Source organism: Mucilaginibacter sp. P4_D1, assembly GCF_056401935.1.
The window spans coordinates 1-41,084 of record NZ_JBFUIJ010000051.1 but is presented as its reverse complement, the minus strand read 5'-3'; the positions used below and the strand labels follow the sequence as shown (position 1 = coordinate 41,084).

28 protein-coding genes are annotated in these 41,084 nt (G+C 43.5%); 18 read left to right on the top strand and 10 right to left on the bottom strand.

The genetic code is table 11. The annotated features are described in order from the left end of the window. The 5 genes from AC1DV1_RS27225 to AC1DV1_RS27205 form a co-directional block, all read right to left on the bottom strand. Nucleotides 1–106: IS1/IS1595 family N-terminal zinc-binding domain-containing protein (locus tag AC1DV1_RS27225; protein ID WP_477366459.1), on the bottom strand; the 106-nt coding region annotated here is incomplete at its 3' end. Between the two features lie 127 nt (nt 107–233). Next, entirely contained in the window at nt 234–2,222 is a 1,989-nt protein-coding gene (locus AC1DV1_RS27220; RefSeq protein ID WP_477366453.1) for a tetratricopeptide repeat protein, read from the bottom strand. Between the two features lie 81 nt (nt 2,223–2,303). Further along, nucleotides 2,304–4,478 carry a tetratricopeptide repeat protein gene (locus tag AC1DV1_RS27215; RefSeq protein ID WP_477366449.1) on the bottom strand — a complete coding sequence of 725 codons (2,175 nt, stop codon included), beginning with the start codon at nt 4,476–4,478 and terminating at the stop codon, nt 2,304–2,306. Between the two features lie 41 nt (nt 4,479–4,519). Further along, nucleotides 4,520–5,533: a hypothetical protein gene (locus AC1DV1_RS27210; RefSeq protein ID WP_477366446.1), complete on the bottom strand. Its 1,014-nt coding sequence runs from the start codon at nt 5,531–5,533 to the stop codon at nt 4,520–4,522. 366 nt (nt 5,534–5,899) lie between these two features. Next, entirely contained in the window at nt 5,900–8,170 is a 2,271-nt protein-coding gene (locus AC1DV1_RS27205) for a sodium-translocating pyrophosphatase (RefSeq protein ID WP_477366443.1), read from the bottom strand. Nucleotides 8,171–8,417: 247 nt separating this feature from the next. Between AC1DV1_RS27205 and AC1DV1_RS27200 the strand changes: the two genes are divergently transcribed. Continuing rightward, nucleotides 8,418–9,884 (top strand): APC family permease, encoded by a 1,467-nt coding sequence (locus tag AC1DV1_RS27200; protein WP_477366440.1) that lies wholly within the window; start codon nt 8,418–8,420, stop codon nt 9,882–9,884. Further along, on the top strand, nt 9,862–11,268 hold the full coding sequence (gene dacB / locus AC1DV1_RS27195; protein ID WP_477366437.1) for a D-alanyl-D-alanine carboxypeptidase/D-alanyl-D-alanine endopeptidase: 1,407 nt from the start codon (nt 9,862–9,864) through the stop codon (nt 11,266–11,268). The genes AC1DV1_RS27200 and dacB overlap by 23 nt, the downstream gene beginning before the upstream one ends. 27 nt (nt 11,269–11,295) lie before the next feature. Here the strand turns inward: dacB and AC1DV1_RS27190 are convergent, their stop codons facing one another. Beyond that, complete coding sequence (locus AC1DV1_RS27190) at nt 11,296–12,228, bottom strand: HNH endonuclease (protein WP_477366434.1); 933 nt, start codon at nt 12,226–12,228, stop codon at nt 11,296–11,298. Between the two features lie 55 nt (nt 12,229–12,283). On the opposite strand from AC1DV1_RS27190, the gene AC1DV1_RS27185 reads away from it, so the two are divergent. Next, nucleotides 12,284–12,682: a hypothetical protein gene (locus tag AC1DV1_RS27185; RefSeq protein ID WP_477366430.1), complete on the top strand. Its 399-nt coding sequence runs from the start codon at nt 12,284–12,286 to the stop codon at nt 12,680–12,682. A gap of 115 nt (nt 12,683–12,797) precedes the next feature. Here the strand turns inward: AC1DV1_RS27185 and AC1DV1_RS27180 are convergent, their stop codons facing one another. After that, nucleotides 12,798–13,217 (bottom strand): OsmC family protein, encoded by a 420-nt coding sequence (locus AC1DV1_RS27180; protein WP_259090564.1) that lies wholly within the window; start codon nt 13,215–13,217, stop codon nt 12,798–12,800. Between the two features lie 81 nt (nt 13,218–13,298). Continuing rightward, nucleotides 13,299–14,366, bottom strand: a complete 1,068-nt coding sequence (locus AC1DV1_RS27175; protein WP_477366427.1) for an NADH:flavin oxidoreductase/NADH oxidase — start codon at nt 14,364–14,366, stop codon at nt 13,299–13,301. A gap of 205 nt (nt 14,367–14,571) precedes the next feature. On the opposite strand from AC1DV1_RS27175, the gene AC1DV1_RS27170 reads away from it, so the two are divergent. Further along, nucleotides 14,572–15,276 carry a dienelactone hydrolase family protein gene (locus tag AC1DV1_RS27170; protein WP_477366424.1) on the top strand — a complete coding sequence of 235 codons (705 nt, stop codon included), beginning with the start codon at nt 14,572–14,574 and terminating at the stop codon, nt 15,274–15,276. A 12-nt stretch (nt 15,277–15,288) separates the two neighbouring features. On the opposite strand, the gene AC1DV1_RS27165 is transcribed toward AC1DV1_RS27170, so the two are convergent. Next, the gene (locus AC1DV1_RS27165) at nt 15,289–15,732 is read right to left on the bottom strand and encodes a hypothetical protein (protein WP_477366421.1); all 444 of its coding nucleotides are present in this window, start codon (nt 15,730–15,732) and stop codon (nt 15,289–15,291) included. 149 nt (nt 15,733–15,881) lie between these two features. Here AC1DV1_RS27165 and AC1DV1_RS27160 point away from each other — a divergent pair, with 149 nt between their 5' ends. From AC1DV1_RS27160 to AC1DV1_RS27110, 11 genes are all read left to right on the top strand, one after another. Further along, complete coding sequence (locus tag AC1DV1_RS27160; RefSeq protein WP_477366418.1) at nt 15,882–17,072, top strand: cation:proton antiporter domain-containing protein; 1,191 nt, start codon at nt 15,882–15,884, stop codon at nt 17,070–17,072. Nucleotides 17,073–17,208: 136 nt separating this feature from the next. Then, nucleotides 17,209–18,063 carry a bifunctional helix-turn-helix domain-containing protein/methylated-DNA--[protein]-cysteine S-methyltransferase gene (locus AC1DV1_RS27155; protein ID WP_477366456.1) on the top strand — a complete coding sequence of 285 codons (855 nt, stop codon included), beginning with the start codon at nt 17,209–17,211 and terminating at the stop codon, nt 18,061–18,063. Between the two features lie 6 nt (nt 18,064–18,069). Continuing rightward, nucleotides 18,070–18,777 carry a 2OG-Fe(II) oxygenase gene (locus AC1DV1_RS27150; protein WP_477366415.1) on the top strand — a complete coding sequence of 236 codons (708 nt, stop codon included), beginning with the start codon at nt 18,070–18,072 and terminating at the stop codon, nt 18,775–18,777. Between the two features lie 460 nt (nt 18,778–19,237). Next, complete coding sequence (locus AC1DV1_RS27145) at nt 19,238–19,792, top strand: RNA polymerase sigma-70 factor (protein ID WP_477366412.1); 555 nt, start codon at nt 19,238–19,240, stop codon at nt 19,790–19,792. A 401-nt stretch (nt 19,793–20,193) separates the two neighbouring features. Then, nucleotides 20,194–21,357 (top strand): FecR family protein, encoded by a 1,164-nt coding sequence (locus tag AC1DV1_RS27140; protein ID WP_477366409.1) that lies wholly within the window; start codon nt 20,194–20,196, stop codon nt 21,355–21,357. A 194-nt stretch (nt 21,358–21,551) separates the two neighbouring features. Continuing rightward, nucleotides 21,552–24,941: a TonB-dependent receptor gene (locus AC1DV1_RS27135; protein WP_477366406.1), complete on the top strand. Its 3,390-nt coding sequence runs from the start codon at nt 21,552–21,554 to the stop codon at nt 24,939–24,941. A gap of 51 nt (nt 24,942–24,992) precedes the next feature. Then, a complete protein-coding gene (locus tag AC1DV1_RS27130; protein WP_477366403.1) occupies nt 24,993–26,486 on the top strand; it encodes a RagB/SusD family nutrient uptake outer membrane protein in 1,494 nt (497 codons plus the stop codon). 149 nt (nt 26,487–26,635) lie between these two features. Beyond that, nucleotides 26,636–29,422: a family 78 glycoside hydrolase catalytic domain gene (locus AC1DV1_RS27125; RefSeq protein WP_477366400.1), complete on the top strand. Its 2,787-nt coding sequence runs from the start codon at nt 26,636–26,638 to the stop codon at nt 29,420–29,422. A gap of 31 nt (nt 29,423–29,453) precedes the next feature. After that, the gene (locus AC1DV1_RS27120) at nt 29,454–30,605 is read left to right on the top strand and encodes an acyltransferase family protein (RefSeq protein ID WP_477366397.1); all 1,152 of its coding nucleotides are present in this window, start codon (nt 29,454–29,456) and stop codon (nt 30,603–30,605) included. A 17-nt stretch (nt 30,606–30,622) separates the two neighbouring features. Further along, nucleotides 30,623–32,899, top strand: coding sequence for a beta-N-acetylhexosaminidase (locus AC1DV1_RS27115; protein WP_477366394.1), 2,277 nt, complete (start codon nt 30,623–30,625; stop codon nt 32,897–32,899). Nucleotides 32,900–32,908: 9 nt separating this feature from the next. Continuing rightward, entirely contained in the window at nt 32,909–35,104 is a 2,196-nt protein-coding gene (locus AC1DV1_RS27110) for a GH92 family glycosyl hydrolase (protein WP_477366390.1), read from the top strand. Between the two features lie 213 nt (nt 35,105–35,317). On the opposite strand, the gene AC1DV1_RS27105 is transcribed toward AC1DV1_RS27110, so the two are convergent. Beyond that, nucleotides 35,318–36,157, bottom strand: coding sequence for an SDR family oxidoreductase (locus AC1DV1_RS27105; RefSeq protein ID WP_477366387.1), 840 nt, complete (start codon nt 36,155–36,157; stop codon nt 35,318–35,320). A gap of 105 nt (nt 36,158–36,262) precedes the next feature. On the opposite strand from AC1DV1_RS27105, the gene AC1DV1_RS27100 reads away from it, so the two are divergent. From AC1DV1_RS27100 to AC1DV1_RS27090, 3 genes are all read left to right on the top strand, one after another. After that, a complete protein-coding gene (locus tag AC1DV1_RS27100) occupies nt 36,263–36,808 on the top strand; it encodes a lipocalin family protein (RefSeq protein ID WP_477366384.1) in 546 nt (181 codons plus the stop codon). Nucleotides 36,809–37,080: 272 nt separating this feature from the next. Beyond that, nucleotides 37,081–39,813, top strand: coding sequence for an MBG domain-containing protein (locus AC1DV1_RS27095; RefSeq protein ID WP_477366381.1), 2,733 nt, complete (start codon nt 37,081–37,083; stop codon nt 39,811–39,813). Further along, nucleotides 39,810–40,493 carry a hypothetical protein gene (locus tag AC1DV1_RS27090; RefSeq protein WP_477366378.1) on the top strand — a complete coding sequence of 228 codons (684 nt, stop codon included), beginning with the start codon at nt 39,810–39,812 and terminating at the stop codon, nt 40,491–40,493. The genes AC1DV1_RS27095 and AC1DV1_RS27090 overlap by 4 nt, the downstream gene beginning before the upstream one ends. Nucleotides 40,494–41,084: the final 591 nt, after the last annotated feature.

Here is a 41,084-nt window from a genome sequence, read left to right as displayed (position 1 = left end):
CACCAGCGTGCTGCCGAATAAACAATTGCCCACATGATTTACACTTATATCGCTGTTTTTTATTCTGCTTGCCCCACTTTATTACATCCGTGCTCTTACAGGTCAAACACGCCTTTTTTTGACGATTTCATATAACAAAAAAAGCAAATTGAAACCGATTTCAATTTGCTTGATGTATATTCCTTTATTACAGTCGATTACAAAGATTCTACCAACTATTTTTGGCAATTATATCAATCTTTGATAGTGGCCATTAGCTTGCAGCTCCGGGCGTTGTATTTACAGTCTTTTTTCAAATATTTCAATGCTTTTTTGGGGTCTTTTTCTACGCCGGTACCGTTTAAATAATACTGGGCCAAAAGATAGAAGTCGTCGCCAAATTGGTATTTGCTGGCGTCGACTGATTTTTGCAGCCAATAGGCGCTTCTTTCATAATTTGGGTGTTCTGCAGTTTTACCGTAGTAATACCTGGCGATATAAGAATAATTTCCGGATAGCTCTTCTTTTTGAGTTTTGCAATTTCCTATTTCTGCAAACCATTTTTCGGCTTCGGGCAAATTGTTCCGTTTAAGATATTGATAACCAATATCCATTTTTGCATATGCTCCACAATTCAACGGATTAGGTCCGGGCAGGGCTACAGCCCTGGAAATTAACTGGGTAAATAGCGCACTGCTTTTTTCAATAGTTTCACCATCTAAATATAAAAATGCCAGGCTTGTTAAAATGCGGTAATTTTGCGATTCCTGTAGTTTTTTTAATGCCTGTTCGCCCTCGGCTGTATTCTTTTCAACCCCATGGCCACCCTCCAGTTTAATTTTGGCAACTGATAGCTCAAGGCTCTCTTTCATCTCTCCGTTCGCAAATTCCAAACTCTTTTGAAACCAGGACAACGCCTCTTTATAGCTATTTTGCATTTTATCTTTTTCGGTTACATATGAATACCCAATGGAAGCGCTTGCAAGATATTTACTGAATTTATCGTCATTATCAACAACGTCAAAGGCCGCCTTATAGGTCTCAATTGCTTCCGGTATATTTTTATCGGTACCTAATTCATTGCTTCGAAGCAAATTTCCTATTTTCATTAACCAGTTACTCTTCAAATTATTACTTTTCGCATTGCTTACAGCAAGCATCGCATAATGTATGGCTTGCTTTAAATCAACAACTGCTATCTCACCCTGGCTGTAAGCATAAAAAAGCTGTTCGCAGGCCGAAAAGTAATTCTTCGCGGCAGATTGTTTATACAGCACTATCGCTTGGTCATAATTAGCATTAATTACGTGTTCGGTTCTCGCCATATCGTATTCCTGTTTACCGGGATTATTCTGGTAATCTTCCTGCACTTTCTTTGCTTCTTCCTGCCGTTGCTGCGCATACGCCACCTCCCGTTCCCGTTTTTGCCGTTTAAGATCACTGATCAGGCCAGAAATGCCTTCAACCAAGGGCTGAGCTGCATTTACCACCGCAACGGCAGTTTGAACCTTAGCCTGGCTTTTTTCCAGGCTCACTGTTTTATTATAATAATCCTGGGCTGTCGCACGTTGCTGTGTGGTAACCGATAGACCAACCGCATTATTAAACTGAGTTTTTGCCTCTGTATAATTGCCCGAGTTATGCGCCTGTACGCCAGCGTTTATGGCATTTACGTATTGCTGTTGTCTGTTGACATTTTCCTGGTTTTGCCTTTGCGCTTCTTGCTGCACGCGTTGGGCATCTGCGGGTTTTTGTTGCTGGTTAGTGGTTGCTACAGATGATGTACTGCTTGTATTCCCACATAAAGCCGGTGTATTAGACACTCCGTTATCACAATCTGCGTAGCATTTATACCCTTTATTTTGAACGCCGTTTGAATTGATGGAGCAACGATCGTTAGGGTCAAAACACACCTTCGAGAATCCTATATAAATAATCGTATTGGAAGGATGTAAAGCCCAGGTTTTTTCTGTACCGCCGGCATTTATGCTTACCCTGCCATCCAACGACGAATTTTGAATATCATAGTTGAATGAAACTTTTATGCCATAATTGTTTTTGATTTCAATATCCCAGGTGTATTTTTTTGCCGATTCGTTATAATCCCGTACTTTGCTCCGGCTTTGTAAGCCTTTAAAACAAGGATTTTGTACCCACGGTCCCCAATTGTAGGTGAGTTTTTGCTGCCCGAATAAAAGCGTAAGGTGAAAGGATAAAGCGAAGAGGAGTAAGGTTTTTTTCATAATAACACTGGCATTAATTAGTGAGCAGGTTTGTTTAAATAATGAGTTAAAAATGAAAGTGTGGAATTTTAAATTCCCCTTCTACTCCTTTAAAAGATCCTTTAAATAAGTGCAGTAAAATTCTTGGTCTCTTTCTTTGCCAATGGCGCAGGCTTTCTCCATCCATTCTATTGCTTTGGCTTTATCTTTTGGCWCGCCATTGCCATTTTTATACAAGTCTGATAGGCTGCGCATGCAGGCAGGCGATGATTTCGACGCGCCAAGCTCATATAGTTCCCTGGCTTTTTTAGGGTCGCTCTTAACCCCTTTACCATATTGGTAAATTATCCCCAACGTTGCATAGGCATCCATATAGCCGTGGTCAATTGATTTTTGCGCCCATTCCATAGCCTTCGCATCGTCCTCCTGGATACCATCGCCATCAAACATGTATACCGATGCAATGTTACACATGGATACGCTGTCGCCCATTTCGCTTGCTCTCATATAAAAAGAGAGCGCTTTGGGTTTATCACGCAGAATGCCTCTTCCGGTACTATATAAATCTCCTTTTTGCCGTAAATTCACCGCTGTTTTATCGCTTTTTGCAAGTGTTGCACGCGCGCTTAATTCGGCCCTGGCCATGTAATACTTTATCCCTTTATAATTGGGCGACAAATATCCTTTTACATAAATGTTACTGAACACTTCGTTTTTTTCAAGTTGATAAAGGGGGTAATAAAACTTGCCGCCTTGTTTGAAATAATGTTCGGAATTAGCCACTAACAGTTTATGCAGATCGGAGTTTTCTAATGCCTGTTCAGCTACATCATTATCTGCCGTAATGGCAATCAGTTTATTCATTTTATAATGGTCAACATGATCTGGCATATTTACGGCCTTCAATGTATAAAAGGAGTGTATAATTGCTACGGTTAAGTTTTTGTAATACAGGCGTATATATTTGCCCTGGGTACTTAAGTTGTATCCCGAAACACTATCGAGCTTAAAATTCAAATGTTCAACCTCCATTGCTAAAAAATCACAATAGGTTTCAAAGTTGCGGGCATCCGTTAAAGTATTGGTGCTCTCAATCGTTTTTCTTTCGTCGATCGCGACTTGCTTTTGTTCTTCTGCCACCTTTCGGCTGGGCGAGATACCTGTGATTTTCAAACCTTCCAAATTATTGCTGATAACAGCCAATTGTTTAATCAATTTGGTCTTTCTCTGGTAATCAAAACTGATGGTATTCTTATAGTCATAGCTGGCTGAACCTGCCCGACTAATAAAAATAGATAGCGGGTAAGACACAAAACCACCATTATCATTCATAGAGATGAATACGGTACCATTGTCCATAATTTTTTGGGATGCCAGCGTGTACCCTAAGTCTGAAAAGATATCGATAACGTTCTGCACATAATTCAATGGGTTTTCGGCATTCACAATAGATAACAAAGCCTGGCCGTCTTCATAGGATAACGCCTCTTTTTTCGCTCGTTTCCTGCTGCTTAAAGCAGTTATCAGATCTACTGTGGCAGCCGATACCTGGTTCAATCCTTGCTGAAGTTGTTGTTGCTTTTGCGCGTTCTGCTGTTGCTTTAATAATAGCTGTTGGCGTTGCGCCTCTGCATTTCGGTTTGCCGCTTCCTGGTTTTGGCGTTGCATGTCCTGCTGTATTCTTTGGGCATCGGCAGCTTGTTGCCTTTTTTGTGCATCTACAGCAGCGACATTATTAGCTTTTTGTTGTTGGGTTTGATTATACGTTGTCCCGTTTGTTGTAGAAGTGGATGCACTGTTCGTCGTTTTCGCCTTGTCACAATTTTGAACGCAAAACTTTACGCCATTGCTGCCACAGCTATAAGTTGGTAGTGTCCAGTCGTCTTTCTCGCTCTCCTTGTAAGCAGTAACTCTATAATTAAAAAAGTTATCGGTATTAAACTCCGGCGCAACCTTGGCGTAGCTACTTTCGTGTGTGCGCTCCCCTTTTGCATCTACACTGAAGGCTCCATCCATCAACCGCTCATTATTTCTGCCAACGTGCGCTTCAAAACTAAAATGAATATTTTGCGATCCGGTATTTTTAAACCTGAATTGGTACGAATATGAGTTGATAGATTCAATGTAGCCCAAACAGCGGAATGAAATATAAAGGTTGGTAAAACATGGCGCACTTTTCCATGCCGACCAGTTGGATGCCCCACTTCCATTTTTTTGGGCTAGTAAAGTGCTTATCTGTAAAAAGATAAGGAGTAATAGAAGTAAAGTTTTTTTCATGATATGCAGGTTTGGATAAGGATTAAATAACTGATTACGAATTATTTTGCAATTATTCGATATACATCTATATTGGCAAATACCGCGGGTAAATCCATTTTCACCCCATTTTTGTAAACTATGTTATGTTGTCTTATGGATCGATCGCCTAAGCACACATATTCATCGGTTCCGTTATAGGTTGCAGATACCAAATAACGATGCTCAGTATCTAAGGCAACATTACCTGCCTTACATTGTAAATAACCAACATCATTAAATATCCGTGTAGATACGGTGTATGAATCGTCGCCATTTTCGCATCTTAGGAATGAAAAGGCAGTAGTCACATCAAAATAGTTTGAGCTAAAGCTCCCGTTGTTATGATACAACCTATAAGTGCCATTGCTATCTTTAGTTACAAACACCAGTTGCCCGTTTACAGTGATTGGGTGTTGATACGCGTAGTAGGTATAATAATCTGTAGGGTAAACAAACTTGCCATTTTTCCAAAGCATATTCCTGGAGGGGGCGTAAGCTATATTTCCAATTCGGCTATCGCCGGCTATGTAAATATCACCCTTGTATTTACCGATTGACGATATGCTGAATATAAAATCCGCATCGCTCCAATTATCAAAATCTAAAGGCATTTTCTCGCCATTTTTCCAATAAGCTATCCGGCTGTATAGATGTATATCAGGGGTATAGTAATATTCATAACCACCGGTGTATACGTCATTACCATCTATATAATAGCACAATACGTGATAGTACATAGTAGATGTCGGTGTAGATATAGGCGTGCCGTTTTTAAATACAGATGCTGCATCATAGTCGACGATGTCGCCGTTCTCATCTAATGTAGCGTTCATACCTGGGTTAGTGGCCGATATTTTTTTATCGTTTAAATATAGCCCATCGCTTGTAAAGTAATACACTTTGGCATTATCAGCTGGTTTGCCATCATTTTTACCGTCGGCGGTGGTTTCTTTTTTGCACGAAATAAAAAGGGCAATAATGGTGATAACGAGTAATAGTTTTTTCGGTGTGCAGGTTCGCCCTAATTCTTTCATGATAACGCAGGTTGCTGATAATGATCAGGTTTGTTGAACAATAAAATTACGGAAAGGGGGTGCAGTAAAAAATACCTATGGGTAGGTATTTTTTACTGCGGGAGAAAGCGATATCAATGTGTTAAATCTTCTATTTTTTGAAAGCGCTCAGGTTATTCATAACTTAGCAGGCTCAGATACTTTGCATTAAAAATGACCATTAATCCAAAAAATCTGAAGACTCCCGGTTCAGAAAAAATTCTGTCATTTCTTTAATTCTGAAAATTCCGGACAATTATTCTGTTCATTCTTTAATCCTGTAAATTCTGATTCCAACAAAAAAAGCCACCCTCAACAGGTGGCTTTCCATAATTTCCTAAAAAGTAATTACCCTTTTTTATCAACTTTAGTTACAGGCGATGCATAAGCCTGAACAATAATTTGTTTTTTAACCTCGTGTTTCATAGCTGTTGGTGCTACGTGGTTCGCATTCAAATGCGGTGCAATAACCAGCGAAACTATCGACATCAGCTTGATCAGGATGTTCATCGACGGGCCTGAAGTATCTTTAAACGGATCGCCTACGGTATCGCCGGTTACTGACGCTTTATGTGGTTCTGATTTTTTGTAGTACATCTCACCGTTGATAAGGCAGCCTTTTTCGAATGATTTTTTGGCGTTATCCCATGCGCCACCGGCGTTGCTCTGGAAAATACCCATCAATACACCCGATACGGTTACACCAGCCAATAACCCGCCCAACACTTCGGGGCCAAAGGCAAAACCGATAATGATAGGGGTGATTAGCGCAATTAACCCAGGGGCAACCATCTCGCGGATGGATGCTTTGGTGGAGATTGCCACGCATTTTTCGTATTCGGGTTTGGCCTTGTACTCCATAATACCCGGAATTTCGCGGAACTGGCGGCGCACTTCTTCAACCATGGCCATGGCAGCACGGCCTACAGCCGAGATGCACAATGCCGAGAAGATGAAAGGGATCATACCACCCACAAATAAACCGGCCAAAACATCGGCCTTGTAAATATCAATATGCTCGATACCCGCAACACCCACAAAGGCTGCAAATAAAGCCAGTGAGGTTAACGCGGCCGACGCAATGGCAAAACCCTTGCCGGTAGCTGCAGTAGTGTTACCTACAGCATCCAGATTGTCTGTACGGTGGCGCACTTCTTCGGGCAGGCGGCTCATTTCGGCAATACCACCGGCGTTATCGGCAATTGGTCCAAAGGCGTCAATAGCTAATTGCATAGCTGTTGTTGCCATCATACCGGCAGCAGCAATAGCCACCCCGTATAAACCCGCAAAATGGTACGAGCCATAAATGCCCGACGCTAAAACCAGGATGGGTAACACCGTTGATTCCATACCTACAGATAAACCACCGATGATGTTGGTAGCATGCCCTGTTGACGATTGACGGATGATGCTTAATACCGGGCGTTTGCCCATGGCGGTATAGTACTCAGTAATGATGGACATTAAAGTACCTACAACCAGGCCAACAACGATAGATAGAAAAACGCCGTTTTTAGTGAATTCCATTGCGCCGGATTTTAATGTACCAGAAGTGTCGATATCGCGAACCATGCGAAACGCACCTTCAGGTAACATCCATTGTACTACAAAGTATGTTGCAACGGCGGTTAACACAATTGACATCCAATTACCTATGTTCAATGCCTTTTGGACGCTGTCTTCTTCTTTTTTTATTTTTACAAAGGACGCTGCGACTATCGAAAATAAAAGGCCTAAACCAGCAATTACCATCGGTAACAAAATTGGGCCAATACCACCGAAATGATCAACCAAAGCTTTACCATCACTTCCAACCATTTCGCGCCCCAGCACCATCGTAGCCAGCATAGTTGCCACGTACGATCCGAATAAATCGGCGCCCATACCTGCAACGTCGCCTACGTTATCGCCTACGTTATCGGCAATGGTGGCAGGGTTACGCACGTCATCCTCGGGGATGCCCGCTTCCACTTTACCTACAAGGTCGGCGCCTACATCGGCTGCTTTGGTATAAATACCACCGCCCACACGGGCAAAAAGCGCTATCGATTCGGCACCTAACGAGAAGCCAGCCAATACATCCAGCGCTTTGGCCATTGCCTCGCCATTTACAGTACTGCCTGCAACATTAACTACATAAAACTGGTAAAATAATATAAACAGCGAACCCAAACCAATAATGGCTAACCCGGCAACGCCAAGGCCCATTACAGTACCACCTGTAAACGATACTTTTAATGCCTGCGCTAAACTGGTACGCGCGGCCTGCGTGGTACGCACGTTGGCTTTGGTTGCAATGCGCATGCCCAGGTAACCGGCAAAGGCCGATAAAAACGCTCCGATGATGAATGACACGGCAATAACCGGGCTTGATGTGGCCACGGTAGTACCACTCCAGGCCAGTAGCAGGGCCGCTACGGCAACAAAGCCGCCAAGTACTTTCCACTCGGCGCGTAAAAAGGCCATTGCGCCATCGGCAATGTAGCCGGCCAGCGTAACCATGTCCCCATCGCCTGCATCTTGTTTGGTAACCCAGGCGGCTTTAACAGCCATAACGGCAATACCGATGAGCCCAAACACCGGAATTAAGTAAATTAAGTAAGTGTTCAAAAAATCCATAGTAACAAATTTGGTTTATTAAAGTAAGTTTTGCTAAGTCTGAAGTCTAAAGTCGCAATTCAAAAGTCTTTTTTTACTTTTTTTCTTTAATTCTTAAGACTACTGACTTAAGACTAACGACTTAATACTACACTGACTATAGCAGGGTGTAATTGGTGGTTGCAAAATAGTAAATTTATTTTCTTTACAATAGCCTGTCAATATTAAAGTTTTTGAATAGTTTAGGGGTTTAAACCCTTTTTAATTTATGGCAAAAGATTCCGGACAACCAAAAATGAAACATGAGCTTGGCCTGCTTGATGGCACCATGCTGGTAGCAGGCTCAATGATAGGCTCAGGTATATTTATAGTTGCTGCCGACATTGTACGTAATGTAGGCTCAGCAGGTTGGCTCATAGCCATTTGGCTTATAACCGGTTTCATGACATTGACAGCAGCATTAAGCTACGGCGAGCTGAGCGGAATGTACCCTAAAGCAGGCGGACAATATGTTTACCTGAAAGAAGCGTACAATAAACTTATAGCATTTTTGTACGGCTGGAGTTTTTTCGCGGTGATACAAACCGGCACTATAGCTGCAGTTGGCGTGGCTTTTTCAAAATTTACGGCGTATTTGATACATCCGGTAAGTGAGGATCATATTTTATTCCCACATAATTACTATTTAAAATTAGGCGAGGCTAAGCCCACTTTCAGTTTAAGTGCAGCACAATTGGTATCAATAGCGGTTATTATATTACTAACGTATATCAATACCCGTGGTGTAAAAAGCGGCAAATGGATTCAAACTACTTTTACTTTAACCAAACTGTTAAGCTTATTCGGACTCATTATTTTTGGTTTTGTTGCCTTAAAGCCCGAAGTATGGCATGCCAACTGGAGTAATGCCTGGGATTTGCATAACCTGAACAAGGATGGAAGCTTTACAAAATTGGGCCTCGGCGCAGCTTTAGGGGCAGTAGCTTCGGCCATGGTAGGGTCAATATTCAGCAGCGATTCATGGAACAACGTAACCTTTATTGCCGGCGAAATGCGCAACCCTAAACGTGATGTGGCGTTAAGCTTATTTTTTGGCACCATGATAGTTACCGTTATTTACGTTGCAGCCAATATAGTTTATACAGGTGTATTGCCGCTGCACGAAATTGCGACAGCCGAAAAGGACAGGGTGGCTGTAACTGCATCGAATGTTATTTTTGGCGACATAGGCACCAAGATAATTGCTGTTATGATCATGATATCAACTTTTGGCTGTAATAATGGTTTAATTATGGCCGGTGCGCGTGTATATTATACCATGGCAAAAGATGGCTTGTTTTTTAAGAGGACAGGCGAGCTAAATAAATTTGCCGTGCCCGAGTTTGGTTTATGGATACAAGCCGCACTGGCATCTGTACTTTGCTTAAGCGGCAGGTATGGCGATTTGCTGGATATGATCTCGTTGGTAGTTGTAATTTTTTATGTGCTTACCATTATCGGCATCTACATTTTACGGGTGAAAAAGCCTGGGTTAGAAAGGCCATACAAAGCTTTTGGCTACCCGGTATTGCCAGCTATTTACATTTTGATGGGAATTGCATTTTGTATTTTATTGTTAGTTTACAAACGCGACTACGCGTTATTTGGCCTGGGTATAGTGTTGATAGGTATCCCGATATATTATATTACCAAGGGGAACGTTAAGGAGCAGGATGAAGCGGTTATTGATAGTTAGTTTATTTATTTTAAGCGGGCAGGCTTATGCCCAGGACCTGCAATCGAGATTATCAGCTGCATTTAACAGGTTACAGGCCGATAGCCAGTGCCGTTATGCATCGCTTTCGCTCACTGTTTTGGATGCCAAAACCGGCGAACAGGTATTTGCCGCCAGCCCCAACATGGGGCTGGCTACGGCATCAACCCTAAAAACTATTACCAGTATTACAGCCTTTAACGTTTTGGGTGCCGATTTCAGGTACCAGACGCAATTGGGCTACAACGGCGAGATTGCTGCCGACGGCACGCTCAATGGCGATATCATTATCAAAGGTGCCGGCGACCCAACCCTGGGCAGCTGGCGGTACGAGCAAACCAAAGAAGCACATGTGCTGGCCTTAATGGCTGACGCCCTTAAAACTGCAGGTATCAAAAAAATAAACGGGCGCATTATTGGTGATGACAGCGTATTTGGCACCCAATCTATCCCCGAAGGGTGGATATGGCAGGATATTGGCAACTACTATGGCGCCGGAACATCGGGCCTTTGCTGGCGCGAAAACCAGTTTGATATTAAATTGCGCACTGGCGCTGTGGGCAATCCTATTGGCGTTTCGTACACTGTGCCCAATGTATCGTACCTTACTTTTAAAAGCGAATTGGTTAATGGCCCGGCAGGCAGCGGCGACAATGCCTACGCTTTTTTGCCTGTTGGCAGTAAAGTAATGTACCTGCGCGGCAGCTACGCTATTGATAAAGATAAAAAAAGCATCTCGGCAGCCACGCCCGATGCCGCTTATGATGCAGCTTTGCGTTTGTCGGATACGTTGAAGAAATTAGGAATTGGAGTGGGCTTCGATCCCGAATCTGTTGCCACATTAACGGCAAAAGGATTAAAGGCGCCTTTGATTACCAAAAATCTGGCTGCTATTTCATCGCCGCCGCTGAGCCGGATCATTTACTGGCTCAATCAAAAAAGTATTAACCTGTATGCCGAGCAATTGCTTAAAACCATAGCCTGGAAACAGGGCCGTAAACCTACCACTGCAAACGGGGTAGAAGAAGTACAGAAATTTTGGCAGGCCCGCGGTATCGATGCGAATAGCATGAACACCTACGATGGCAGCGGCCTCTCGCCCGGCGATAGGGTAAGCACCAATACCATGGCCCGCATCCTGCAATCGGCCAAAAAGGAAAGCTGGTTTCCTGATTTTTACGAAAGCCTGCCCGTATACAACGATATGAAAATGAAAAGCGGCACCATTAACAGCGTGCTTTGCTATGCGGGCTACCAAACCCACAACGGCCGCGAACTTTGCTTTTCTATCATGGTTAATAACTTCAGCGGATCAAGCAGGGGGATAAAAGAAAAAATGTTCAGGGTGTTGGATGTGTTGAAGTAGGAGCCCCCTAACCCACTGAATGGGGATTTAACCGTTGTAAATGTTTGTATTATGCCAATCAATATAGGATGGATTTGGCTTATCCATATCTCTGTTGGGCAAATATAAAAGGCCATTTCCATGGAATTTATAGTACTCTTTGCCGTTGTCAAACTCTTCTTTTATTTTTTTACTTACTTCGACTTTTAAATCTTTAGTTATAGTTACATACCCACTGTCGAATAATTTATGAATGTCCGATCTTAAAAGTAATCCGTTTGATATCACGTTTGGCCCTTCCAAGGAATACGATTGAATATGCGCAGCTTCAAGTACTGGTAAAGTCCTTTCGCCGGTGATTGTACATCTTCTTGTGTATGCATCTGTTACCAAAACCCTAAATGCGCCTTGCCCTAATCGTACCTTCGCTAAAACTGGATTCCCGTATCTCGCGGCCGGCTCCATCAACCATTGGTTATTAGTCTCATAAGTATTTGGCAAATATCGGCTAAGACGTTCTTCAACTATGGTCCATAAGTTTTGGCCGATAAATTCATCTGTTGAATAGATTTTGCCTTGAACAATGCTATTGGCCCAATTTTCGGGGATAGGAATCCAATCGGCTTGCTTAAAGAAAATAGGGTTTGTAAGCACGATACAGCCAATAGTGGGATTGAGATTTGATTTGTCATTTCGGTAATTAAAGATCATTGATTGAAAATCTTTAAAACTTGACGTTCCATTTCTTTCATGAAAAGTATCCCAAGCCACAGAAAGAGGTAGGAACGTGTGGCTCGAGAAAAAGCCAATACCTCCTATAACATTCAAAGGTTTTTTCAATTTAAATAGAAACGGCGAACCTGATAATAAGGCTTTAAATTCTTGTTTGCCTCCAGGTTGCCAGAAATTTACGTCTTCAGGATTAATTTGGCTTAAATTTTTAAACCAATTATTATCGGTTACACCCAAATAAAATTTCACGGTTGAATGTACGAGAAATTATATAAGTTTGATTATTAAATCTATAATAATAACCATGCGTAAATCCGCCTTATTTATTATTCTACCCTTCGTTACTCTTTTATCGTGCAAACCCAAACCCACTACTTCCGATGCCGTAAAAAGCATCCAATTTAAATTTACAGAACTTGGGCGCGAAACCCAGTTCAGGATTACCTGTGATAAATTTGATTACTATTTTCCGCAGGGTAAGGTTAAGAATTTTAGCAGAACAGCGGGTATTGACAGCGTGATGAAGCTGCTTACCGGCTTAAAGCTGGCTGGTGAAGGCATTCAGCCCGATGTAAGGGGAAAGATTTATATCACCCATGCCAGCCATGCGGTAGATACGCTCTGCGTAGGCGTAAAAGCTCTGGATTATAAGGGGACTACTTACGAAACACCACAAGAGTTATTGGTGTTGATACAGAAATAAGGAAAAAAAATATGTCATTGCGAGCGTAGCGCGGCAATCTCTTAGTCTACAGGGCGAACATGTATAGCTACGAGATTGTTTCGTTCCTCGCAATGACATAGAGGAGAATTATCGCTTATGCGTAAGTAACATTTAAAGTAAATGGCACGCTTAACGCTTTTGATATAATGCAATTTGCCTTTGCATCTTCGGCAATGGCTTTAAATTTAGCTTCGTCTACACCATCAATTGCCGTTGCTTTTAATTCTAAATGAATACCGGTGATGCTTAGGGCTTGCATATCAAGATCAAGAATGGCGTCGGTTGTAAGGTCGCCGGGAGTAAAGCCGGCCTGGGTTAATGCAGCGCCAACAGCCATGGTGAAGCAGCCTGCATGAGCGGCGGCAATCAGTTCTTCGGGGTTGGTGCCTATGCCATCGGCAAAGCGGGTTTTAAAAGAGTATTGGGTTTTGTTAAGCACGGTGCTTTGAGTGGTAATTTCTCCGCTGCCGGCCTGTAAAGTGCCATTCCAATGGGCGTTTGCTGTACGTTTCATAGTTGTTGTGTTATTTATTGTTTATGGTTGTGTGCTGATGTGTCTTAACTCTTGATTCTTGTCTCTTGATTCTTCTTCAAACTACCATTTCGCCCGAACATACTGGGCCGGCCATTCTACTTCATGACCCAACTCGTGGGCGGCGCGTAAAGCAAAATGCGGGTCGCGCAGCATTTCGCGGGCTATAAATACAACATCGGCTTCACCTTCCTGTATAATTTCGTCAGCCTGGTGGGGTTTGGTTATTAAACCTACTGCTCCGGTAAGTATACCGCTTTCTTTTTTTACTTTCTCTGCAAATTCAACCTGATAACCTGGTTTTAACGCTATTTTAACACCGGCAATGTTGCCGCCCGTCGAGCAGTCAATAAGGTCGATCCCTTTGTTTTTTAATATTTTGGCAAGTGCTACCGAGTCATCGGCTGTCCAGGCGCCTTCCGTCCATTCAGTTGCCGATATGCGTACAAACAGCGGGTTTTCTGCCGGCCAAACTTTCTGTACGCTTTCAATTACTTCCAGTAAAAAACGGACCCTGTTCTCGAACGATCCTCCGTACTCATCCGTACGTTTATTACTTGCCGGCGATAAAAACTCGTGCAGTAAATAACCGTGTGCGCCATGCAGTTCAATCACGTCAAAACCAGCGGTCAAGGCCCTGCCAGCGGCAGCCTTAAAATCTGCTTTAATTTTTTCGATGCCGGCTTTGTCCAACTTTAAAGGCGCCTCTTCACTGTCGGTAAATGCGATAGCGCTTGGTGCGTATGCTTTCCATCCGTTAGGTTTATCAGATGGTACTTGTTTGCCGCCCAGCCATGGTTGCAGGTGGCTTGCCTTGCGGCCGGCATGCGCCAGTTGTGTGCCCGCATAAGCGCCATTGGCGTGCAAAAAATCGGTAATCTGTTTCAATTTGGTGATGTGCTCATCCTTATAAAGGCCAAGATCGGCAGATGAAATGCGGCCTTCGGGCGATACTGCGGTGGCTTCGGTAATAATTAAAGCTGCACCGCCAACAGCCATGCCACCCAGGTGTACCAGGTGCCAGTCATTAGCGAAACCGTCTTCGCTGGAATATTCGCACATGGGCGATACCACGATGCGGTTTTTAAGTTCGATGTTTTTTATTTTAAGCGGTGAGAATAGATGGGGCATATGTTTTTATTTGGTACAAATATGGTAAGTAACATTGATTGTAACCACACTGTTTTGTAAAATAGATATAAGCTGAAAGCCGAAGGCCTAAAGCAGAAAGCAAATTGCAGGAAAAAAGCTTTTAACACCGTGACCTGGTTTTATACTTTTCCTTCGCACGTAAATTCTTTAGCTTTGAAAATCATCGCAATTTGTTCAATCAGTAATGGATAACAAAAATTATATAGAGGTAAAAGTTGCCGACGGAAGTTCGATGGCCGCTTACACAGCTTTTCCTGGAATTAATACCGCAGGATCGCCTGCTATTATTGTATTGCAGGAAGCTTTTGGCGTTAATAACCATATCCGCAATGTTGCCGACCGGTTTGCAACCGCGGGCTATGTTGCCGTTGCTCCTGAGCTTTTTCATCGTACAGCGCCAAAAGGTTTTGCCGGTGACTATGCCGATTTTAGTACGGTAACACCACACACATCAAAACTAACTAACGATGGTTTTAAAGCCGACCTGGAAGCTGTTTGGGGATGGCTAAATACGCAAACCAATGTAGATATAAGCCGGGTATATGCCATTGGTTATTGTATGGGCGGTCGGGTTGCTTTTATAGCCAATGCCTTATTGCCCCTAAAAGCAGCTGTATCCTATTATGGCGGCGGGCTTGATAAGGTTGCACATATGGCGGCCAACCTGCATGGCAAACACTTGTTTATTTGGGGTGGCAAGGATGTGCATATTAAGGATGACAACATCAATGCCGTTATAGGTGCAGTTGAAGCTGCGGGCAAGGATTACATCAACGTAAAAATATCTTATGCCGACCACGGCTTTAATTGCAACGAGCGGTCAAGTTATCATGAAGCTGCATCTAAAGAGGCCTGGGCTTTAGTTATGACTTTTTTGGGAGGGGCTTAAATAGCGAGTTGTTCATGCTGCAGTTTCTTCTTCCTCCTCGTCCTCGTAGCTTTCATCTTCCAAATCCAGCCGGCAAATCCAAACACCCAATAACAAAGGGAGTAAAAATGGCAGCAGCATGGCCGATAACTCAAAGGGCGAATAAGCGTTTTTAGCCGCCAATGCTCCAATAAATACCAAAATAATAACAATTCCCAGGGCAGCCGACACCCGCTGCTTAACTGCAATTACGGTTGAACTCCTGGTCATTCGTGGGATAATAAAAGTAAGCAGCGCGCCCAAGGGGCAGGTAAGCACAATTAGCACCCCAACCGATAATGGATACTCTTTAATAAAGGCGATAGATAGGATACTCCCGGAGTGAAAGAAAAACTGGCTGACAAGGATTTGCAGCACAGGTGCAATGATCACCATAGTTAACCACACCTTAAAACTGTAAAATTGCGCCGGATCCATAGGCTGTTATTGTTAAAGAAGTAAATATAAAAGATATCGGCTTTCAAACAAGGGATGCGCTCTATGTGGCAAAAAAAATTGGGAAACAATGCTTAAGTTTGAAATGTTAAGGCTGATTTATGTACTCACCCTGTTAAACAATTGATAATTTGACTACATATACAACCCTGATTATCTTAAGCGGACTGGTGATTTTTTCCTACCTCTTCGATTTGATAGCCGGCAAAACCAAAATCCCTTCGGTTATTTTATTGCTGATGCTTGGCATCGCGATACATTTTGCTGTTGACTATTTTGGAGTGAAAATGATCAATTTTAAGGTGATTTTGCCTACGCTTGGCACGTTGGGCCTTATACTGATTGTATTTGAGGGGGCGCTGGAACTGCGGTACAACAACGATAAAAATGCCATCATCAAAAAAGCATTCTTTTCGGCATTTACGATTTTACTGGTTAGCGCATTTGTCATTACGTTTATCATCAGGTATTTAACCGGGCAAAGCTTTTATCTGTGCTTTGTAAATGCCATACCTTATTGCGTGGTCAGTTCGGCAGTGGCTATTCCTTCGGCATCCAATCTTGGTAAAAATAAAAAGGAGTTTATTATTTATGAGTCTTCTTTTTCGGATATCCTTACCGTGGTGCTGTTCAACTTTATAGTGCGTAACCAGCAAATTGATGTGGTATCGTTTATAAAACTTGGCGGCGAACTTGCAGGCATTATTATAGCAGCCATTATATCCTGCCTGCTGTTGCTTTACCTTATTGGCCGGTTAACGCATCACATTAAATCGTTCCTTATTATCGCCTTGCTTATATTGGTTTATTCGGTAGGGCAATCTTTCCATTTATCGGCATTGATAATTGTACTGGCGCTGGGCCTGTTCCTGAACAATGCCAACCAAATCAGTTTTCCGTGGTTCAGAAAACTGTTTATCTATCCAACCTTCCAGCACGATATCAAACAGCTTTTCCAGTTATCTGCCGAGAGCGCTTTTTTGATGCGCACGTTCTTTTTCATAGTGTTTGGTTATACCATGGATATTTATGAATTGCAGGATATTACCTTGTTGTTAACCGGCGGTGCAATATTGGCGTCCATTTACCTGGTCCGCTTTTTATATATCAAATTCATATCCAAAACCGACCTGATGCCCGAGTTAGTAATAGTACCCCGCGGGCTAATCAGTGTGTTGCTGTATTATAACCTGCCAGATAATTTGAAGATACCGCAGGTTGGTACGGGGCTGCTGTTTATTGTAGTATTGGGTACAAGCCTGATATTGAGTTTGGGATTATTTGCGACGAGGAGGAACCTGAATCAGAATTTACAGGATTAAAGAATTTGCAGAACAAACTATGCATACATTCTGTTCATTTTAAAATTCTGTAAATTCTGATTCAGACTTTAGCAAGTTCCGGGTTTTACCACACCCGCTATCGGCCTACATTTGTTTATAAATAACAAATAAGATGATGAACACACAGGAAAATATCAATTACGATCGTATTGCCGAGGCGATAAATTATATAAAACTCAACTTTAAAAACCAGCCAAATTTAGATGAAGTTGCCGAAAAGGTTAACCTCAGCCCCTTCCATTTTCAGCGTTTGTTTACAGATTGGGTGGGCATAAGCCCTAAAAAGTTTTTACAATACTTAAGCCTTGAATATGCCAAAGGTATTTTAAAAGATAAGCAGGCAACCTTGTTTGATACCGCCTATGAAACAGGGCTGTCGGGCACCGGGCGTTTACATGATCTGTTTATCAACATTGAAGGCATGACACCGGCCGAATATAAAAACGGAGGCAGGGAGCTGAGCATTAACTACAGTTTTGCCGAAAGTCCGTTTGGTAATATCATTGTGGCATCTACCGCCAAAGGCATTTGTTATATGGCTTTTGCCGACGATCATGCCGACGCTTTAGATCAGCTTAAACAGCATTTTCCTAATGCTGCCTATACCCAGGTAGTTGATATGATGCAACAGGATGTTTTGCATATTTTTAAAAAAGACTGGTCGCAATTGCCGGCAATTAAATTGCATTTAAAAGGCAGCAGTTTTCAATTAAAGGTGTGGGATGCCTTGTTAAAAATACCTATGGGTGGCTTATGCAGCTATGGCGATGTTTCGCAAAAAATACAATTGCCAAATGCCAGCCGGGCAGTAGGCAGCGCCATAGGAGCTAATCCGGTTGCGTTTTTGATCCCTTGTCACCGGGTCATCCGGTCAACAGGCGAATCTGGTCAATACCATTGGGGGGCAACCCGTAAATCGGCAATGATAGGCTGGGAGGCAGCAATAGTTAATCAATCTGTATCAATATAAAAGGTGATGGAAATTAAAGAACGAATTACCCGTTTAAACTGGGGCGATATCAAGACAGATATGGATGCCCGTGGGTATGCTGTAGTGAAAAATGTATTAACTGCCGATGAATGCGCCGGCCTGGTTAGTCAATATGTAGATGACGACCTTTATCGCAAAACCGTTGTGATGGAGCGCCATCATTACGGCAGGGGCGAGTACAAGTATTTCAAATACCCATTGCCGGTAATTATTCAGCAATTGCGGGAAAGTGTTTACCCGCAATTGGTCCCCATAGCCAATAACTGGATGGAATTGCTAAATAAGCCAACGCGTTTTGCCGATACTTTAGATGAATTGCTTCAGCATTGCCATCAGCATGAACAGTTGCGCCCAACCCCGTTAATTTTACAATATGCCAAAGGCGGGTATAACGCCATGCACCAGGATTTGTATGGCGAAGTATTCTTCCCTATCCAATCGGTTTTTATTTTAGATGAGCCCGGGGTTGACTATGAGGGCGGCGAATTTATTTTGCTGGAGCAAAAACCGCGCGAACAATCAAGGGCAATGGTGTTAAAACCCGGTAAGGGCGATATGGTATTATTTACAACCAGTTACCGCCCGGCAAAAGGCAGCAAAGGCTACCACCGGGTTAATATGAAACACGGCATAGCCGAGATTACCAGCGGCCGGCGACACAGCATGGGAATTATTTTTCATGATGCCAAATGATGGTTGCAACCCGGGATTTGAGGTAAATTGACGCTTTAAAACGCCTGCGATTGCAATTGATTTGTCAGGATAAACGCATCTGATTGGGTTAACATAACTTAACACATTTCAGATAAAATATTTATAAGTTATTAATAATCAATATTTTATATTTTATCATGGTTAACACTAAACTGATTGCGCAATTTAGGCGCATCCAAATACTTGTGCCAGGTGTTGGCCAATACAAGTCACTTGGATACTTCCATCATTTAGCCGGGACCAGCCAATAAAAATAAGGTATCGTTTTATGCTTATATTTTCCGGGCGATATAAGCTTATTCCCTTAGCTATTATTAAATAACATCTTATCGCCGGTAACTATTTAGATGCGTCAGCCCTGATTGATTTATGCCATAATTTACATCAATAGTTAATTTTTGCTAAATTTATCGCAATTCTATGTTAACCCCCTTTCAGGATGGCAGAAAAGGTAGCTATAAGCGATGTGCAATTGATCGACTGGTTAAAGTCGGGCGATGAAAGTGCGTTGAGCGCTATCTACAAAAAATACTGGCAGCAATTGTTCTTATCGGCTTATAATGTTTTAAAAGATAAGCAGGCCTGCGAAGATGTTATCCAGGAGCTGTTCATTAAGATTTGGAATAGCAGGGATAATATCGAAATAGCCGTATCATTAAAAGCATACCTGTATGCGTCCATCCGTTATGAAGTTTACAGGCAAATTCGTGTCGGGGTTGCAACAAGCGATGTGTTTGATGCCCTTGCGAACCGTTTGCAAAGCCCTGCCACTCATGAAAATTTAGAATACAAAGAGCTGGTTTCACAGGTAAATTCGGTAGTTGAAACGCTACCCGAAAAATGCCGCGAAGTTTACAAACTTAGCCGCGAAGAGTACCTAACCCACAAGCAAATTGCCTCAAGGCTCAATATATCTACCAAAACAGTGGAAAATCATTTGACCAAAGCGCTTAAGCAATTGCGTACTTCGCTGGGGACGTTGTTTTTGTTGTAGATGGGGTTACATGTCTTTTCTTGACAGATCTGTGCTTCTTCAACACCAATTTAGAGGCGTAGCCTCGGCCAATCTTGTAGCCACGGGTTTTAACCCGTGGAAAAAAATGAAGAGAACGATTGAGAACAGTAGCCTCGGGACATATTTTCAATGCGTATATATCGTTTGAACAAACTGAACATGCTTGGATTACACTAATATGGGCCGTGCTCATGGCACTCTTGTTGTCCTCTGGCAAATCAACCACGGGTTGACACCCATGGCTACAATATCTTTCGGGCCGATGGCCCTTTTTTGCCTGAAAACAAATTTACTTATCAGGCCGCAACCTTCCCAAATTTTATTTTCTTCCCACGTAGGGGATACCCCAGTATTTATACTCTCCTTATAAAAACCAGGTTGTGCAAAAACAGGAATTTCAACAATTGATAGATAAATACCTTAACGGGCAGGCTACTGCCGATGAGGTGCAACTGTTAATGGAATTGTTTGACAATGCCCAAACCAATAATGATTGGGACGACCACACGCTTGGCGTAAAGCACGAGCTGGAAGATAAAATGCTGCAACGTTTGCAATCGGCTGTACAGCAATCGTCGGCAAAGCATCAGTCAAAAGTGTTCAAAATCTTTGCTTTCAGGAAAGTAGCTGCTGCGGTAATCGGCCTTATGGTCGTTAGCGGCGGAGTGTATTATTGCATGCAGCATGTTGCAAAAGATAACATTGCGGCAAAAAACAAAACGGTGGTTAAGCATGATGCCGACCCCGGTAAAAATCAAGCAGTCCTAACCTTAGATAACGGCGAAAAAGTGGTGCTCGATTCTGCAAGAATCGGCACCCTTGCCCAAAAAGGCAACATTAGCATTAAAAAAACCAAAGATGGGCAACTGGTTTACCAGGCCAACGGGAGTAACACCTCACTGGTAAATGGCTCTGTAGCTTATAATACCATTAGCACACCACGCGGAGGCCAATACCAGGTTATATTGCCCGATGGCAGCATAGTTTGGCTCAACGCGGCGTCATCGCTAAAATTCCCCACTGCATTTACCGGCAACCAACGCCATGTTGAATTAACCGGCGAGGCCTATTTTGAAGTGGCTAAAAATCCGTCGAAACCATTCGCGGTAAATGTCGGCGCACTTAATGTAAAAGTACTGGGTACCCATTTTAATATTAATGCTTACGCCGACGAGGATAACGTCAAAACAACTTTACTCGAGGGATCGGTACAGTTAACTAGTGGCAATAGCCATAATTTGCTCAAACCAGATGAACAGGGTATAGTTAAAGGCAACAATATCCGGGTTGTTGAAGTAGATGCCGAAAGGGCCGTAGCCTGGAAAAACGGTTTTTTTGATTTTAACCGGGCCAGTATCAGGGATATCATGAAGCAATTATCGCGATGGTATAACATCGAGGTGGTTTACAACGGCAAAGTATCCGACGATGAATTTATGGGCAGGATTGAACGAAATGTGAAGCTATCGCAGGTGCTGCACGTTTTGGAGCTTAGCCATGTGCATTTTAAAGTTGAAGATAAAAAGATAACAGTATCACCTTAACCATATCCGTTTTAACATTAACCTTAAAAAAACATCTACCTATGAAAAAAAGCATACATCTCCATTAACACCCTACAACTACCTTACCCATGAAAAATGCCGGGAGTACTGCAATACTCCCGGCTTAAAATGCATGGGCTAAGCTTTTACTGAGTTTCCTTAACAGACACATTCACCCAAAACACGACGAAGTTATGCAATTAAACTTTAGGGGTAAAGTATTTTATGTACCCCAAACATCAAACTCCAAACTGTTTTTGACAATGAAGTTAACGGTTATCCTGATTATGATTGGCTGTTTACAGCTTAACGCCAAAAGCTACTCGCAAACTATAACGTTAAGCGCAAACAATACTGCTATTGACAAAGTATTTACCGCCATTGAAAAGCAAAGCGGTTTTTATTTTTTTTACAAATACAATGAAATTAAGCAGGCCAAACCCGTTACGCTTTCCTTAAAAAATGCCACGCTTGAACAAGCTTTACGCGAGTGTTTTAAAGACGAGCCCTTTACCTACACCATTGACAACAAAACCATTATTGTAAATAAAAAGGAAGAGCAGGCGGTTGTGCCCGATAAAATAACGGTTACCGGGCAGGTGCTTGATAATACCAAACAACCATTACCTGGTGTAAGCATCACCATTAAAGGTTCAAATACCGGTGTAATAAGCGGGGCCGACGGTAAATACAGCATCCAGGTTGATGATAACGCGGTGCTGGTTTTCAGGTTTGTAGGATTTAAAACCAGGGAAGAGCCTGTTAGCAAACGGGCGGTTATCAATGTATCCCTTGATGAAGATAATCAGCAAATGAGCGAGGTGGTAGTAGTGGGATATGGTAACCAGGAACGTAAAAACGTTACCGGCGCTGTTGGAACCGTAAAAATGGCCAATATTAAAGAGATAAAAGCTGCCAGCCTTGATCTGAAACTGGCAGGGCAACTGGCCGGTGTTACCGTTAACCAGGTTACAGGTACGCCGGGTGGTGGTGTGGCGGTTAATATTCGCGGCGCCGGTTCAGTAGGTGCCGGCGATAACCCACTGTACGTGGTAGATGGCTTTCCGCTCTCGCCGGGTTTCGATCAATATTCGAATCCGCTGAGCACCATTAACCCGGATGATATTGAAAATATAAGCGTGCTTAAAGATGCTGCTTCAACCGCCATATATGGTTCGCGTGGTGCAAACGGGGTTATCCTGATAACCACTAAGCGGGCAAAAAAAGGAGAATCGTCTGTTACGGTAAATACTTCAACCGGTTTGCAATCGGTATTGCCCAAAAGCAAACTTAAAATGATGACTGCGGCCGAATTTGCCCAATGGCGCACTGAAGCTATCCAGGATGCCAACGCGGTTAACGGTACAAATAACCCCATACCCGATGCGTATAAGAACCCTCAGTCGCTTGGCAAAGGCACCGATTGGTTTGATGCTGTAACCCGTGTTGCACCAATGCAAAATTACGATGTTACCATAGCTAACGGTACCGAAAAAGTACGGTCGTTGTTTTCATTGGGCTACTTTGATCAGCAGGGTACCGTGCTGAATACAGCTTTTAAACGCTACTCGTTAAAGGCTACAATTGATGCGGATATAGCTAAGGGCTTAACCGCAGGCTTAAATATAGCGCCAACTTATAGTTTCAGGAATTTACAGGAAACAGACGGACACTTTCTTTCGGCGGCCTTAAGCCAGGCTTACCTGGAAAGCCCGCTTGTGCCGGTGAAACAACCAGATGGATCGTATACCAACGTTATTGGTTCGCCGGGTACTTTTCAAAATAATAACCCCGTAAGTTCGCTTGTAAATACTACCAACAAGCGTAACGAATTCAGGGCCCTTGCCAACACTTATATTGATTATGAAGTTATTAAAGGACTAAACATAAAATCGACATTCGGGGTCGATTATCAAACCAAATCGCAGGATTATTACAGGCCATCATACCTGGGCGGGTTCAACGTCCCAAATCGCGATGGTAACCAGCAAAAAGCAGTAGCCTCATTCACTTCGCAAAATGTTTTTAACTGGCTTAACGAAAATAGCATTAACTACAAAAAAACCTGGGGCAGCCATACGTTAACCGTATTGGCCGATTACTCCATACAACAGGAAAACTCACATGATCGTTTTACTTTCGGCACAGGTTTTCCTGATGATGCCATACGGTCTGTTGCCAATGCAACTATAATTACTGCTGATGCAGGCGATGCAGAGTGGCGTTTGCAATCGTTAATTGGGCGGGTAAATTATGCATACAAAGATAAATACCTGTTAAGCGGGTCTATTCGCCGCGATGGTTCATCAAGGTTTGCGCCCGGGCATCGCTGGGGTACCTTCCCCTCGGTATCAGGCGGATGGCGCATCTCCGACGAATCTTTCTTTCCTAAAATAGCCGCGGTTGAACAGGTTAAGTTTACCGCAAGCTATGGCCTTGCAGGTAATAACGACGTAGGTAATTATGATTATATCCCCGTTGTTGATGTAGCCAATTATACATTTGGTGGCGGCCTCGCACCAGGAGCCTCAATAACCGACCAGATTGGCAATACCGAGCTTGGCTGGGAAACCACCAAACAGCTGGATATAGGCATGGACGTATCGCTGCTAAAAGGCCGCATTTACTTAATTGCCGAATATTATAACCGTTATACCCAACGGATGCTGCAGTATATCCCAATTCCTATTGTATCGGGCTATGGTTACGCTTTATCAAACGTGGGTAATGTACGTAACCGGGGATGGGAGTTTACGTTAACTACAAAAAACATAGTAGAACGTAACTTTAACTGGTCAACTGATTTTAACATATCATTTAACCGCAATAAGGTGCTTGATTTAGGCCCCACACCATACATCTACGATGCGCCTAAAAACGATAACCCAACAAGTATTACTAAAGTGGGCTTGCCTTTAGGCCAGTTTTACGGTTATATTTTTGAAGGGATATTTCAAAACCAGGCCGAACTTGACAAATATCCGCATTTTGACGGTGAACAGGTTGGCAACATCAGGTACAAGGATATCAATAACGACGGCGTAATTGATGGCAACGATCAAACCAATATAGGCAACCCCTGGCCCAAATTTACATTTGGTTTCAGCAATCATTTTTCATACAAAAAGTTTGATCTGAATATCATTACGGCGGGTTCGGTTGGCGGGCATGTATTTGATATGTATAAGCAGTTCACAACCAATTTAGATGGGGTTTTTAATGTCGAGGAATCGGTTATTCATCGCTGGCGGTCTGCAAGCAATCCAGGAGCTGGAATATTGCCAACCACCGTTTCAAACACCAATCTTGCGCGTGATTATTACCCATCTTACTGGGTCGAAAGTAACTCGTACCTGGCGGTTAAAAACATTGATTTTGGATACAATTTTAAAACAAAGTTCACCAGGAATTTCAGGGTGTATTTCAGTGCCCAAAATGCCATACTGCTAACCGGCTATAAAGGCGGCAACCCCGAGGTAGGCATAGATGGGCAGCAGGGTAACCGGTCGCTTTCGCCCAACGTAAATTTTACGGGCTACCCTGTTTCGGCAATTTACACCTTGGGATGTAACGTAACATTTTAATTGAAAATGAGTATTCAAACGAACGATGGTGAAACCATAACAATCGAAATCATGAAAAAATACATATACGTTTTCCTGGTACTTATCGCATGTGGTATGTGGGGGTGTAAAAAAGATTATCTTAACCTTCAGCCTGCCGATACTCAAAACACAACCAACTTTTTTAAAACACAGGCACAGTTTGTTCAGGCGGTTAACGGGGCTTACGCACCATTACAGGGCCTGTATAATGGCAGTTTTTGGGCAATGGGCGAAATGCGGTCTGACAATACATCTTACGAGTTTGACCCCTATGATCGCTCTGGTACTAACAAAGAAGAAATAGACGAGTTTAGGGAGTTGAACAATAATGATATGGTAGGTGCCTTTTTCAGCGCCAGCTATACAGGTATTGGCCGCTGCAACGCTATTTTGGCCAGGCTGCCGGCTGCTAAACTGGATGCTGCCGTTGCAGATACCATTGCCGGGCAAGCCAGTTTTTTACGCGCTTTTAACTATTTTAACCTGGTGCGTATGTTTGGCCGGGTGCCGGTGGTACTTAACGAGGTAGCATCGGTAAGCGATGCTTACAAGGTAGCAACCAAGGCCGAAGTTGCCGCTGTTTACGCTGCTATTATTGCCGATGCACGGGTTGCGGTTGCCAAATTACCCGTAGCTTATGCCGGCGCAGCAAATAAAGGCCGGGTAACCAAGGGGACTGCCGAAACCATGCTTGCCGAAGTGTACATGACCCAGAAAAAATTTGACCTGGCTATACCGCTATTGCGCAATATTATCGCATCAAACGCCTATAGTTTGAACGCCGACTATGCCGACAATTTTGATATTACCAAAGAGAACGGCCCCGAGTCCGTTTTCGAGATACAATACATTGAAGGTTCCAACGGGTTGGGCAGCGATTTTGTGGATACGTTTATACCCTGGGATTATTATGACTCGGATGTAAGCGGTTTTGAGATAGCCAACGGCGCGCAAAACGGCTGGAATATCCCAACGCAAGATCTGGTTAACGCATACGAGGATGGCGATAACCGCAAAGATGCTTCGTTAATTGAATTTACGTCTGACGAGTATGGTGTGGATTTGCCATTTATTAAAAAGTTTGCAACCACCAGCGCTGTGCAGGGTGTAACCGGCAAAAACTTCCCGGTATACCGTTACGCTGACGTTTACCTGATGCTGGCCGAGTGCCTTAACGAGCAGGGCTTTGCAGGTGGCGGCGATGCCTTTAAATATTTAAACCTGGTACGCGAACGCGCCGGCCTGGCAGCTAAATCTGTTGGGAATGATGATCCTGCATTAAATATTTCGGGGCAGGATGGTTTTCGTACTGCTATAGCGCATGAAAGGCAGGTTGAACTTGCATTTGAAAACCACCGCTGGTTTGACCTTTTACGTACAGGTAAGGCAGTGGCCGTGATGACCGCCCATGGCGCCCGCGAAAAGGCGTTTAAAAAACCTTACTGGAGTGTTAACTCAGCTGCATACTCAAATATTCGCCTGCTTTTTCAATACCCATTAACCGAAGGCACCCTGGAGCATTAGCCCCCTGGGCTTACCGGCCCCGCGAAACTTTTGCGGGGCCATTTTCGTTTACTGATAGATATTGCAATTACCACATCATTTTTACTTGTTTTATAGCTAAATATGTACGGTACTTAAAACAAAAATCGTTCTAAAGCTATATTTAATGCATGAATTATATTCAACAGGTAAGCGTGCTCAAAAAAGGATGCTTCAGTATCGTTTTATTATTTTCTGTTTCCCTAAGCTGTTTCTGCCAGGTTAAGCCATTACCACCACCCATCACGGTTGATAACCTTATTTGTGAGTATAAAACCAACCCCATATCGGTTGCCGTTGCTAATCCCCGTTTGAGCTGGAAACTGGTATGCCCGGAGCGCGGTATTCAGCAAACATCCTACGAAATAAGAGTTGGAAGTAATGCAGTGTCGTTAACTAAGGGCAAGGATATCATTTGGGGTACTGGTCGTATTTATTCAGATCAATCTATCCAGATTTATTATGGCGGGCCGATGCTTGCTTCGCGCCAAAAAGTTTATTGGCAGGTTAGGGTATGGGATAACAAGAACAGGGTAACCCCCTGGTGCATGGTTAACTTTTGGAAAATGGGCTTGCTAAACCCTGCCGACTGGTCGGCCAAATGGATCCAGGATACCTATGTGTCTGATACCACCGGTGGGCCGGCGCCAATGTTCCGTAAAAGTTTTAAATTAGATAAAAAAGTGCGTGCTGCACATTTATACATTACGGCGCATGGCGTTTTTGAAGCGCAAATAAACGGCAAGCGCGTTGGCAACGATTATTTTGCACCCGGCTGGACAAGTTATAACAAACGCATCCAGTACAATGTATATGACGTTACTTCCAGTATCCAAAAAGGCGATAACGCTATTGGAGTAACCATAGGCGATGGCTGGTACAGGGGTTATACTTATAATCGTAAAAAAAATGTATACGGTAAAAAACTGGCCCTGCTTTGCCAGTTGGAGTTAGTTTATACCAACGGTAAACGCGAAATAATTAATTCAGATAAAAGCTGGAAAGTGGCTTATGGCCCAATAGGCTCGTCGTCTTTTTTTGATGGTGAGGTTTATGATGCCCGCAAAGAAAAAATTGGCTGGACAAGCCCTCTTTATAAAGACATGGGCTGGGACACGGTTAAAACCGATTCGACCATTAAAGATAACTTGATTGCCACAGCAGGTCCCACCGTAAAAAAACACGAAAAGTTTTTACCCCTAAAGGTATTTACCACACCGGCAGGCGAACGGGTTGTTGATTTTGGCCAAAACCTGGTAGGCTGGGTGCAGTTTAAACTGAAAGCAAAGGCAGGCGATACCATAAAACTTTACCATGCCGAAGTGTTGGATCAGAAAGGGAACTTTTACACCAAAAACCTGCGCACAGCCAAACAAGAAATTACCTATGTTTTTAAAGATGACAGCCTTGCCACTTTCGAACCTCATTTTACTTTCCAGGGCTTCAGGTTTTTAAAAGTGGTAGGTTATACCGGTCCGCTGGATTCAACAAATTTAGCTGCTTATGCCGTTTACTCGGATATGGCGCAAACGGGCAAATTTTCTACCTCAAACCCTTTGGTTAACCAGTTACAGCACAATATTCAGTGGGGGCAAAAAGGAAACTTTATTGATGTGCCTACCGATTGCCCGCAGCGCGATGAACGCATGGGTTGGACGGGGGATGCACAAGCCTTTTGCCGTACTGCCACTTTTAATATGGATGTGGCAGGCTTTTATACCAAATGGCTAAAAGATTTAACCGCCGATCAGCATAAAGACGGCGCGGTACCTTACGTGATACCCAATATGCTGGATAGTGCATCGTCAGCCGCATCCGGCTGGAGCGATGTGGCCACCATAGCCCCCTGGAATATTTACCTGGCTTATAACGACAAGCAGGTGTTGCAGCAGCAGTACGAAAGCATGAAGGCCTGGGTGGGCTACATTCAGCTGCACAGCCGCAATTACCTGTGGGATACAGGCAACCACTTTGGCGACTGGCTGTTTTATGCCGGTACCAATTACGAAGATGGCGCCGCGCTAACCGACAAAAACCTGATAGCGCAGGCATTTTATGCCCATTCAACCCAATTGCTCATCAATGCAGCCAAAATATTGGGCAAAAGCGATGATGTTCAAAAATATTCGCAACTGTTATATAATATCAAAAAAGCGTTTAACAGCGAGTATGTAACGCCCAATGGACGCATGATTTCGGGTACGCAAACATCCTACGTGCTGGCATTGAATTTTGATTTACTGCCCGAGAACCTGAGGGTATCGGCAGCAAAAAGGCTGGTAAAAAATATTGATGATTATGATGAGCATATCACCACCGGCTTTTTAGGTACGCCCTATATTTGCCACGTTTTAAGCCGTTTTGGGTTTACCGATATCGCTTATGACCTGCTGATGAAAGAGTCCTACCCATCGTGGTTATACCCGGTTAAAAACGGCGCCACCACCATTTGGGAGCGTTGGGATGGCATTAAGCCCGATGGCACCTTTGAAGACCCCGAAATGAACTCCTTTAACCATTACGCCTACGGCGCCATAGGCGATTGGATGTACCGGGTAATTGCCGGCATTAATACAGATGAGGCTGATCCGGGGTTCCACAAAATTATTATTGCGCCAAAGCCGGGCGGTAAATTAACCAGCGCGCAGGCCGAACTGGAAACCCTGTACGGCAAAATAAAATCGGCATGGAGTATTGATAATGGCATATTTACCCTGGATATTGTAGTGCCGCCAAATACTACGGCGCATGTTATTTTGCCATCGGTAACAGATCAGATCACCGAAAGTGGCCTGGATTTTAATACCGAAGAAGAGATAACCGAAATTAAAAAAGTTGGTAATGATGAACAGATGAATGTAGTTTCGGGTACGTATCATTTTGTTTATACGCTTAAGGCCCCGGGGAAAAAGATCTGACAGCCGGGTGATTTATGGAAATAATAAAAACATGGCAAATACAATAGTTGGCGATAAGGCCACCAGCACCAGCAGGCCACGACTACTTTCGCTCGATTTTTTTCGTGGCTTTACAGTCGCGGCTATGATCCTGGTAAATGATCCCGGCGATTGGGGGCATATTTACTGGCCGCTGGAACACTCTAAATGGAATGGCTGCACCCCAACCGACCTGGTGTTTCCCTTCTTTCTTTTTATGGTGGGGGTATCCATCGTTTACGCCATGCAGGGAAAAAAGGCCGATGAAGCAAACCATAGCAAGGTTATCCTTTCTATCCTGCGCCGTACATTAATCATCGTGGCATTAGGCGTTTGCCTGCCCCTGATCAGTGATTTCCAGTTTGCCCATCTTCGTTTCCCCGGCGTATTGCAGCGCATAGGAGTGGTATTTGGTATTACCGCCATTATGTATTTGAAAACAAATACCCGTACACAAATTATTATTGCGGTAGGTTGTTTAATAGGTTATTATTTAATCATGACCTTTGTGCCGGTTCCCGGTGTAGCTCATCCCAACCTGGAAAAGGAAACCAATTTGGGCGCTTATATCGATAGGATAGTTTTTACCACCAATCATCTTTGGCAGGCCTCTAAAACCTGGGACCCCGAAGGGCTGCTGGGCACCATACCTGCTATTGCTACCTGTTTGTTAGGCGTATTTACAGGCACCTGGCTTAAGAGTGACCGGCTTAAAAACGGCAACGAAATTTTTAAACTTACCGGTGCGGGCGTGCTGCTGGTGATACTTGGCTTAGTATGGAACACGTTTTTCCCCATCAATAAACAATTGTGGACAAGCTCGTTTGTGCTGTTTACTGCCGGGTTGGCTATTATTATCCTGTCATTATCGTACTGGCTTATTGATATAAAAGGCTATAAGAAAATCCTGCCGCCATTCCTTGCCTTTGGCCGGAACGCCATAGCTGCTTATGTTTTAGCGGATGTAATCCCGGAGATACTATCCATTATCCCGGTTACGGACAACGGGCATAAAACAAATATCTGGTCGTACATGTATTTTCACCTCCTTACGCCCAATTTTTCGCCAGAGAATGCGTCGCTGATATCGGCCATACTTACGGTTATCATTATATTTATCCCTGTTTGGATATTTTACGTCCAAAAAATCACCGTAAAAATTTAAGTCTCCCCCTATATTACATGAACAACATCAGCATAAAATATTTAACCGCTATTTTCATAGGTACCTGCATCAGTTTACAGGTAAAGGCGCAGCTACACATTATACCGCAGCCTTTGCACTTAACCGAACAAAAAAGCAGCTTTATTTTAAGCAGTAAAGCAGTTATCGGGGTTGATAAAGAAAGCGAGGCTGTGGGTAAATACCTGCAAACCTATCTTGCTACTTATTATAAGTTGAATTTGAAGCTTAAAGTTTATCCTAAAGTTCCGGCCGCTACAACTATCCAATTGGTAAGCACAGCAACCAATAAGCAAGGTGCTTATACCCTGGAGGTGAAACCCGGCACGGTAAAAATATCGGGTAACGGCGCCGGCGTGTTTTACGGGGTACAGTCATTAATTCAATTATTACCGGGGCGGGCCGTTGCTCCTTTAAAATTAACGGCGTGCAGTATTGCCGATGAGCCCCGCTTTCAGTGGCGTGGTTTAAGTTTGGATGTAAGCCGCCATTTTTTTACGGTTGATGAGGTTAAGAGGTATATTGACGTGATGGCCCATTACAAGCTAAATGTATTTCACTGGCATTTAACGGATGATGAAGGTTGGCGCATCCAGATTAATAAGTACCCAAAACTGACCGAAGTTGGCGCAAGGATCACCTATTATGAAAAACAGGGAAAATTTCGGAAGCTGGATAATTTGATTGATGGTGGTGGCAGAGACGGATTTTATACCCAGGCTGAAATCAAAGACGTGGTGAAATACGCGCAGGACAGGTTTGTAACCATTCTGCCCGAAATTGAAATGCCCGGCCACAGCGAGGCTGCTATATTTGCTTATCCCGAATTAGGTTGCCAGGATTCGACCGGTGCCAAACACCGCGTGCGCATGCTGGATCCGGGCGAGTATACTTTTACATTTATGGAAAATGTGCTTACCGAAGTGATGGCGCTTTTTCCTAACCAATACATTCATATTGGCGGCGATGAAGCCGAGATGGAGGCCTGGCTGAAAAGCCCAACGGCCGTAGCGCTGATGAAAAAGGAGGGCCTGAAAAGTGAGAAGGAGGTACAAAGTTATTTTATTAAACGAATAGAAAAATTCCTGCTCTCCAAAAATAAAAGACTCATTGGCTGGGACGAGATATTACAGGGTGGCCTGGCCGAATCGGCCACGGTAATGAGCTGGCAGGGCGAGGCGGGCGGCATAGCCGCGGCAAAAATGCACCACCATGTGGTGATGACGCCGCTGCCTTATATGTATTTTGATGCCCCGCAGGCCGCCGAGGATTTGGAACCGGTGGGATGGAACCCAACGGTAACCTGGCAAATGGTGTACAACTACGAACCCATGTCTGAAGAGCTTAACGCCGAAGAGGCCAAATACATTTTAGGCGCCCAGGGCAATATCTGGGCCGAAAAAGTGCCCACTGCAACACACCTGCAGTACATGGTTTACCCGCGTGCTTTAGCTGTAGCCGAACTCACCTGGTCGGCAGCGGAAAATAAAGACATAGATAGATTTGCCTATAAGATGAAGCAGCAATACGGCTACTTCAAACTCTGGAACTGGAATGCCCGCCTGCCCGATATTGTGGGTATGGATAACATTGTAACCAACAGCAACCAGTTTGGCCTGGTGCTTAAATATCCGCTGTTGGGCGCGCAGGTACGTTATTCGCTTAACGGCAAAATGCCTGATAGCACCGCTAAACCACAATCGTTCCCGTTAAAAATCAATACCATGCTGCAGGATACATTCAGCATTAAAACCTATACCACCTGGACACTAAATAAGCAACATATTTTGCAGGAAGCGATGATCAGGCATGTGGATATTAAGCCCGTGGTTATTGACCAGGCGGCATTTACCCCCGGCTTCAGCTACCGGCTGATTAAAAGCAAGGAATACAATATTGATAAAGTAGATACCACTCAGGTGGTGACAACTGCTATCATTAATTCAGCAACGCCCATGGTGCTGCCGGTAACAGACGGTAACCTGACCTGGGTAAAAGTAAACGGCTTTATCCGGATTACTGCCGACGGTGATTACCAGGTTACTTCGGGTTTTTTGGTTAGCCCGGCGCTGTTTATCAATGGCGAGCAGATCATACACCGGGGTAAGGATAAGTACGCGCAGCCGCAAAAAGGAATGCTTCACCTTAAAAAAGGTGCCTATGCTATTAGCGGCCATTATATTGCCGATAACACCAACCGTAACGAGGATTTGTTGATTATCAAAGCTGCCGATGGTAAGGTGATAGATCCTCAGGTTTATATGTTCCATCAATAAACGTTTGATATGAGGTTATCCTGGTGCCCGAAAGTTACGTTGTTGCTGTTTTGCCTTGTTGTGGGTAGTACAGCCTATGCCCAAACATATGGTAAATACGTAAAGCCTTTTATAGGCACATCGGCAACCGGGCATACATTTCCGGGTGCTACTGTTCCTTTCGGATTGGTGCAGCTAAGCCCTGAGACCGGTAACTTTGGCTGGAATTATTGTTCGGGTTACCGTTATGAAGATAGCGTGATAACCGGTTTTGCCCATACCCATTTAAGCGGCACCGGCGGTGTCGATTTGGGCGATGTATTGTTTTTCCCATTCCAGGGAAATGAACCCATAAAATTCGAGAGCAAATTCTCGCACCAAACAGAAAAAGCATCCCCGGGGTACTATGAGGTTGTTTTAGGCGATCACAACATCAAAGCGCAGCTTACCGCTACAGCACACACGGGCTTACATCGCTATACATTTAACAAATCCGGCAAGTCGCATTTGCTTATTGATATGCAAAGCGGCCTGGTTGAGGATGCCGAACAATTGAAAGAGCATGTATCTGAAGGCAGCATTACCATCAATAGCAAAAACAACATCAGCGGGTATGCCAATACCAGCCAATGGGTTGAGAAGAAGGTGTTTTTTACCGCTACGTTCGGCAAAGCCTTTACCGGCTATCATTTTATTGATGGCGACGCCCATCGCCGATTGGTTGTTGATTTTGACACCCAGCCCGGCGAAACAATTGAAGCCAGGGTTGCCATATCCACGGTGAGCATCGATGGAGCCGGTAAAAATCTTACTGCCGAAATAGGCAATAAAACCTTTGCACAGGTTAAAGCCGAGGTGGCCAAAGTTTGGGAAAACTATTTTTCCCGGTTGAAGGCCGAGGGGGGAGAGGAGCAAAAAATAGCCTTTTACACCAGTATTTACCATGCCCTTATCCAACCCAATAATATTGCCGATGTAGATGGTAAATACCGCGGAGCTGACGGCTTAGTGCATCAGTCTGCCGATAAGGTTTATTATTCCACCTTGTCATTATGGGATACCTACCGGGCCGCTCATCCACTGTATACACTCATCTGTCCTGATAAAGACGGGCAGATGGTTGAGACGATGCTGCAACACTTTAACGTAGCTAAATTATTGCCTGTATGGACATTGTTTGGCAAAGAAAGCTACGCTATGATAGGCAATCACGCCATCCCGGTCATTGTGGATGCCAGCCTGAAAGGGATTAAGGGCTTTGATAAGGAACAGGCATTTGCGGCCATTAAAGCTACGCTTACCACCAATAAAAACCCTAAATACAATTGGGATTTGTACATGAAGTATGGCTACCTGCCGTCTGATTCGGTAAAGCGCGAGGCGGTATCGCGTACCTTAGAGGCTGCTTATGACGATTGGTGCGCGGCCCGGTTAGCCAAATTGCTTAACAAAACAGCAGATTACAATTACTTCAGTAAACGGTCTTCCTTCTACAAAAACCTGTTCGATAAATCAACCAACCTGATGCGGGGCAAACTGGCCGATGGCAACTGGGTACAACCCTTTGCTAACCTGGATAGCGGGCAACTGGCCATTGGCGGCGACTATACCGAAGGCAACGCCTGGCAGTACACCTGGCAGGTACAGCAAGACGTTCCGGAATTAATAAAATTGATGGGAGGCAGAAGGGCGTTCGTAACCAAACTCGATTCGTTGTTTAGTATGGATTCCAAAGTGTTTGGCAAGGGCTCAACGCTGGATGTTACCGGGTTGATAGGACAGTACGCGCATGGCAATGAGCCAAACCATCATATTGCTTATTTATACACGCTTGCCGGCGATGCTGCTAAAACGCAACGTTTGGTAAGGCAAATTGCTGATCAGTTTTATCAAAACAAACCCGACGGCCTATCCGGGAATGACGATTGCGGGCAAATGTCGGCATGGTATATTTTTACAGCCATGGGCTTTTACCCGGTTAACCCGGCCGATGGTAAATATGTGTTTGGTGCACCCCAGTTAAGTAAGGTTAGTCTGGCATTACCCGCTAATAAAAGTTTTGTGATCGAGGCTAAAAACTTATCGACAGCCAACAAGTATGTACAAAGTATCGGTTTGAATGGTAAGCCCTATCTGAAGAATTATATCAGCCATAAAGATATTTTGAAAGGAGGCAGGCTGGTTTTTGTGATGGGGGATAAGGGAAGCGAGACCTTAAAAAAATAAAGGCCTGCACTGTCAGGGCAAACGTATTTAATTGGGTTAACATAACTTAACACATTTCAGATAAAATATTTATAAGTTTTTAATAATCAATATGTTATATTTTATCATGGTTAACGCTAAATTGGTGTATTGCGCAATTTCGGCACATCCAATTATTGGTGGTGGTTGTTGGCCGATATAGGTGCCGAAGGTACCAGGGTCTTTTTACCAGGATCAGGCAAATGTATCAGAGCTGCTCAAATGCTGCCTACATTGATATCCCAGGATAGTTTCCAAATTCACGCTTTTTACAATTTTCCACTCTTTCAATTCATCTATAAAGTCGGGCTTATCAAGTCCGGAATTTATGGCTGCCTGGGTATAGAAAGTCGACTTTGCAGGATGATTTGGTGCACATCCGTTAAAAAGATATCCAAAGGCATCCTGGCGAATAATAGCTTTTGCTAATCCTATACAATCGTCCAGGTGAATGAGGTTAACAGGCGCATTCCCGTTCGGAATATTTTTTTTACCGGCAAAGAAACGTCCGGGATTTCGGCCGGGGCCAATTAATCCCGCGAAGCGGACAATGGTTGTTTTAAATGCCGGGTCATTTTTGAACAGGTTTTCGGCTTCCAGCAGAATTTTGCCCGATTCTGTATCAGGTAGCGGAGGGGTGCGCTCATCTACTTCGCAATTTAAATCGGCATATACCGCCGTTGAACTTATGAATACCACTTTTTTTACATGGTGAAGCCTAATTGCGCTTAGTATACGCCGTATTTTAGGAATAAACTCGGCACCAGCACCCGACCGGGCTTTTGGCGGTATCGCGATAAAAAGCACTTCACATTTCAAGAAATCAGCGTTATAGGTTTCGTCATCTGCAGAGAAATTGACCAGGTATGGCTCAATTCCTTCATTAGCCAGCAAAGCTATTTTTTGCTCCGATGTTGTTGACCCTTTTACCCTTATCCCATCGCTTATAAGTGCTTTGGCTAATGCCAAGCCGTACCAGCCGCAGCCTAATATACTGATGGTGTTTTTGTGCTGAAATGCAGCTGTACTCTCCAATTTTAATGCTTTGTGGCAAAGGTAATTAAATATTTCAGGGTGTTTAGCAACATAAATATCTGCATTGGGTTTAAACTTTTTGCCGGGGCTAATCGTTATTGGAGTATGAAGAAAGAAATTTTGGCAACTTCTGTAGTATTAGGCTTGGGTTTGGCTGCTTCGGCCCTGGTGCTGCACGCCCATGAAAAACCTTTGGAAACTGTAAATTACGTCGACCTGAAAAAGTACCTCGGCACCTGGTTCGAGATAGCCGCATTTCCGCAGCCGTTTGAAAAAGGATGTTCATGTACTTCGGCAACCTACGGCCTGGCCAGGGATGGCAGTATCATTGTTAAAAACAGGTGCATTAAAGGAACCGAGCTTAAAGTAACAGAGGGCCGGGCAACGGTGACAGATAAAGGAGTTAACTCCAAACTGTCGGTGCAATTTTTCTGGCCTTTTAAAGGCAAGTACTGGATAATCGATTTAGCAAAAGATTATAGTTACGCGGTGGTTGGCCACCCAAACCGTAAATTTTTATGGATTTTGAGCCGAAGGCCTACGCTGGACGATCAAACTTATAACCAGTTGCTGGTGCGGGCCGCAAACAAAGGTTTTGATATTCGCCAACTGGTAAAAACCGAGCAAATCGGAGATTTGTCGGGAATTTAACAATTGATTTTATAGCTCATGAAAGGCTTTATCAGCAATGATAAGGCCTTTCATGCTTTTAAGTTTATTGAATTGTATGATGATGCAGGTAATAAAATATTAAACAAAAATTAACTTAATCATAATGTTTTAATAATCTGCCTAAGTAAAACATACAGTTTGCATATCTTTTAAATAAACATTTCATAACTATTTTGATATTTGCCGCAATTTTGATACTTTTCCATAAATTTTTTAACTCAAACTTGCCTTAAAATTCCTAAACCGATAATATGAGGAAATTTTACCTTGTCATAACCTGCCTGATTTTATTTATTGCCAAAAATAGCTTTGCGCAGGCCCCGGCCATTAGTTACAGTGGCGCTGTTAAATTTACGGTAGGAAAAACAGCAACCCTTGCTGCTCCCAAAAATACCGGTGGCGCAATACCCGCAGAAATTTATTCGAAAGTTAGTACACTGGCCGGCAGCGGATTCTATGGCTATAAAGACACCCTGGCCAAATATGCCCGTTTTGAAAACCCGGTTAGCGTTGCCCTTGATAGTAAGGGAAATATGTATGTTGCCGATGCCAACTTAAACATGATCAGGAAGATATCGGCTAAAGGCGTGGTGAGTACATTTGCGGGCAATCCAAAAAAAGGCGCAAAAAATGGACAGGATACAGCTGCGCGATTTAATTATCCTACAGGGGTAACGGTGGATAAAAATGATAACGTGTACGTTGCTGATTTTAGCAATAACATGATCAGGAAGATAACACCGGCGGGTTTGGTAAGTACATTTGCGGGTAATGTTAACGACGGTAATAAAAACGGCAACGGAACTGCTGCAAGCTTTAACCACCCGTACAGCCTGGTTTATGACGCTAAATCGGGCAACATAATTGTTGCTGATACTTATAATAACATGATCAGGTGGATAACACCTTCGGGCGATGTTAGCACAATTGCTGGTACAGGAGCCCCGGGGCGTATTGATGGCTTTGGTTCAAAAGCAACTTTTAGAATACCATATAGTGTTGCTGTAGATAAAAACGGGATAGCCTACGTGGCCGACCAGGGAAATAATTGCATCAGGCAGGTGTATACAGCATCTAACGGCCCTGGTTTTGTGAATACCTTTACTGATACCACTTATATATCGCCATATGGCATCACTGTTGATAATTTAAACCGTGTATATCTTTCGACTGTGGAGGCTTACAGTATTATACAGTTTGATAAGGCAGGCAAGCAAATTGGGCCGCTTCCATTTTCGGGCGGATCATACAAAACTTTTAATGATGCTACCGATACTTTAAGCAGCTACAGGGGCAGCATGGGTTTAACGTTTGATGGTAAAAATAACCTGTTGGTTGCCGACCAGGGTAATGACAGGATCAGAAAAGTTGCAGTTAACGGTTATACTGTAAGCCCGCGTTTACCATTGGGCCTTAGTATTGACAGTACGGGTGTAATTAGTGGTATACCTTTATCTATATCGCCTGCTAAAGATTATACGATTACTGCATATAACGGCTCTGGTTCGTCAAGTGCAAAGGTGAATATTACGGTAGGCATCGGCTCGCAAACTATTACGTTTAATAAGCTGCAGGCTGTTACCTACGGTGCTGTTGATTATAGCCCTCTTGCCACAAGTACCGATACTGTGATCAAGATACGTTACAGCAGCAGTGATACAACTGTGGCAACCATTGTTAAAGATAAAATACACATTAAGGCTGCGGGTACAACTACCATAACGGCCAACCAGGATGGCAATGTTAACTATACGGCTGCTGTACCTGTTAGCCAGCCCTTAACAGTTAATAAAGCGGTTTTAACGGTTACAGCCGATGACAAAATAAAAACCATCCTGAAAGATAATCCGGCTTTAACGGTTGGTTATAAGGGATTTGTTTATGGGCAGGATACCACTGTAATTATTACCAGGCCTGTAATCAGTACCACGGCAACCAAAAATTCGGCAGCGGGGACTTACCCCATAACGGCGACAGGGGCCAGTGCAAAGAATTACACATTCAATTATGTGGCCGGTAAGCTGATTGTGGCACCCGTGCCTGTAATTACGGCCACTGGGTCAACAACTATTGTTAAGGGTGGTAGTGTTACGCTGTCGGCTTCGCCATCAACCGGTTATACCTACCAATGGGCAGTTGACGGGAAGGAGATAACCGGCGCAACAACTAATTCCTATGTCGCTACCAAAACAGGGGCTTATATGGTTGCCATCACTGCAAATAATTACACTACTTATTCCTTATATATCAGTGTTTTAACACAGTTGCAGCTACCGCCCAATAATTTCAACATCAGCGTTGTAAGTGCAACCTGTAAGGGAAGTAACAATGGGCTCATCCACATAACGGCATTGCAAAAACTTAAATATACTGCAGCGTTAACAGGAAACGGGCTGAACAAATCTTACCCCTTTACCGATTCATTAACGGTAAACAACCTGTCGCCAGGCGAGTACAGTATCTGTTTTTCGGTTGACGGCGAAATTTTCAGCCAGTGCTTCCAGGTAAAGGTTACCGAGCCTAAGGATCTGTCGGTTTACTCTACTGTCGATCCAAAACACAATAATTTGAACTTGCAACTGGATGGCGGTACATCGTTTAAGATAGTATTAAATAGCGTAACGTATAATACTACGCAAAATGAAATTAGCCTTCCGCTATCTGCCGGTTACAATAAACTCAGTATAACAACAGATAACCTATGCCAGGGCGTAATTGAAAAAGTTATTATAGTTGCCGATAAGGTTGTACCGTTCCCCAATCCGTTTCAAAACGTACTTAATGTTAATATCGGCAACCAAACCATAAATAACGTGGGTGTCAACGTGATTAATACCATGAGCGGCAAAACCGTGTTGAATAACAAATACACCAATCAATCGGGCGTAATGCAGCTTGATATGTCGGCCCTGCCAAATGGGGTGTATTACCTTAATTTAAACCTGGATAACAATAAATCCGGCTATAAAATTGTAAAAAAATGATGAAGCGTATTTTAAGTGTAGTAGCAATATTGGTTATCGTATCGTGCGGAAAAAAAGCGCCAGCGCCTGCGCCGGGCATAGCAACTTTATCCGCGCCGCTAAAAGATCAGCCCTGCCTTACTGGTGCAGTACTATCTGCCACAGAAAGCTCGGTTTCTTTTTCATGGAACGCATCTTCAAATACAAACCAGTACGATTTAACGATAACAAACCTGTTAACTAAAACGACAACAACGCAAACCACGTCAGCAACAAGTGCAACGGTAAAATTGCTCCGCAATACTCCTTATTCGTGGTACATCGGTTCTAAATCAAATAAATCATCGGTTGTAACCAAAAGTGATACCTGGAAATTTTACAACGCCGGGCCAGGAGTTGTAACTTATGCGCCTTTCCCTGCCGAAATTACGGCACCTGCATTTGGCGCGGTTATAAGCGCTGGTACAACCAAAGTAAACCTTACGTGGAAAGGAAGCTCGGTAAGTTCAAACATTGTAGCTTACGACGTGTATTTTGGTCCATCGGGCAACCCTGATTTGTTCAGGAACCACATTACAGATACTTTTGTTAATGATGTAACGGTAGGAGCAAATACCACTTATTACTGGCGTGTAGTTACCATAGATGCCAACGGCAATATCTCCGATTCAGGAACATATAATTTCTTTGTTCAGAAATAACATACCGGGAAACGAGAGCTTAGAGGTAGTCTGAATTCGGTATTAAAGTTTTCATACATGTAATGATGGGACGATGATGTTTATCGCATGGCGGCTACGACTCACCCGGTCGAGGCTACGCCCGACCACCCTCTCTTCACCTGCGGTGGAAAGAGGGTTTTTGAAGGTAATTATTTTATAATCAGCTATTTGTAAATATAAATTCCAAGACCCTCTTTGMGGCGTAGCCGGAGAGAGGGTGGCGGGCGTAGCCTCGCCGGGTGAGTCGTAGCCGGCGTTCAACCAAATGATTATATAAATCCCAAAACGTGATGGGGGCATGAACCAAGGACAGTTTTTTTATTTATAAACAAATTCTGCAAATGAAAAAGGAGGCTGTATCATAAATCATGATCAGCCTCTTTTTTATTATTAATGGTTTATTGCTATAAAATCAATTAGTTATCTATGGTTTTATTTGTTTTAACAATCTGATTTTCATATATTTAAAGTATAGATATATGAGATATGGCAATCAGACAACCTGTTTTCAAACACTATGATCAGCAGCAAATATTAGCTATTCCGCCAACCCTGGAGCCAACCCTGGAG

Excerpts from the sequence above, each read along its gene's own strand:
- AC1DV1_RS27180 (WP_259090564.1), bottom strand. The coding sequence starts at position 13,217 with ATGAAACGTACAGCAAACGCCCATTGGAATGGCACTTTACAGGCCGGC.
- AC1DV1_RS27120 (WP_477366397.1), top strand. The coding sequence starts at position 29,454 with ATGGCAAATACAATAGTTGGCGATAAGGCCACCAGCACCAGCAGGCCA.
- dacB (WP_477366437.1), top strand. The coding sequence starts at position 9,862 with ATGAAGCGGTTATTGATAGTTAGTTTATTTATTTTAAGCGGGCAGGCT.
- AC1DV1_RS27130 (WP_477366403.1), top strand. The coding sequence starts at position 24,993 with ATGAAAAAATACATATACGTTTTCCTGGTACTTATCGCATGTGGTATG.
- AC1DV1_RS27150 (WP_477366415.1), top strand. The coding sequence starts at position 18,070 with ATGGAAATTAAAGAACGAATTACCCGTTTAAACTGGGGCGATATCAAG.
- AC1DV1_RS27175 (WP_477366427.1), bottom strand. The coding sequence starts at position 14,366 with ATGCCCCATCTATTCTCACCGCTTAAAATAAAAAACATCGAACTTAAA.
- AC1DV1_RS27220 (WP_477366453.1), bottom strand. The coding sequence starts at position 2,222 with ATGAAAAAAACCTTACTCCTCTTCGCTTTATCCTTTCACCTTACGCTT.
- AC1DV1_RS27145 (WP_477366412.1), top strand. The coding sequence starts at position 19,238 with ATGGCAGAAAAGGTAGCTATAAGCGATGTGCAATTGATCGACTGGTTA.
- AC1DV1_RS27110 (WP_477366390.1), top strand. The coding sequence starts at position 32,909 with ATGAGGTTATCCTGGTGCCCGAAAGTTACGTTGTTGCTGTTTTGCCTT.
- AC1DV1_RS27135 (WP_477366406.1), top strand. The coding sequence starts at position 21,552 with ATGCAATTAAACTTTAGGGGTAAAGTATTTTATGTACCCCAAACATCA.
- AC1DV1_RS27125 (WP_477366400.1), top strand. The coding sequence starts at position 26,636 with ATGAATTATATTCAACAGGTAAGCGTGCTCAAAAAAGGATGCTTCAGT.
- AC1DV1_RS27200 (WP_477366440.1), top strand. The coding sequence starts at position 8,418 with ATGGCAAAAGATTCCGGACAACCAAAAATGAAACATGAGCTTGGCCTG.
- AC1DV1_RS27115 (WP_477366394.1), top strand. The coding sequence starts at position 30,623 with ATGAACAACATCAGCATAAAATATTTAACCGCTATTTTCATAGGTACC.
- AC1DV1_RS27210 (WP_477366446.1), bottom strand. The coding sequence starts at position 5,533 with ATGAAAGAATTAGGGCGAACCTGCACACCGAAAAAACTATTACTCGTT.
- AC1DV1_RS27170 (WP_477366424.1), top strand. The coding sequence starts at position 14,572 with ATGGATAACAAAAATTATATAGAGGTAAAAGTTGCCGACGGAAGTTCG.
- AC1DV1_RS27090 (WP_477366378.1), top strand. The coding sequence starts at position 39,810 with ATGATGAAGCGTATTTTAAGTGTAGTAGCAATATTGGTTATCGTATCG.
- AC1DV1_RS27100 (WP_477366384.1), top strand. The coding sequence starts at position 36,263 with ATGAAGAAAGAAATTTTGGCAACTTCTGTAGTATTAGGCTTGGGTTTG.
- AC1DV1_RS27165 (WP_477366421.1), bottom strand. The coding sequence starts at position 15,732 with ATGGATCCGGCGCAATTTTACAGTTTTAAGGTGTGGTTAACTATGGTG.
- AC1DV1_RS27205 (WP_477366443.1), bottom strand. The coding sequence starts at position 8,170 with ATGGATTTTTTGAACACTTACTTAATTTACTTAATTCCGGTGTTTGGG.
- AC1DV1_RS27095 (WP_477366381.1), top strand. The coding sequence starts at position 37,081 with ATGAGGAAATTTTACCTTGTCATAACCTGCCTGATTTTATTTATTGCC.
- AC1DV1_RS27155 (WP_477366456.1), top strand. The coding sequence starts at position 17,209 with ATGAACACACAGGAAAATATCAATTACGATCGTATTGCCGAGGCGATA.
- AC1DV1_RS27185 (WP_477366430.1), top strand. The coding sequence starts at position 12,284 with ATGCGTAAATCCGCCTTATTTATTATTCTACCCTTCGTTACTCTTTTA.